General features: G+C 36.7%; 53 protein-coding genes, 1 riboswitch and 1 other annotated feature. Of the genes, 35 read left to right on the top strand and 18 right to left on the bottom strand.

Translation table 11 applies throughout. The features are described from left to right. Positions 1 to 94: 94 nt before the first annotated feature. Both ACFQ32_RS10230 and ACFQ32_RS10225 read right to left on the bottom strand, forming a co-directional pair. Positions 95 to 781: a response regulator gene (locus ACFQ32_RS10230; RefSeq protein ID WP_046324143.1), complete on the bottom strand. Its 687-nt coding sequence runs from the start codon at positions 779 to 781 to the stop codon at positions 95 to 97. A 1-nt stretch (position 782) separates the two neighbouring features. Continuing rightward, a complete protein-coding gene (locus tag ACFQ32_RS10225; RefSeq protein ID WP_046324144.1) occupies positions 783 to 2,378 on the bottom strand; it encodes an ATP-binding protein in 1,596 nt (531 codons plus the stop codon). A 169-nt stretch (positions 2,379 to 2,547) separates the two neighbouring features. Here ACFQ32_RS10225 and ACFQ32_RS10220 point away from each other — a divergent pair, with 169 nt between their 5' ends. Then, a complete protein-coding gene (locus tag ACFQ32_RS10220) occupies positions 2,548 to 2,919 on the top strand; it encodes a hypothetical protein (protein WP_143443996.1) in 372 nt (123 codons plus the stop codon). A gap of 69 nt (positions 2,920 to 2,988) precedes the next feature. Here the strand turns inward: ACFQ32_RS10220 and ACFQ32_RS10215 are convergent, their stop codons facing one another. Then, the gene (locus ACFQ32_RS10215; protein WP_046324146.1) at positions 2,989 to 3,390 is read right to left on the bottom strand and encodes a hypothetical protein; all 402 of its coding nucleotides are present in this window, start codon (positions 3,388 to 3,390) and stop codon (positions 2,989 to 2,991) included. Between the two features lie 215 nt (positions 3,391 to 3,605). Here ACFQ32_RS10215 and ACFQ32_RS10210 point away from each other — a divergent pair, with 215 nt between their 5' ends. Beyond that, the gene (locus tag ACFQ32_RS10210) at positions 3,606 to 4,499 is read left to right on the top strand and encodes an alpha/beta fold hydrolase (protein ID WP_052724611.1); all 894 of its coding nucleotides are present in this window, start codon (positions 3,606 to 3,608) and stop codon (positions 4,497 to 4,499) included. Between the two features lie 74 nt (positions 4,500 to 4,573). Here the strand turns inward: ACFQ32_RS10210 and ACFQ32_RS10205 are convergent, their stop codons facing one another. The 3 genes from ACFQ32_RS10205 to ACFQ32_RS10195 all read right to left on the bottom strand — a co-directional run bounded on the left by ACFQ32_RS10205 (position 4,574) and on the right by ACFQ32_RS10195 (position 7,995). Next, complete coding sequence (locus ACFQ32_RS10205; protein WP_046324147.1) at positions 4,574 to 5,323, bottom strand: amino acid ABC transporter ATP-binding protein; 750 nt, start codon at positions 5,321 to 5,323, stop codon at positions 4,574 to 4,576. After that, on the bottom strand, positions 5,323 to 6,948 hold the full coding sequence (locus ACFQ32_RS10200) for an ABC transporter substrate-binding protein/permease (RefSeq protein ID WP_046324148.1): 1,626 nt from the start codon (positions 6,946 to 6,948) through the stop codon (positions 5,323 to 5,325). Before ACFQ32_RS10200 ends, ACFQ32_RS10205 begins: the two co-directional genes overlap by 1 nt. 109 nt (positions 6,949 to 7,057) lie before the next feature. Then, a riboswitch (Lysine riboswitch) is annotated at positions 7,058 to 7,234 on the bottom strand. A 128-nt stretch (positions 7,235 to 7,362) separates the two neighbouring features. Continuing rightward, positions 7,363 to 7,995 carry a DNA-3-methyladenine glycosylase gene (locus ACFQ32_RS10195; protein ID WP_046324149.1) on the bottom strand — a complete coding sequence of 211 codons (633 nt, stop codon included), beginning with the start codon at positions 7,993 to 7,995 and terminating at the stop codon, positions 7,363 to 7,365. A gap of 44 nt (positions 7,996 to 8,039) precedes the next feature. Between ACFQ32_RS10195 and ACFQ32_RS10190 the strand changes: the two genes are divergently transcribed. Further along, a complete protein-coding gene (locus tag ACFQ32_RS10190) occupies positions 8,040 to 8,399 on the top strand; it encodes a DUF488 domain-containing protein (protein WP_046324150.1) in 360 nt (119 codons plus the stop codon). Here ACFQ32_RS10190 and ACFQ32_RS10185 read toward each other — a convergent pair. From ACFQ32_RS10185 to asnA, 3 genes are all read right to left on the bottom strand, one after another. Continuing rightward, positions 8,394 to 9,173 (bottom strand): TerC family protein, encoded by a 780-nt coding sequence (locus ACFQ32_RS10185; protein WP_046324151.1) that lies wholly within the window; start codon positions 9,171 to 9,173, stop codon positions 8,394 to 8,396. The genes ACFQ32_RS10190 and ACFQ32_RS10185 overlap by 6 nt on opposite strands. Positions 9,174 to 9,289: 116 nt before the next feature. Then, positions 9,290 to 9,994, bottom strand: a complete 705-nt coding sequence (locus tag ACFQ32_RS10180) for an NAD-dependent protein deacylase (protein ID WP_122037164.1) — start codon at positions 9,992 to 9,994, stop codon at positions 9,290 to 9,292. A gap of 121 nt (positions 9,995 to 10,115) precedes the next feature. Continuing rightward, positions 10,116 to 11,129 carry an aspartate--ammonia ligase gene (gene asnA / locus ACFQ32_RS10175; RefSeq protein ID WP_046324152.1) on the bottom strand — a complete coding sequence of 338 codons (1,014 nt, stop codon included), beginning with the start codon at positions 11,127 to 11,129 and terminating at the stop codon, positions 10,116 to 10,118. A gap of 59 nt (positions 11,130 to 11,188) precedes the next feature. Next, positions 11,189 to 11,427, bottom strand: a binding site (T-box leader). A 122-nt stretch (positions 11,428 to 11,549) separates the two neighbouring features. Here asnA and ACFQ32_RS10170 point away from each other — a divergent pair. Then, the gene (locus ACFQ32_RS10170) at positions 11,550 to 12,026 is read left to right on the top strand and encodes a hypothetical protein (RefSeq protein WP_046324153.1); all 477 of its coding nucleotides are present in this window, start codon (positions 11,550 to 11,552) and stop codon (positions 12,024 to 12,026) included. Between the two features lie 28 nt (positions 12,027 to 12,054). Here ACFQ32_RS10170 and ACFQ32_RS10165 read toward each other — a convergent pair whose 3' ends face one another. Further along, positions 12,055 to 12,357, bottom strand: a complete 303-nt coding sequence (locus ACFQ32_RS10165) for a nucleoside triphosphate pyrophosphohydrolase (RefSeq protein ID WP_046324154.1) — start codon at positions 12,355 to 12,357, stop codon at positions 12,055 to 12,057. 136 nt (positions 12,358 to 12,493) lie between these two features. Here ACFQ32_RS10165 and ACFQ32_RS10160 point away from each other — a divergent pair, with 136 nt between their 5' ends. After that, positions 12,494 to 13,135, top strand: coding sequence for a nitroreductase family protein (locus tag ACFQ32_RS10160; protein WP_046324155.1), 642 nt, complete (start codon positions 12,494 to 12,496; stop codon positions 13,133 to 13,135). A 51-nt stretch (positions 13,136 to 13,186) separates the two neighbouring features. Here ACFQ32_RS10160 and cls read toward each other — a convergent pair whose 3' ends face one another. Both cls and ACFQ32_RS10150 read right to left on the bottom strand, forming a co-directional pair. Then, the gene (gene cls, locus ACFQ32_RS10155) at positions 13,187 to 14,650 is read right to left on the bottom strand and encodes a cardiolipin synthase (protein ID WP_046324342.1); all 1,464 of its coding nucleotides are present in this window, start codon (positions 14,648 to 14,650) and stop codon (positions 13,187 to 13,189) included. A gap of 17 nt (positions 14,651 to 14,667) precedes the next feature. After that, positions 14,668 to 15,600: an alpha/beta hydrolase gene (locus ACFQ32_RS10150; protein WP_046324156.1), complete on the bottom strand. Its 933-nt coding sequence runs from the start codon at positions 15,598 to 15,600 to the stop codon at positions 14,668 to 14,670. A 69-nt stretch (positions 15,601 to 15,669) separates the two neighbouring features. Here ACFQ32_RS10150 and ACFQ32_RS10145 point away from each other — a divergent pair, with 69 nt between their 5' ends. Beyond that, positions 15,670 to 16,473, top strand: coding sequence for a ribonuclease H family protein (locus ACFQ32_RS10145; protein WP_046324157.1), 804 nt, complete (start codon positions 15,670 to 15,672; stop codon positions 16,471 to 16,473). Positions 16,474 to 16,477: 4 nt separating this feature from the next. Here ACFQ32_RS10145 and ACFQ32_RS10140 read toward each other — a convergent pair whose 3' ends face one another. Beyond that, entirely contained in the window at positions 16,478 to 17,443 is a 966-nt protein-coding gene (locus ACFQ32_RS10140; RefSeq protein ID WP_046324158.1) for a DUF1002 domain-containing protein, read from the bottom strand. Between the two features lie 138 nt (positions 17,444 to 17,581). Between ACFQ32_RS10140 and ACFQ32_RS10135 the strand changes: the two genes are divergently transcribed. From ACFQ32_RS10135 to ACFQ32_RS10100, 8 genes are all read left to right on the top strand, one after another. Next, entirely contained in the window at positions 17,582 to 18,427 is an 846-nt protein-coding gene (locus tag ACFQ32_RS10135) for a glycosyltransferase family A protein (protein WP_046324159.1), read from the top strand. Next, positions 18,424 to 19,080 (top strand): alpha/beta fold hydrolase, encoded by a 657-nt coding sequence (locus tag ACFQ32_RS10130; protein ID WP_046324160.1) that lies wholly within the window; start codon positions 18,424 to 18,426, stop codon positions 19,078 to 19,080. The genes ACFQ32_RS10135 and ACFQ32_RS10130 overlap by 4 nt, the downstream gene beginning before the upstream one ends. Before the next feature lie 153 nt (positions 19,081 to 19,233). After that, on the top strand, positions 19,234 to 20,214 hold the full coding sequence (locus ACFQ32_RS10125) for a ribose-phosphate diphosphokinase (RefSeq protein WP_046324161.1): 981 nt from the start codon (positions 19,234 to 19,236) through the stop codon (positions 20,212 to 20,214). 140 nt (positions 20,215 to 20,354) lie between these two features. Continuing rightward, positions 20,355 to 21,038 carry a TetR/AcrR family transcriptional regulator gene (locus tag ACFQ32_RS10120; RefSeq protein WP_046324162.1) on the top strand — a complete coding sequence of 228 codons (684 nt, stop codon included), beginning with the start codon at positions 20,355 to 20,357 and terminating at the stop codon, positions 21,036 to 21,038. Positions 21,039 to 21,049: 11 nt separating this feature from the next. Then, a complete protein-coding gene (locus ACFQ32_RS10115; RefSeq protein WP_046324163.1) occupies positions 21,050 to 21,880 on the top strand; it encodes a hypothetical protein in 831 nt (276 codons plus the stop codon). Between the two features lie 49 nt (positions 21,881 to 21,929). Further along, positions 21,930 to 22,403 carry a nucleoside 2-deoxyribosyltransferase gene (locus ACFQ32_RS10110; protein WP_046324164.1) on the top strand — a complete coding sequence of 158 codons (474 nt, stop codon included), beginning with the start codon at positions 21,930 to 21,932 and terminating at the stop codon, positions 22,401 to 22,403. A 193-nt stretch (positions 22,404 to 22,596) separates the two neighbouring features. Continuing rightward, positions 22,597 to 23,187 (top strand): type IV toxin-antitoxin system AbiEi family antitoxin domain-containing protein, encoded by a 591-nt coding sequence (locus tag ACFQ32_RS10105; protein WP_046324165.1) that lies wholly within the window; start codon positions 22,597 to 22,599, stop codon positions 23,185 to 23,187. Positions 23,188 to 23,200: 13 nt separating this feature from the next. Beyond that, entirely contained in the window at positions 23,201 to 23,485 is a 285-nt protein-coding gene (locus ACFQ32_RS10100) for a nucleotidyl transferase AbiEii/AbiGii toxin family protein (protein WP_143444001.1), read from the top strand. Here the strand turns inward: ACFQ32_RS10100 and ACFQ32_RS10095 are convergent. Then, positions 23,474 to 24,478, bottom strand: a complete 1,005-nt coding sequence (locus tag ACFQ32_RS10095; RefSeq protein WP_052724612.1) for a CAP domain-containing protein — start codon at positions 24,476 to 24,478, stop codon at positions 23,474 to 23,476. The two genes, ACFQ32_RS10100 and ACFQ32_RS10095, sit on opposite strands and share 12 nt — an antisense overlap. A 125-nt stretch (positions 24,479 to 24,603) precedes the next feature. Here ACFQ32_RS10095 and ACFQ32_RS10090 point away from each other — a divergent pair, with 125 nt between their 5' ends. The 11 genes from ACFQ32_RS10090 to ACFQ32_RS10040 all read left to right on the top strand — a co-directional run bounded on the left by ACFQ32_RS10090 (position 24,604) and on the right by ACFQ32_RS10040 (position 33,973). Continuing rightward, on the top strand, positions 24,604 to 25,626 hold the full coding sequence (locus ACFQ32_RS10090) for a helveticin J family class III bacteriocin (RefSeq protein ID WP_046324167.1): 1,023 nt from the start codon (positions 24,604 to 24,606) through the stop codon (positions 25,624 to 25,626). A 167-nt stretch (positions 25,627 to 25,793) separates the two neighbouring features. Continuing rightward, complete coding sequence (locus ACFQ32_RS10085; RefSeq protein ID WP_046324168.1) at positions 25,794 to 26,879, top strand: D-alanine--D-alanine ligase family protein; 1,086 nt, start codon at positions 25,794 to 25,796, stop codon at positions 26,877 to 26,879. 25 nt (positions 26,880 to 26,904) lie between these two features. After that, positions 26,905 to 27,678 carry a transcriptional regulator gene (locus ACFQ32_RS10080; protein WP_046324169.1) on the top strand — a complete coding sequence of 258 codons (774 nt, stop codon included), beginning with the start codon at positions 26,905 to 26,907 and terminating at the stop codon, positions 27,676 to 27,678. Positions 27,679 to 27,810: 132 nt separating this feature from the next. Next, positions 27,811 to 28,926, top strand: coding sequence for a YibE/F family protein (locus ACFQ32_RS10075; RefSeq protein ID WP_046324170.1), 1,116 nt, complete (start codon positions 27,811 to 27,813; stop codon positions 28,924 to 28,926). Continuing rightward, positions 28,923 to 29,693 (top strand): YibE/F family protein, encoded by a 771-nt coding sequence (locus tag ACFQ32_RS10070; protein WP_046324171.1) that lies wholly within the window; start codon positions 28,923 to 28,925, stop codon positions 29,691 to 29,693. Before ACFQ32_RS10075 ends, ACFQ32_RS10070 begins: the two co-directional genes overlap by 4 nt. Further along, positions 29,680 to 30,498, top strand: a complete 819-nt coding sequence (locus ACFQ32_RS10065; protein ID WP_046324172.1) for an alpha/beta hydrolase — start codon at positions 29,680 to 29,682, stop codon at positions 30,496 to 30,498. The genes ACFQ32_RS10070 and ACFQ32_RS10065 overlap by 14 nt, the downstream gene beginning before the upstream one ends. A 176-nt stretch (positions 30,499 to 30,674) precedes the next feature. Beyond that, the gene (locus tag ACFQ32_RS10060; protein WP_046324173.1) at positions 30,675 to 30,938 is read left to right on the top strand and encodes a hypothetical protein; all 264 of its coding nucleotides are present in this window, start codon (positions 30,675 to 30,677) and stop codon (positions 30,936 to 30,938) included. Between the two features lie 180 nt (positions 30,939 to 31,118). Beyond that, on the top strand, positions 31,119 to 31,649 hold the full coding sequence (locus ACFQ32_RS10055; protein ID WP_046324174.1) for a hypothetical protein: 531 nt from the start codon (positions 31,119 to 31,121) through the stop codon (positions 31,647 to 31,649). Positions 31,650 to 31,695: 46 nt separating this feature from the next. After that, entirely contained in the window at positions 31,696 to 32,286 is a 591-nt protein-coding gene (locus ACFQ32_RS10050) for a TetR-like C-terminal domain-containing protein (RefSeq protein WP_046324175.1), read from the top strand. A 143-nt stretch (positions 32,287 to 32,429) separates the two neighbouring features. Then, a complete protein-coding gene (locus tag ACFQ32_RS10045; protein WP_046324176.1) occupies positions 32,430 to 33,317 on the top strand; it encodes an SDR family NAD(P)-dependent oxidoreductase in 888 nt (295 codons plus the stop codon). A 2-nt stretch (positions 33,318 to 33,319) separates the two neighbouring features. Beyond that, on the top strand, positions 33,320 to 33,973 hold the full coding sequence (locus tag ACFQ32_RS10040; protein WP_046324177.1) for a nitroreductase family protein: 654 nt from the start codon (positions 33,320 to 33,322) through the stop codon (positions 33,971 to 33,973). Between the two features lie 81 nt (positions 33,974 to 34,054). On the opposite strand, the gene ACFQ32_RS10035 is transcribed toward ACFQ32_RS10040, so the two are convergent. Then, positions 34,055 to 34,411, bottom strand: coding sequence for an aggregation-promoting factor C-terminal-like domain-containing protein (locus tag ACFQ32_RS10035; protein ID WP_046324344.1), 357 nt, complete (start codon positions 34,409 to 34,411; stop codon positions 34,055 to 34,057). Positions 34,412 to 34,649: 238 nt separating this feature from the next. Between ACFQ32_RS10035 and ACFQ32_RS10030 the strand changes: the two genes are divergently transcribed. Beyond that, positions 34,650 to 37,181 carry a M1 family metallopeptidase gene (locus ACFQ32_RS10030; protein WP_046324178.1) on the top strand — a complete coding sequence of 844 codons (2,532 nt, stop codon included), beginning with the start codon at positions 34,650 to 34,652 and terminating at the stop codon, positions 37,179 to 37,181. A gap of 363 nt (positions 37,182 to 37,544) precedes the next feature. Here the strand turns inward: ACFQ32_RS10030 and ACFQ32_RS10025 are convergent, their stop codons facing one another. Then, positions 37,545 to 38,258, bottom strand: coding sequence for a MurR/RpiR family transcriptional regulator (locus tag ACFQ32_RS10025; protein WP_046324179.1), 714 nt, complete (start codon positions 38,256 to 38,258; stop codon positions 37,545 to 37,547). 140 nt (positions 38,259 to 38,398) lie between these two features. On the opposite strand from ACFQ32_RS10025, the gene ACFQ32_RS10020 reads away from it, so the two are divergent. The 3 genes from ACFQ32_RS10020 to ACFQ32_RS10010 are packed head-to-tail and all read left to right on the top strand — an operon-like array spanning position 38,399 to position 42,187. Beyond that, positions 38,399 to 39,184 (top strand): carbohydrate deacetylase, encoded by a 786-nt coding sequence (locus ACFQ32_RS10020; protein ID WP_046324180.1) that lies wholly within the window; start codon positions 38,399 to 38,401, stop codon positions 39,182 to 39,184. A 30-nt stretch (positions 39,185 to 39,214) separates the two neighbouring features. Then, the gene (locus tag ACFQ32_RS10015; RefSeq protein ID WP_046324181.1) at positions 39,215 to 40,843 is read left to right on the top strand and encodes a PTS transporter subunit EIIC; all 1,629 of its coding nucleotides are present in this window, start codon (positions 39,215 to 39,217) and stop codon (positions 40,841 to 40,843) included. 18 nt (positions 40,844 to 40,861) lie between these two features. Then, positions 40,862 to 42,187, top strand: a complete 1,326-nt coding sequence (locus tag ACFQ32_RS10010; protein WP_046324182.1) for a family 4 glycosyl hydrolase — start codon at positions 40,862 to 40,864, stop codon at positions 42,185 to 42,187. 155 nt (positions 42,188 to 42,342) lie between these two features. On the opposite strand, the gene ACFQ32_RS10005 is transcribed toward ACFQ32_RS10010, so the two are convergent. Beyond that, positions 42,343 to 43,554 (bottom strand): L,D-transpeptidase family protein, encoded by a 1,212-nt coding sequence (locus tag ACFQ32_RS10005; protein ID WP_046324183.1) that lies wholly within the window; start codon positions 43,552 to 43,554, stop codon positions 42,343 to 42,345. 110 nt (positions 43,555 to 43,664) lie between these two features. On the opposite strand from ACFQ32_RS10005, the gene ACFQ32_RS10000 reads away from it, so the two are divergent. The 5 genes from ACFQ32_RS10000 to ACFQ32_RS09980 all read left to right on the top strand — a co-directional run bounded on the left by ACFQ32_RS10000 (position 43,665) and on the right by ACFQ32_RS09980 (position 49,812). Next, positions 43,665 to 44,474: a DUF4931 domain-containing protein gene (locus ACFQ32_RS10000; RefSeq protein WP_046324184.1), complete on the top strand. Its 810-nt coding sequence runs from the start codon at positions 43,665 to 43,667 to the stop codon at positions 44,472 to 44,474. Between the two features lie 108 nt (positions 44,475 to 44,582). Further along, positions 44,583 to 45,197 carry an ECF transporter S component gene (locus tag ACFQ32_RS09995; protein ID WP_046324185.1) on the top strand — a complete coding sequence of 205 codons (615 nt, stop codon included), beginning with the start codon at positions 44,583 to 44,585 and terminating at the stop codon, positions 45,195 to 45,197. Between the two features lie 179 nt (positions 45,198 to 45,376). After that, positions 45,377 to 46,126: an ABC transporter ATP-binding protein gene (locus ACFQ32_RS09990; protein WP_046324186.1), complete on the top strand. Its 750-nt coding sequence runs from the start codon at positions 45,377 to 45,379 to the stop codon at positions 46,124 to 46,126. An 11-nt stretch (positions 46,127 to 46,137) separates the two neighbouring features. Next, positions 46,138 to 47,943, top strand: coding sequence for an FtsX-like permease family protein (locus ACFQ32_RS09985; protein ID WP_046324187.1), 1,806 nt, complete (start codon positions 46,138 to 46,140; stop codon positions 47,941 to 47,943). Positions 47,944 to 47,997: 54 nt separating this feature from the next. Next, positions 47,998 to 49,812 carry an FtsX-like permease family protein gene (locus ACFQ32_RS09980; RefSeq protein WP_046324188.1) on the top strand — a complete coding sequence of 605 codons (1,815 nt, stop codon included), beginning with the start codon at positions 47,998 to 48,000 and terminating at the stop codon, positions 49,810 to 49,812. A 43-nt stretch (positions 49,813 to 49,855) separates the two neighbouring features. Here the strand turns inward: ACFQ32_RS09980 and ACFQ32_RS09975 are convergent, their stop codons facing one another. Beyond that, positions 49,856 to 49,939 (bottom strand): IS3 family transposase, encoded by an 84-nt coding sequence (locus tag ACFQ32_RS09975; protein WP_366125392.1) that lies wholly within the window; start codon positions 49,937 to 49,939, stop codon positions 49,856 to 49,858. A 390-nt stretch (positions 49,940 to 50,329) separates the two neighbouring features. Here ACFQ32_RS09975 and ACFQ32_RS09970 point away from each other — a divergent pair, with 390 nt between their 5' ends. Beyond that, positions 50,330 to 51,808, top strand: coding sequence for a hypothetical protein (locus tag ACFQ32_RS09970; protein WP_046324189.1), 1,479 nt, complete (start codon positions 50,330 to 50,332; stop codon positions 51,806 to 51,808). Positions 51,809 to 51,905 lie beyond the last annotated feature (97 nt).

Raw genomic sequence — 51,905 nt, 5'->3', positions numbered from 1 at the left:
AACTCCGATTCAATATCGGAATCAAGCCTTAAGTAAAACGATATAAAACTAACGTCCAGTTTTAGGGGTTAGCTTCAGACAATAGCTTGTTTTTTTATTTATTCAATTTGTATATTTTAATTGGTCGACCAACCTTTAAATAGTGCACTTTAGTGGAAAGTTTGCCGGTTCTTTCCAGATAGTCCAAATATTTTTTAGTAGTAATGCGTGATAACTTCGACTGTCGTGCTACATCTTGATTGGAAAATTCACCAGCAAGTTGGGAAATAGCAGTTTTAATTTTGGTTAAGGAAAAATCTGAAAGCCCTTTAGGCAACCCGGTCTCATCATTTAAGTTATTCATATCTTGGGTAATAAAAATATGATCAAGTTCACCTTGTGACACCGTGTTGTTTTTTTGCAATACTTCGTTATATTTTAAAAAATGTTCAATTGCCTCTTTAAAACGTTTAAAAGAAAAAGGTTTGAGCAAGTAGTCCAAAACACCATATTTTAAAGCCATATTGATGTTGGTACTGTCTTTGGCGGCAGAAAGCATAATGACATTGGGATGGAGATTATGTTGAATAAATTGTTCCAGTAATTCGGTGCCAGAAGTTTTAGGAAGGTAAACATCAAGTAATATCAAATCAGGACTGATTTTTTTAGTAATTGCTAGTGCCTTATTCGCAGTAGCGGTTTGATAAACAGTCAGGTTTTCCGGCTTAATAATTCTCATTAAATATTGTTTGTTAATCGAGCTGACCATCGGGTCATCTTCAACTATTAAAATTGTTAACATTTTATTCCTTTTCGTTTTTTTCCTGCAAAGGCAATTCTATATAAAAATTGCTACCATGAGGTTTACAAGATGAAACTTCAAGATGGCCACTATAGGATTTAATGATTTGCTGCACCAGAATAAGTCCATAGCCGTGATCCTTGCCCTTAGTTGAATACTTCTGTTTAAATAAATGCTTTTTAACTTCACTTGAAATGCCAGTACCAGTATCAGCAACTTCAATAATTAAGACTGAACTTTCATTATCGAAATTAATTGCCAAGGTGATTTTGCCGCTATCTTTAATTGCTGCAAGCGAATTATCAATGAGGTTGCCCAGTATTTTAATCAGGTCTAAATTTAATTGCTCAGTTACAACCTTTTGCGGTAAATTGGAGTCTGGCGTAATTTCCAAGTTGACTCTTTGCTCTTGCGCCTGGTTCATTTTTCCAGTTAAAAAGCCAACAAGCGCAGGGGATTCGAGCTGTTTATTCAGTTGACCAAATTCTTGCTGGTAATTTTGGTTTATTTTTGCAATGAATGAATTAACTTGATCATACTGCTTTAATTCAATCATGCCGTAAATTGCCTGCAATTTATTTAAAAATTCGTGTGACTGTGCCCTTAGTGACTGAATGTATTGTTGGCTGCCGGCAAGCTGTTCGGATAACTTCTGGTATTTGGACTGATCCTGCAGTAGAGCAACTTGACCAAAAATCTGCTTATGGTATACCAGTTGACTAACTGAAACAATATATTCTTTAGCATTGATTAAGACAAGCTCATTTGTTTTAGGTAATTGTTGGCTGTCTGCAAATAATAAATCAATTAGATTTTTATCCAGGGCTTTTCCCACCATTAAGGAAGGGAAAGATTTTTTAGCCAAGTAATTAGCAGTAATTAAAATTTTGTGATTATTTACAACAATAAGCGCTTCATCAATACTGTCATTAATAGCATATAATTCTGTGAGCTTAAATGCAATTTCGTTTGGTTCCATATCAAACAGCGTTTTTTTAATGCGTCTTGATATTAATAAAGCCAGCAGTATGCCAATTATTAATGAAACTAGAGAGCCAATTACAACTGATCTTTGGGCGACTCGAATAACTTTATTAATTGATTTGTCAGTGAGACCAACACAAACTATTCCGATTTGCTGCTTGTGTGCAAAAATTGGGCGGAAAATCCGGTAGCCAGTTCCCAAAACACCCATACGGTGAGAATAATGCGCCTTACCAGAGCTTGATTTTTGAGCATCAGAAGGCGAACTGAATTTTTTGCCGATATGATTCTCAGAAGGATGGGAATAGCGGACGTAATTATTGTCAAGTACCACAATAAAGTCTACTTTAGTTTCTTTTTTAACTTGTTCGGCATATTTTTGGATCGGGTTATATGTTGTGGGTTTGACTTTTTTTCTTAAAGCAATTTGTACCTGCTCATTATTGGCCACAATTTTAGACACACTATTAATTTCTTCTTTGATGATTTGTTTTTGATTTTGCGCTACTTTGTATGAGGTGATGGTTCCAGCAGTTAGAATAAAAACAATGGTGGTAAAGAAAACCAGAAAAATAGTTTTTGTTTGCAGCGTAAAACGTGTTTTTTTAAACATATATCTGCCTTTGATATTGGATAACTTAATATCTCTTTCATACAGCTGAGACCCCTTAATTATTATTAGAATAATATTTTTGATAAAATCACATTTTACTTATACTATAAAATATGATAAAATGATTAAAATAAATTAGAAGAGAAAGGCTGTGGGAAATGAGATGAAAATGAAATTAGCAAGAGTTGCTTTACTGTGGTTGTGTATAATTGAAATGGAGGCTTTTTTCTCCAATAAGCCGAATTATAACTTAATATGGTCAATTAGTGCATTCATCATAACAATAATTGCTACGGCTTGCTTTGAAGTAAAAGAAGAAACATTTACTAAGCAAGTCGAAAATGATTTATTTTATTTTATGGCATTGCAAGGTGCACCTATTAGTTTTGAAACTTTATATTTGTTGAATATGACAGATGAACAAGAAGATCACCCATTATTGATACTCTTAATTATTGTATTAAATCTAATCTGTGTGATTTTATTTGACTATTTAATTAATCGGGCTAAATTTTACCAAGCTGAAAGTAAAAATGAATAAAATTTAACAAGATTTGAGTACCAGGCAACTATACTGCTTGGTATTTTTTCTAGCATAAAGTACGTTAGACTATTTGATAGTCCCTGGCTTTATTTCTGGCTTATTCGAAAACTTTTCAATATTAATCAGCTTTTTCTTTAGTTTAGAGTGAAACAAGTATGAACCTTTATTTGATAAAAAAGCGACACCATTCTCTTTACCATTATTTGCTTTTAAGCTAAACACACTGTCACTTATGCGTTTATATGTGCCTCTTTCAAATTGATGTCCGTCGACATTTATAGCATATTCGGGGTCCAAACCAAACGAAATTTCCACATGAGGATTGGAAGGATTTAGTGGCATTGTATTATTAGTAAAACCCCCAAATACAGTGGGCGGGTTTCTAGTATCATAGAGCAAAAAGCCTAAAGTGATAATAAATAAGAATCCAAAAATGTAGGTAGTAATTTTGTAACCATTTTTCTTCATGAGTTTTTCTCCGATGATGAGGTAAAAGTAGAAGGTTTTCTACTAGCGTAATGCTTGTTGACTATTTATCTACATATAATAATAGAATCTAATTTTTGTCAAACTTAATTTGGAATTTACAAAATAGCGGCATTAATAATATACTTAAATAAAGTAGCAGTGTATGCATAATAGCAATCGATTATATGAATATAGGCCAAAAAATGAGTACATCAGTGATAGAAAACGTAGAAATTAACGGGACTAAACTATATTTTTCAATTAGTTCAAAGCAAGGCCGGAAACCAATCATTTTATATTTGCACGGTGGACCAGGCGATGCCTGCATTCCCTTAACGAAAAAATTTAATAGCGAACTAGAAGATCATTTTATCTTTGTCAATCTGGAACAAAGGGGCAGTGGACTATCGTATTACAAATTCTCGCCTGAAGAAAACTTGTCTATTGACACCATCTTGGCAGATATTCATCAGTTTGTGCTTTATTTATTAAAACGGTTAAAACAAGATAAATTGATTATTATGGGTCATTCTTGGGGCACGGTTTTAGGGCTCTACTTTATTCAAATGTATCCGGACCTGGTTGCACAATATATCGGAATTGGCCAAGTCGTTAATATGAAAAAGAATATTGCTTTACAAAAAGCTTTTTTAAGAACAAAAATGAAAAATACTGCCAAACTTGACCAACTTGATTTTGCACATGAACCAACTAAAGCTAGTCTCAAATTAACTAAAATGATTGTGGCTTACGGTGGCTCAATTTACGGCGCTAAAAACTACCGTAAATTAATTGGGCCGTTTATATCTGCTAAAGATTATTCTTTTAAGGACTTAATTCATCGCTTGCAAGGCTCGAAGCAATCAATTCAATATTTCTGGGAAGAACTGATGGACGTTAATTTTGAAAATGTTCTGCATTTTGCCGTTCCCATCACTTTCTGTGAGGGCAGGCATGACCACCATGTGTCCTCGCAATTGACTGCAGAATATGCTGCTAAAATTACTAGTCCGTGCAATATAATTTGGTTTGACCATTCCGGTCACTTTCCGCAGTGGGAGGAGCCAACTAAATTTAATCAGGAAATTATTAGGCTTTTAGAGTCATAAGCAAACTAAAAAACTGGCAAATCACGTTATTAACAGCGTGAGTTTACCAGTTTTTTATGTTTAATTAGACCTTATTAATTATTCTGAAAATTACTCAAAAACTTGACGGTTTTTTCATTTTGCGGATGATTGAATAATTGATCTGGCGTGCCTTGTTCGGTAATGACGCCATCGCTGATGAAAAACATTTGGTCGGAAATCTCTTTAGCAAATGCCATTTCGTGGGTTACGATAATCATCGTTAAACCAGTAGTAGCCAGGTTCTTCATGACGCTTAAAACTTCTCCGACCATCTCAGGATCCAAAGCACTAGTAGGCTCATCAAATAACAAAATTTCTGGATCCATGCAGATAGCACGGGCAATCGCAACCCGTTGTTGTTGGCCACCTGAAAGCTGGCTGGGACGAGCATTAACGTATTGCTCCATGCCCACCTTTTTCAGATTGGCCAGCGCAATTTGGCGGGCTTCGTCTTTTGACCGTTTTAATACCAACTCTTGACCGACCATACAATTAGCTAAAACGTTCTTGTTTTCAAACAAATCGAATTGTTGGAAAACCATGCCGACTTTGGCTCGATAAATATTGCGGTTGTAGTTTGGTGCCAGGACATTTTCACCATGAAAATCAACCTCGCCGGCGGTAGGCTCTTCTAGTAGGTTAATGCAACGCAAAGTAGTTGATTTACCGCCACCTGAAGGACCGATAATGGTGGCAATTTCACCTTTATTAATGTCAAAAGAGATATCTTTTAACACTTGGTGTTCACCGAATGTTTTCTTGATGTGCTTTAAACTTAAAATAGTTTCGTTTGTTTCAGTCATTAGTTCTTAGCCTCCATGTCTTTTGGTGTGCCCACTTGAACTTGGTTTGCCATTAAGTTGTAATTCTTACTTCCTTGGAGGTGTTTTTCAATTAAGTTGAATATTCTCGTGATGGTAAAGGTCAAGATGAGGTAGATAGCAGAAATTGTCAGGTAAGTTGGGAAGAACTTGAATGTCTGACTAGCAACAGTTGAACCAACGAAGAACAACTCTGATACGGAGATAATACTTAGAACAGAAGTATCCTTGATGTTAACAATAAATTCGTTAGTAATTGAAGGTAGGCAATTCTTGATTGCCTGTGGCAAAATAATATGCCACATTCTTTGATTATGAGTCATTCCCAAAGCACTGGCTGCTTCAAACTGACCTTCGGGTGTAGAAATAATACCTCCGCGAATAATTTCGGCTAAATATGCACCCGTATTGATGGAAACAATGATTAGTGCGGCGACGGTTCTGTCAATATTCAGGTGCCAGAATTGGGCAATACCATAGTAAATCACAGCTGCTTGCACCATCATTGGCGTACCCCGGAAGACTTCGATGTAAACCGAAAGTAGCCAGTTCACAAACTTGAGCAGCCATCTTTTACCGGTAGTAGTTGGTGTAGGAATGGTTCTGACGATACCAACTGCCAGACCGATAAAGAAACCTGCAACAGTACCAACTGAGGCCAGAAGCAGCGTCATGCCGATACCATTTAAGATCATGCCGCCATATTGGCGCCACATTGATACTAACCACGGTTCTGACTTAGTCTTTTTGCCTTTTTTGTCATTATCAGTTTTAGGCTGCTGCTTAACAGCTTCAGTCATTAGCTTAGTTCTTTTTGCTTGAGGAATAGTAGCTAATATTTGGTTAACACTCTTAAGCAGAGCTTTGTTGGGCTTAGCGATTCCGATGGCAGTGACAGACTCATCTTTTGTGGCGTGGAAACCAGCCATTTTGCTGACAGGAATTGACTTAATGTCAGGATCAACCATCTTAAAGGAAGTTGATTCAGTGTCCTCGGCAACATAGCCATCAATAGTACCGGAGATTAAACTTTGCCGCATTGCCGCAAAATCACGCATAGCCGGTTGACGCTTAGCGCCCTTTAACTGCTTGATCAGGTCATAGTGGAAAGTGCCTTGTTGCGCCGTTAATTTTGCACCCTTAAAGTCGGTTAGTTTCTTAGCGTTAGCGTATCTGCTATTAATCTTGGTAATTACCACAAAAGTACTGTTTCTATAAGGCTGAGAGAAATTAATGGCTTTTTCACGCTCAGCTGTAGGGCTCATGCCGGCAATAATCAAATCAGCTTTGCCGCTGGTTAGAGCAGGCAGTAAACCATCCCATTCGGTCTTAACTACTTCAACTTTTCGATGCAATTTTTGCCCAATAATTTTGGCAATTTTAACATCATAGCCATTGGCGAATTCTTTTGAACCCTCAATAGGTACAGCACCGTTAGCATCATTTGTTTGTGTCCAATTGTAAGGCTGGTAATTAGCTTCCATGGCTACTTTTAATGTGCCCTCATCTTTTTGGGCAGCAGCTTCAGTAAGACTAAAATTAGCTGCTATGCTCAAACAAGTGAATAAGGCAACTAGGGTAGCCAACCACTTAAATCTTGACTTCATTTTGAAAACCTCCACAAAATATGTTTCAAATAAAGCCAATACAATAAAAGCGTAAACAAAAACCTCGCTGTTAATCAAAACAACGAGGTTCATAATCTATTTTTAAAACAAATCATATAGCGCTCCCTGGGGACTAACCAGGACAGTCTGCAAAATATTCTCTTGCAGCCCAACAAGAAAATTGAAACGAACAATATTCTTATTTCGGCGGTAATTCTTATCCTGAACTTCACAGTGTTCGCTCACTCAGATCAGTTTTGTAATAACCGCGACCTCTATTGCATTGGAAATTATTTAACTTAGAAAAATAATAGGCTATTAAAAGCAACTTGTCAATAATTTTATTTAAAAAATATTTTATAATTATCTCATTTATTTTCTTTTACTATTTTAAAAGACTTCGAAAAGCTACTGTTACTGCCAGCCATTGCCACTTTGGTAAGCTTTCTTTTTCATTCTGGAAACATACGGGTTGCCAGCTACATAGTAACGCAGTTTTTTATTGGCCCATTCTAGTTCAGACTGGCTAACACCGATTCTGGCACTGGTTTTAATTTCCTTAGCCAGCTTTTTGTGACTGTCATCTAAATCAATTTTAAAAGGGGAGTCAGTTAAGAGGTGTAAATTCCATTTTTTACTGTGAATGCCAAAAGCCTGCATCATTTTCGCGGGGCCATTAGTTAAAAGGACACCGTCTTTACCCCCGCGATTTTTAATCATCTGCGCTATGCCCCAAACTGGTTCAATAGCTCTGATTAAAACTCCTTGCGGCTCATTATATTCTTGCGTTGCAACATCAAAAAAGAAATATTGTCTTTGAGCATAAATATAGATGGTGCCGCCTTTGCGATAAAGACCTTCATTAGCTGGGCTGCGATGACCGCCGTATGAATGAGCTGCGCGATCTTTGACCCCTAAATATGCTTCCGCTTCTACAATGTAGCCACCCATAATATGTTCACCGTCATTGTATGTGAGGGGTCTGCCAATTAAATCTTTAGTAATAGTGGCGGTAGATTTATTAGTAAAATAAGTTGAGTAATTCATTTTTTCTTCCGTGTAGTAAACTTAAATTAAAAGGGGATATTAGCATGACAAAGATAAAATTAGTACGCATTTACGATCATGAGCAACCGCTCGGCTACCGCATTCTAGTTGACCGTCTGTGGCCACGAGGTAAAAGTAAAAAAGATGCAAATTTAGATGAATGGGCAAAAGAAATTGGTCCCAGCACCGAATTGCGTAAGTGGTTCAATCATGATGATACTAAATATTCTGAGTTTCGGCAAAAATACATAAATGAATTGGACCACAATCCTGTGACTGTCAATTTTATCGCCCAAGTTAAAGCTGAGCTTGCAAAACAAGATGTTCTTTTTCTTTATGGTGCAAAGAATAAAGAGCACAACCAGGCAGTTGTGCTCAAAGAATACGTTGATCAAAGACTATAATTTGCGTTTACTCTTTTTAACACGTAAAAAGTGAAAAGCAATAGTTAAAATTAGAATACTGAACACGATTAATGCAAAGGTCGTATTAGGTAATTCGTAGCTTAGAGGTGGCAAAGACAGCAACAGTTTAAAAGCAATGATGCCGATTAAAATATAAGCCATTGGCTGCAATTCAGGAATAATATCCATCAATTTGATGATGATTTCAGCGACGCCCCGCATGCACAAGATACCGATCATGCCGCCAATTAATACCACTACCGGATTACTGGAAACTGCTAGGGCAGCTAGCACTGAATCAATTGAAAAAACGATATCCATTGCTTCAATTGAAATAACGGTCCGCCAGAAAAGTGACAAAAAATGTTTGCCCTTTTTAGGGGTATGCTTAGTAATTTTTGCACTTTCAATCTTTGCGCTAGTGGCAGCCTTTTGGGGATGCCTTTGGTCGTAGAAAAACTTAAAGGAAAGATAGAAAAGATACAGACTGCCCGCTAATTTTATCTCCCAGAAATTGATTAAGTAAGTACCAATGCCAATCACGATAAAGCGAAAAATATATGCACCCCAAAGGCCATAGAATAATGACTTTTCCTGTTGTTTTTTATCAGGCAGAACCTTGGTTTGGGCTGCCAACACAACCGCATTGTCAACGGAAAGCAAGCATTCCATCAGAATCAGGGTTAAGATGGTGAGCCAATCTTTACCACTGGTTAACACGTGTATCCAGTTGCTGCCACTAAAAAAGGGAGCATACATTTTAAAAATTGTCATTTAAAGGCTCTTTTCTTTTTCAGATAAATTTTAATTACTGTATCGAAATTTAACAAGTAATAATTAGTGCTTGGGTAAAAAGCAAATAGAATAGCTTAAAGAGCCTGCTTAAAAATTTAAAGCTGCTTAAAAACATCTAGAGCATCCGCAATGATGGCAGAAATGCCTTCTGCCGGGATGGCTGTTTTATTAATTGCCCAAACTTTCGCTCCAGTTTGCCTGTAAGATAAAAGTTGAGCAAAGGGATAGACCACAAAACTAGTGCCTGAAATAATTACTAAGTCAGAATTTTGCATGGCGTTGACAGACTTTGCCAAACTGTCACCATTAATGGCTTCACCGTATAAAACAATTCCTGGTCTGATAATACCGCCACAATTTTCATGACGGTAGGACTTCGCATATTCAGCGTATGAAACTGATTTATGACATTTAGTGCAGTAGATATTATAAAGGCAGCCGTGAAATTCAGTGACGTGTTTATTGCCAGCTTTGTTGTCCAAGCCATCAACATTTTGGGTGATTAAATCGCCTTTTTCATTGCAGATAGCGGCAATTTTCTGGTGGATTTCGTTTGGCTTGGCGCTAGGAAAGTACATATTATCCATGACGAACTTGTAGAAAAATTCAGGTCGCTGATAAAGCGTTTCTTCACTCAGAATTGTTTCCGGACTTTCAGAGACGCCATCATAAATACCGTTTTTAGAACGATAATCAGGAATACCAGAATGAGTTGAAACGCCGGCACCAGTCAGAAAAGTAATGTGGCGTGCCTGATCAATATCATTTTTTAATTCAGTTATCTTGTTAGAATCAATCATAATTTTGCCTTTCTTAAAACTAGATTTTCTACTGTTAGTTTACTACAAGATTTTGCCTGTGAGATAGGGTTATTGCAATAAAAACCATGCTGTCAGAAATTGCTAGCATGGTTTTTATTAATTATAAAATTTGAATGTCATGTTCTTTGCATTTAGTAATCATATCGTGAGGCCAAACACTAGCTTGTACTTCACCAATGTGGGCTTTACCAAGCAAAAGCATGCATAAGCGGGATTGCCCAATTCCACCACCGATGGTATAAGGCAATTCTCCATCAAGCAACATGCGGTGAAATTCCAATTTTTCACGGTCCAGACAATCAGCTTTCTTTAATTGTTCGTGGAGACTTTCTGGACTAACGCGAATACCCATTGAAGAAATTTCAATTTTTTGTTTCAAGGGCTCATACCAGAAAATCAGATCACCATTTAGTTGCCAGTCATCATAATCTGGTGCCCGACCATCGTGGGGCTTGCCACTTCTCTTTAGCTTGTCGCCGATTTTCATAATAAAGACGGCTTTTTCTTTTGCAGTTATCTTGTTTTCCCGTTCTTCAGGACTAATATCCGGCCAGCGGTCTTCTAATTCCTGCGTGGTAATAAAGTAAAGTTTCTCAGGTAGGTGGTAAGTAGAAGCGGGATAGCGGGAAGCGCAACCAGCTTCAATTTCCTTAATTGCTGCAAAAATTTTAGTAACGGTGCTTTTCAGGGTTTCCTCTGTTCTTTCCTCTTTAGCAATGATTTTTTCCCAATCCCACTGATCCACATAGAGCGAGTGGAAGTTGTCTAAATCTTCATCGCGGCGAATGGCATTCATGTTAGTGAAAAGTCCTTCGTGCATGTTAAAGCCGTATTTTTTTAGTGCCATTCTTTTCCATTTAGCAAGGGAATGCACGATTTCAAGTGTATCATCTGCAGGCAAATTCTTAGCATCAAAGGCAACTGGACGTTCAACTCCATTCAGGTTATCGTTAAGCCCTGTATGCTTTTCGACGAAAAGTGGGGCAGACATCCGTTGTAAATGTAATTTTTTAGCTAAAACTCTTTGAAATTCTTCTCGAATAAACACGATAGCTGCTTCTGTATCACGAATTGTGAGAGTAGGGTGGTAACCTGCGGGTAAAATTAAAGTCATTGTTTTGACCTCCTATAAATTAAGGAAAAGAAAAAGCCCTTTATCCCGTTTTTAATAAAAACAAGGACGAAAGGCTTTTTCCGCGGTACCACCTCAATTGCCCTAAAGGGCCAACTCATGAAGCACTAACATGCTTCACCAGCGTGGTAACGTACTGGAGACGACACAACCTACTTTTACATGAATTTCAGCGTGCTGCTAAAAGTGTTTTTCAATAACTCAGGGTCTAACGGTTTTCCACTGTCACCGATTCACTTAAAGAGATAAGCTATTTACTCGTCTTTTTCACTGCATTTAATTTGATAATAATTCAATCATAATTTTAATAAAAATGCAAGTAAAATATCATTAATGTTGATTAACCGCTCTAAAGACTGTGAGTCTGTTATAATAGATGAAAATACAATTGAGGAGAGTCATATGATAGTTTTTTATCTAATTCTGGATGCCTTACTTTTAGGCTACACCTGTTATAGTTGGTACTGGCAGGCAAATATTGATTTAAAGGGACATTATCGCTCCTCTTCAATTATTTGGGCCGTGATTTTTATCTGGATCGGTTTTACCTGGCAATTAATTGAAAAGGGAGACCCGGGTTTAAGTATATTTTTAGCGATTTTCTTGATGATCGGTATAATTGACGGCTTTACAGGTCTGGCACCAAAAAGGGCCGTAGTTTCAGGTTACTTTCGCCGAACGATTTCATATTCGGAAATTGCAATGGTAACTTTAATTAAAGTACCTAATCCAAAGAAAAAGCAGGTAATTTGTATTTTGACAACCCAAAAGAACAGACAATATTACCTGCGCTTTTCCAATGGCGTTGCGCAAATTGTTGAGGCGCTCAAAAATCACATTCATCATGATATTCATATTGAAATTCAGGATATTTTTTAAGTCACGTAAAAGCGTGTCTTTTTTTGAATTATTTTTCTTCCCAGTTCATTTCCAAATATTTAGTAAAACCGCCCTTAAGAGCGCGTTTTTTATTGACCTGATTTAAAAAAGTATCCTGGTCAACGTTTTTAAATTTAAGATAGGCTAAAATGACTTCGTAAACGTCACCCAACTCTTCAATTAAATTAGTTTCGGTTTTAGCGGCAAGAACTTCGTTAGTTTCTTCAATTAGTTTTTGCTTTAATGCTGGTTCAATTTCTGCTGGAGCAAGTTTGCGATAAGTAGCATAATGAGCAAATTCTGGAATTTTATCTCTGACTAGTTTTTTCATTTTAATAGACCTTTCTTAGCTGTAATAATTTATATATTATTATACTGCTAATAATTATAAATAATATGTGAAAGCGGTAACAAGATGTAGTAAAATTAACGAGTAGAGATATATTTAATAAAGAAAGTGTGACGAAATGCGTAATAACGATTTTAATGATGTGGTTCAAAATCGTCATTCTGTGCGCCATTTTGATAAGAGTGTCAAGATTCCGCGTTCAGAATTTAAGGAAATGTTTGAAGAAACAATTACAGCTCCTTCTGGCTGCAACTTGCAAGGTTGGCACTTTGAAGTAGCAGACACCCCGGAAACTATTGCTAAAGTTAAGAAATACATGCTGAGATTTAACGATTCCCAGATGGACAGCTGTGCTGCAGTCGTGCAAGTCTTTGCCGATGTTTATGCTTATAAAAAGTATCGTGAAAATTGGACCAAGGAATATGAGACAGGCAATATCACTAAGGAAAAATTAGACGAAGTCTTAAGAACCTTTTTGCCATCTTATGAAAACGGCACATATTATTCTTGTGCAATTGATTCCATTAGATCTTGTTCACTTGCTGCCATGCAGTTTATGCTCGTTGCTCGCAACCATGGTTACGACACTAACCCAATTGCTGGCTATGACGAGTCTAAAATTGCCAGAACCTTTAACTTAGAGCCAAAACGCTACTTACCAGTAATGGCAATAGTAATTGGCAAGAGCAATGAAACTGAAGAAACTATGGCTAAAACAACTCGCTATCCAGCTGAAAGTGTTTATCACTTTGCGGAATAATTAATAATAGCGCATTTTAAAAGCCTTCCGTTGTGGAAGGCTTTTTGTTAATTATAAAATTGGTGAAAGCATCCGTGAGAAACTTTGCAAAATCTTGAGCCAGCGACCTTGTTTGGCTATATCCTCGGGTGTTAATAATGATGAATCTTTCATATCATCTTCAAAAGACTGTGCGACTTCACTGGTAAAATTTTTATCATAAAAAACGGCAACATCTTCAAAGTTAAGATCATAGGAGCGATAGTCTTGATTCATTGAACCAACCGTAGAAAAAGTGTCGTCAACCACAATTGTTTTAGCATGAATAAAACCTTTATTATAAATATAAATTTTAATACCATAACGAGATAGTTCATTGGCATACCATTGTGTGGCGCGATAAATAAAAGGGTGATCAGGTTTGCACGGAATCATAATTCGCAAATCAATTCCCGACATAGCAATAGTTTGCAAAGTCGCAAACATCGCGTCGTCAGGAATTAAATAGGGTGTCTGAATCCAGAGTCTCTTTTTAGCTAAAGACATTAGGCGCATAATACCATTACGCATATTAGCATTGTAACGATCGGGCCCATCTGAAATTATCTGTGTAGCTACGTCGCCGGGATGAATTTCATTTTCATCTAAATTAGGGAAAAGAACAGTATTAAATGTGATTACTTGGTTTTCCTTTTGAATGGAAGCATTCCAATCCATGACAAATCGTTCTTGCAAGAGCAGAGAGGCTGAACCGACAATTCTCACCTGACTGTCACGCCAATAACCAAACTTTTTCTTACGACTGAGATATTGGTCACCAATATTAAAGCCGCCGGTCCAAGATGTTTTACCGTCAACTACGACAATTTTGCGGTGCAAGTGGTAGTTAATCCGGTAACGCGTAATCATATTGCGTGAAGTAATAAAAGGTAGCACAACGCCACCGGCTTTTCTTAGTTGGTCAAACCATGCTTTAGTTGCTCCCATCGAACCCCAAGCATCATATAGTAAGCGTACAGATACGCCTTCTTGTGCCTTTTGAATCAGCAAATCGAGGAAATCATTGCCTATTTCATCATTATAAAAGGTGTAAAATTCAACATTTACAGACTGTTTAGCTTTTTTAATGTCACGCATCATGTCGTGAAACATGATTGCACCATCGGTATAAAGCTTAACGTGGTTATTTTTACTTAATGGTGACTCACCATCGTGATCAAAAAAGTGTATAACCATCTTAGCCTTATTTGACGTATCAGATGTACTGATTTTTTTAGGAGCAGCAGTAATAGATTTTTGGACATTTCGCAACCCAATATGATGTTGTTTGTTAATAGCGAAAATATTTTCCTGCGAAATTCCCCGACCGAAAAAGCCGTAAATGATCATCCCTAAAACTGGAAAAACCAGCAAGATAATCAGCCAGGCCCAGGTTGTTGAGACAGAGCGTCTTCTGTGAAAGACGATGTAAAAGGCTAAGATAGTATTAGTAATAATGATGATGCGTCCTATGTCACGGAGCAGAATCACACTTATTTCCTCCAAAAATCAAATTACTTTTTAAGACCAATAAATTTATCAATAATGTCGATAACAAAGGGATTATCATGCATCCAACTGTGTTCTGCGTACTTTTTACCGCGAATCTCAACTTCATGATAAGATTTGGCATAAGGTGCTAAAACGTAGCGGATGCTTTTAGCAGAAGTCACGGAAATAAATTTATCGCTGTTGGTGTTGTCTAAAACATTGCCATAAATGTTTAGCACTGAAATATTGGGATTAAATCGTTTGCGTCTGAGCAAAAGATACAGGTAGTGCAAGTTAACTACAGCTGGACGACCCTTTTGGTTAAAGGCATTAACGTTGGGAATATCTCCTAAGTAAACTACCCCGTCAAAGGGACCAGCGATAAAAGCACATTTGACCAAGTGAGGGAACTGCTTTTTACGGGATTTGCGCATCTCTGTGCGTACGATGCAGGGACAGGCAAGAGAGTGTGCAATTGCCGAATAGTGAGAAAAATGGTACCTTTGAGCTAAGAATGGTAATGTAAAACGCAAGTAGTAATCAATCGCATAAACGCCAACGAGGCGCTGGCGAAAAACAACTTGTACAATGGGATTTCGATCACCTGTCCAGGTACCTTCGAGCTTGAAGTTACCCAGTAAGTCAGTAGTTACTTTGAGATACTTCGAAGTTCCTTTATCTATCAGAGCCTGCTGGACCATTACCTTGGTGGTATAGTCGCCGCCACGAAAGCCATGAAAATAAATTATCGGTACTTGTTCAAAGTCACCTTTTTTTGGTTCAATGGTGGCGTTATCTTCAATTCTTTTTTTATGTAAACGCAAAAAAATACGAGTTGGTGCAAAAGTTGCCAAAGCAGCGAGAAAAAGCATACTGAGCCTGCTGGGCTCTTGTGCAAGATCACGTTTGTGGTTTTTTTCCACTTCTTCCTTGTATTTTTTAGTATTGAAGAACATAATACCACCTTAAAAATAGAACTACATCTATTTTAGCATTGACTAGACAAATTAGTGAAAGGAGAACATATGAAATTTTATGCAGTAAAAAAGGGCCGCAAGCCAGGCGTTTATCGCACTTGGGATGAAGCCCGAAAACAGGTTGATGGCTATTCTGGTGCTGAGTTTAAATCTTTTAGCAAGATAACGGATGCTACAGAATATTTGGATTGGGATCACGAAACGGTTCAACAGGTCTTTCAAAAAGACGAGGATTCTTTAAAAGAGGCAATTGCCAAGATTCAAAGAGAAAGCCGTAAAATCAAGGAGAAGCCTTCTGCTGCGGCAACTTCTCCCCAAAAGAATAGAGCATTAAACAAGGCAACTAAAGCGCATCCGTCCAGCTTTTTTGCCACAATCTATACGGATGGCGGTACCCGCAATACCGGTAACTTTAAAGGCGGCCATGTGCGTGCAACGGATAAAGCTGCATGGGCCTATCTAATTGAATGGCAAGAAGAGGGCCAACAAAAGTCTGTTTATAATTCAAACGGTGAGTTTGGTGCGACTAACAATAAAATGGAATTAACTGCTTTGATTGAAGCTCTCAAGAAATTGCTTGAGTTAAACTTTAACCACGAGCCACTACTGTTTGTACTCGATTCTCAATACGTGCTAAATCCCATTACTAAAGGCTGGCTTAAAGGTTGGAAAAAGCGTGGCTGGACCAAAAGCTCTAAGGGTCCAATTGCGAACCTTGAATGCTGGCAGGAGTTGGATCAGCTCTTGGGTGAATTTTCTCAAACTAAATTCGAATGGACTAAAGGCCACGCCAATAATCGCGGTAATGAATTTGTTGACCATACATTAAATAAATTTATGGACCAAATGTAATTAGTTAAAATGTAGTGACTATTAAACCGCCAAACAGGTGACTGAAAAATGAAGTGATGCTGTGCCAAATTTGTTCCAACCAATTGCGGTTTTCCGGGGTATTTATTTTATCGAAAATGTCTTTTGCATTCTGTTTAATGTTTTTTGATAAAGCATCGGCTTGATCCCTAAATTTATGATTTTTTAAAGCACCAGAATCACGCACTTCAATTAAGATGTTGATTATTTGTTGTTTCTGATTGTTGTTAATGACATCGCCAAGATGATTGATGTTAATTTGGTTGTTAACGATGTCGTGAATTTGACTGTTTGAAATATTGTTACCGATTTTGCCCATTTCCTGCTTTGCACCTGCAACAGCATTGTTTAGTTGCGCATCACTATAGCCGTCTTTATCTTTATTTTCTTTAGTAATTTTACTCAATGTGTTTATTTCATCTTGAGCTGCATTAACTTGGCTTTGGTTTAAGTTTTCCCCAGTTTTGCTGTAAGCGGCGTAGACACCGGCTAAAGCACCGGAGCCATCAATAGGAACGGCACTAGTAACGTAAATATTAGCGTCAGAAATACCGGCAGTTAAGGCGGCATTTTTATATTGATCGGATGTGATTGTGGTAATATTGTTGCGCCCTTGATAGTCAAGGATGTGGACGTTAATACCGTTACCAGAAGCAGTCTTTTCAATCATCGCACTAGACCAGACACCAGAATTAGTAGTAAAGTTAGCACCAGATGGGTTAAGGTATTTGACTAAGTCGGCACCCGTGATGGTAATAGTTTGATAGCTAGCGCCCTTTAGAGGTTCGCTGAGAGTTTTTAACGTGCCGTTTTTTTGCGTTTCAGTCAAAGACGTTCCCAGGCAAACTACGGGCAAATAATCCGCTTTAACTGTTTGCTTAATAGTGCCACATAAAATGGTACTAAAAAATAACATTGTAATAATAGCTAAAATAGTTTTTGCTTTTTTCATATGTAATTAGCTCCTTTTAACTGTCCTTAATTATACTAAATGATAAACGCAAAAGTTTAAATTATAGTTATGTACTACTTACTTTACGTTATTTTTAATATTTAAGATGGTATAATAACAAAAGTGAAGGAGGAAGCTATGACTGCGCAACCTGAATTAACTGTCATCATGCCAGTTTACAATGTTGAAAGATACTTGACTCGAGCACTTGATCATTTGGCACAGCAAGATGATCCGAATTTTAAGTTGTTAATTGTCAATGATGGTTCAACGGATAATACTAGAAAAATAGCTGAGAGCTATCGTGAACGATTCCGTTACTTTAAAATAATAAATAAGCATAATGGTGGCCTGTCTGATGCGCGTAATGTTGGCATTGCAAACGTTGATACACCATATTTTACTTTTCATGATGGTGATGACTGGGTAGATTCTGGTTATACAGCTTTTTTTGTAAATGCCTTTCATGATCATCCCGATGCTGCAATGGTTTCCTGTGGCTTTTGGCTTGATTACGAAAATAAGCCGGGCTCGGTTCCTGTCACTAAAAAAGTTGTACGGGGGATGAAGAGTAAGGCTAGAACGTACCAGTTAATCAGTAATCCATTTGGCTCTTTATGTGATAATCATTGCTTGGCTACTCCTGTTAAAGGTTATACTTGGAACAAGGGCTACAAATTGGCGGTTATACGCCAGAATCATCTTAGTTTCAAGAAAAACTTGGCCTTTATGGAAGATCAAATATTTAATGTCCAATACTTAGCTTTAACAGAAGGCTTCTATTGTGATAGCAAGCCTCTATATCATTACTGGCAACGGAAAGACAGCATGGTTCATCACTTTAATTCAAAAATGATTCCTGATAATTTTAAAGCGAATTACATTATTGCTAAAATTATCATCCGTAGCTTGTGGCATGAACATAAGAAGGAAAATGGTTCTAATCAGAAGTTGATTGAGGCTAGTGAGAGAGACCAAAGATGAGAGAAAAAGTAAATGGTAATGAACTTTATTACAGTAAATTAGGTAAGGGCGCGCCCCTTCTTTTATTGCACGGACACCATTTAGATGGTGGCATGTTTGATCAGATAGTGGCTCCTTTGTCTCTTTATTATACGGTTTATGTGCTGGATATGAGGGGTCATGGTCTGAGTCAGGGAGAAGCAGCAGAACACTACCAGACTGAAGTTGAAGACCTTGCGGCTTTTATTAAGCAGGTTCATATCAGAGGCTGCTATTGCTTTGGCTTTGATGCAGGCGGCTTGGTGGCAATGATGCTGGCTAGTCAAGACCAAGATATCTTTAAAAAGCTGATGATAGCGGGCGTTTTTGTTAACGGTAATGGCATCAGGTCCTACCACTATCTGACTGAAGGTTTTCTGCGTTTTTTACGCATGAACCGGGACAGTAAAGTAGAATTATCAGAGAGCTTTATGTCGGTTGACAGCTTAAAGGCAATTAAAATACCTACCTATTGTGTAGTAGGTGAAAAAGACTGGGTTAAAGTAGAGCATGTTCGCTGGTATAGCCAGATTATTCCTCAAGGACAGCTTTTGGTCATGCCCAGGCAAAAACATGAAAGTTACGCCGTAAGGAGTTTCAAATTACTAAACTTAATGGAAGACTTTTTCCAATAGGTCATTGAATTCTAGAAATAAGAGTAAATTCGTATAGTAGAAGCCGAAAGTATCTTCGGCTTTTTGTTTGAATTATTACTTTTCTAGGCACTGATGACTTTTTTGGTTATAATAGACTTGCAAAGATTGTATTTTTTAAAAAACGAGGTAGCTATGAACAAGGAAGAACTTCTTCAGTTAATGCACCCAATGAAGCTAATTGGGCTCGGCGGAAATCCCGCTTTAAATGAAAAAATTGCGCAAATATTGAAAAAGCCGTTAATCGAAACTGCTGTGCAGCATTTTAGCGATGGCGAAATCCAAGTTAATATTGGCGAAAGTGTCAGGGGGTGTGATGTTTTTGTCATTCAGTCAATTCAAGATCCTGTAAATGAAAACTTTATGGAATTAGAAATTGTTTTAGATGCATTGCATCGTGCTTCAGCGCATAGGGTTAATGTAGTAGTACCATATCTGGCTTATTCACGCTCAGATACCAAAACTCGTTCACGGGAACCAATTACTGCTAAACTCATAGCTAATTTATTACAAATTACTGGTATGGATCATTTAATTGCACTTGATTTGCACGCTTCACAAATTCAAGGCTTTTATAATGTTCCGGTTGATCATTTGCATGCTATGCCGTTATTAGCGCAATATTTTATTGATAATGGTATTGCTACTAAAGAAGAAGATGACATTGTAGTTGTTTCACCGGATCACTCTGGTGCTAAACTTGCCCGTAACTTTGGCCAGTGCTTTGATGCTCCTATCGCAATTGTGGATCAGCGTCGTGCCCGTTATGATGCGGATGTACATGATATGATCGGTGATGTTAAAGACAAGAAGTGCATTATTGTTGATGATTTAATTGATACCGGATCACGCATTTCTTCTTCAACCAAGTCTGTTTTAGCAGCTGGCGCCAAGAAGGTTTATGTTGCTGCCACACACGCACTGCTCTCACAGAACGCGCTTGAAGTTTTGAATGAATTACCAATTGAACAAATTGTAGTAACTGATACAATTAAGCACAGCCATTATCCGGACAGAATGGTCCGTATTTCTGTTGATTTGCTTTTGGCGCGAGGAATTAATTATGTATATAATGATCGCTCAATGCATTTGTTAAGTGAAAGTGATTTAAAGTAAAGACATATTAAATGGCTTGCTGATAAGATTTGTTTTTTAGTCTAAATTATAAACATATAATATACCGGTGCCTTTTTTGTTTATTTATTCTATATCATTGGTATAATTAAGGCAAAATGTATAGGAGTTGAGAAGACATTATGGCACGACGTAAAAATTATAAAAGAAGACGTACAATTTTAAGTAATACATTTCACTTAATTAGAGAAAATGGATTGGATAATGTTTCATTTCAAATGATTGCAGAAAAGTCGGGAATTTCCAAATCCTTACTGCAATCGTATTATCCACATAAATCAAGCTTGATTACTGATGTAGTGCGCAATATTCTTAATACATTAGATAAGCAGGTGCAAAAATTCGGCGTTAATAAGGAAGACGAAGTTTGTGCGCGTACTAAAGCCTTTATTTATGCAATTGAAATGCTGGGAATCAAAGATGAAGGTCTTAAGCGCATTATTACAGAAGTGTTTAAGAGTAACGAATCGTTAGATTTTTGGAGTAAGACCATTAATGACTGGTTAAAGGAGAAACAGCTATTTAACCACGTGGACTTTGATGCAAAAGAAGTACGGCTGGGAATTGCTTTTGTTGTAACAGGCATTAGTCGTCTTTATTATGATAATAAAGAATATGACGTTTCTCCTGAAGAAATAGCAGATTATGGTACAAAATCATTTATGTATAGTTTCTTACATTGTTCAAAATCTACTATTGATAAAGCGCTCAAAGAAGGTCATGAGATTATCGAATCTACCGATGATGAAACCATTCATCATGCTATAGATACAATGTTTGATGAAGACAAGGAGATTGTCTGTTAGAAAGGAAAAATATGGCAAATGGCGCGCGAGATGGTTTGCACAGAATAAATAGAGAGCAGAACGAGGATTATAAAAAAGTTCTGTCCTTTATTATCTTTCTGATTGTGTCGCTAACCATGATTACCGCTACTTTCCTAAATCCCTTTTTCATGAAAGGGCAAATTAGAAGCAATAGTAATGAGGCTGTAGTTGTCAGGCAGATCAACAAGCACTTTGATGCTTTAGCAGAAATAATTGGTGCTAATAAAAATGGCAACGCTAATTTGTTGACTACGAAACAAACACAGCCAATTGCCGACCATATTATTGACTATACGTTGGGTACGCCATGGTTTAAATTCAGTAATATGAAATTAGCCAAGCAAATTTTGCATGACATTGATTTAAACGTTGATCAAGGCGTATCTAGTGATGCCCAATTAGTACAAGAAAAACTAAAAGAACAGGAAAATAATGCCCCATATGACGTAATAGATGCTTTTAATTTGAATACTATTACACTTGGGGGCAATGTCGCTTTTATCTTGTTAATCGTTAATGTAATCATACTGATAATGGCTATTATTAGTTTAAGGTCATTAATAAGTGATATGAAGTTATTTTTGAATTTAAAAATGCTGACCCACGAAGTTACCGCATCTGGTATGTGGGCCGGATTTTGGTTAATATTAATTGCGGGCGTATTGGCAGTTATACCCGTAATTTTTAACGTTGAAAGCTTAGCTGTACTAGGTTATGTATTAGAAATAAGCAGCAGTATTTTCCTAGATTTTGTAATTATCGGAGTTGTTCTTTATATCCTGAGTGCGATTCCATGGGAAATTAGCTCGCCAAACAATTAAGTAGCTTGGCTTAAAAAGCAATTGGTCATTTTTACCAAAGGAAGCTCATATGAAAATTTATTTTGCAAATGCTTTGTTTTCACAAGCAGAAATCAACTATAACGCGCAATTAGCGGCAAAAATTCGGCAAATAGATGATGCCATTGATTTATATTTGCCCCAAGAAAACGCGTCAATTAATGATAAACAAGCGTATGCCGATTCTAAAATGATCGCTCAGGCAGATACCGAGAAGCTAGTTAATAGTGATTTGATGATTGCGGTGCTTGATGGACTTAGCATTGATAATGGTGTCGCTAGTGAAATAGGTGTGGCTTATGCAAAAGAGATTCCCATAATTGGCTTATACACTGATACACGCCAACAGGGTGCTACTAACCAGGAAAAACTGCACGCTCTAACTCAGATTGCTGAAAATCAGTTTCATTATGTTAACTTGTACACCACGGGTTTGATTAAGCTTAATGGAACTATAGTTAATAATGAAAAAGATTTGTTAGCTGCTGTTGCACGCTACCTTTAGAGTTTTACTCAGTTCAAAAAATATCTACTTAAAGATGCAAATAACTCTCTGAAAATAGATATTAATTCGTTTTAATAAGAACCATATTTCGCTTAAGTTTCGAAATATGGTTTTTATTTATTTAATTTTATCTATATTATACCCCGACATTTTATATAATGGGGTATAATATAGATAAGAGAATGTGACTAAAATGACTAGAAAATCTGAATTGGAAAATTTGTTGAAACAAAATAACTATGTGCTGTCTAGAAAACAACTCACAAAGAAAAACTTTTCAGGACAACAAATTAAGAGCTATCTTAATAACAATACGTTAATTTTGATTGATAAAGGAATATATGGTAGTCCAAACCATTTGGAAGATGCTTTTTATATTATTCAGCTTAGGCTCAAGAAGGGAATAATATCGTTGAGGTCTGCACTTTATTTATATGGTTTGAGTGATCGTGTTCCAGATAAAATTGATCTTACCTTTCCGAGAGGATATAAAAATTCGCAGCTAAAAGAACAAATTGTGCCCCATCAACAAGTACTTCAAATGTATAATTTGGGTATAGAAATAGTAAAAACTCCTAGTGGAAATAATGTTAGGGTTTATTCTATTGATCGAACTATGGCTGAAATATTACGACCACAGAATCACATTGATCCTGAAATAATAAATAAAGCTTATAAGCAGTATTTAAAACAGCCGAATAAAAATATTGCCAAATTGCTGTACTTTGCAAGAAAATTCAAAACTGTTAAAAAAGTTCAAGAATACCTAGAAATATTGCTATAAAAATGAAACTTTTATTGCCCAAAAACTAGAAACAGTATTTAGTCGCAGTACTGCTAATACTCGAATGAAAGACTTTTATGACATATATATGTTAAACAAGCTTAGAAAGCGAACTGATTATAAAAAACTAAAGCTGAACTTACTTATCACTAGAATTGCTTTAGAAAATACTGCTAATTCAAGGAAAAGTTTTAATGAAATTTTTGAAAAAGTAAATAAGGGAAATTATTTATGGCAAATTACATTAAATGACATAATAGGATACATCATTTGCCGAAATTTTTTATTATTGAATTGATTCAGAATGATTTTTAAGTTGAAACAGCTTAAAGGTATAACTGGTCAAGCCCGTTATTTTTACTTCATATTCATGTCCAACAACCAGCGGGATTGATCCAGGATAATAAGTGATAATAGTTTCAAAATTGCCATAGCCACTCTTACTGTAATTATGGACATTTTTAGCCTGATAAGTTTGGGCAGTATCCTTATCAGTAATGGTAATTATTGGATTGCCTTTAAAGCTTTGATCTGAAAGATAGACAGACCAGGCAATATTTTGACCTTGCAAAAGCTCGATTGGAAAAACGCCGCTGCTGGGATAAGTTACCATTTCTTGGCTGGGAGCACGAAAAACATCATCAGGATTAAAAACTTTTTGAACAGAATAGCGGTAGCCATTCTTACCGTACGCAGCGCCTGCTCCAGTTGAAGTTAAGCGTGTTGACAATAGCCATGCTCGGTGACCAGTGTCAGCGCCGGTTAAGTTATATTGGTCGGTTAGCAGATCAGTAATAACATCACCAGCTGTTTGATCACTAGTATTGAAATTAAGGTTAGCTTTGCTTGAAATATTGCGCGCTAACTGCCAAACGTTTTTGTTAATTACTTTCGGACGCTTCTCAAAAGGCAGGCTGTGTTGGTTAATCCGAGGGTTGGCATTAAGTGCGGCCAGCACAGCTGCAGTTTTTTGTGCAGCAATATTATCCTGAAAGTTTTCTCTAACAGGAGTCAAGCCAAATAGCTGTCTATAATAGTTGGTGTAGGCTAATTGACTATTAAGGTAAGCAGGAACGAGTGCTCCTTGTTTAAATCTGTTTTTAAACTGGGGCTTGCTCAAATAAAGATTATTAAAATTAAAAGTGGTAGTATCAAGCTGTGCATATTCCTGTTGTAAATGGGCTATCTTATTTATTTCGTCAGGAGTGAATTCTGCCGCATAAACTTTAGTGTTACTAAATGGAAAAATGAAAAGTAAGCACAAGAGGGCAGTATAAATTTTTTTAATCATTTAAAGAGCTCTCCTTTCTTTAATATAAATTATAAGGCAAAATTAAATTAAGTATTATTCAGATTGAAAAAAGATAGTGATATTTAATAATTTGTTGCACAGGACTTTTATGAGGGAAAAGTATTTTGATTAATAATGCAAATATGCAACTGGCAAAAAATATTAGTATTACTTTAAATAGTAACTTAGATGATTGGGATGGGGTAACCGGCCCGGTAGACAAGGACTTGCGGCAAGTAGTAGTTCAGAAAACTACTATTAATAATGGCTACGATTATGTTTTACAACATGTAGCAGGAGATACTTTTGTTTATCGTGGTCAAAATAACAGTAATGTTTCTTTTAATAAGCAGTTACCAGTTTTACATCTAACTGGAACGGCTGCTGGTCATACACAAACTTTGGAGTATGCCGGAAGAAAGGGGCAGTGGTTTATTGGCACCAAGCCAAATGATTTGAATCCAGGTTGGTCTAGCTGGTCTAAACAAATTGCACGTATTGCAATTCCACGATATTTTAAAGTTACTGCAAATACCAAAATGCGACCGCGACTGTCCAATTTAAATTATGCAGGAGCTGATTTTGGTATCAGTTGCAGTGGAGATCAATTCGCACGTGTGGAAGTTGCTGTTTCTCCTAATTTAAATTACTTTTTAATAGCTTATGGGGATAATGACTTTACCGGCTATTTTGCACTTTATTATTTAAACGATATTAATAATGCTCTTGATCAAGCAGCAACGTTAACCAAGCATGTTGATATTACTACAATAAGATGCTTAGCTGCCTTTAAAATACCAGATTTGTCTGGTCGCATGGGATTAGTAGGGTCGCTGCAGGGATTTGCTATTGATAATAATCGGGATATCTATATTTCCAGTCAGTTTGCAGACGACAGACTGGGCCAAAACCGCAAAATTGTTAAAATTCCCTGGAATGCAGTCAATCCGTCACATTGGGAACTAATTGATTTGTCTCAGAAAAATGAATTAGAGCTAGCCGGTTATTATACTGAGCTAGAAGGCATACAACTGATTGCCAGTAATGATATCTATTTGACTGTAGCCTATCATCAGTCGTTTGATCCGGTTAATCCTGGCAAGCATCCCACAAAAGTAAATAAGCTTTATGAAATAACCTGGGAATAAAACGGTATTTTTTAATATAGTATAAATTTTTTGTTTATGATTTTGTCTTATACAAGGCTTTTTGCTTATAATAAAAATAATCCTAAAAAATTGTCTAAATTACAATTCTTCGGGTTTTTCTTGCCGTATAATAAAAAGTTAAGAAATAATGCTAAGAGGTAAAAATAATGACTAAGAAAACACAAGTTGGTTTAATTTTTGGTGGAAATTCATCTGAATATGAAGTCTCAATCATGTCAGGCCACAATATTTATAATGCGATTGACCAAAATAAGTTTGATGTTCACCCAATTTGGATAACCAATGATGGCTATTTAGCAAGCGAAGAGGATTCATTTAAAGTTTTAAAAGATCCTAAATACACTATTGAGAATCCACATGAAGTAGCCAATATTTCAAACTTAATTCAACTGCAGAATTTACCGGAAATTGATGTTTTCTTTCCAATTGTGCATGGTAATTTAGGTGAGGACGGTTGTCTGCAAGGACTGTTCAGAATCTTGAATAAGCCTTTTGTTGGCGATGATGTGTTAGCTTCTGCTGTAACCATGGACAAGGAATTTACCAAAATTTTAGCACAACGTGTTGGCGTCCCTGTTGCTGACTGGATTGCGATTAAACGCTTTGAATATGAAGATGATGCTAATGCCAAACGCGACTATGATAAAGTCAGCGAGAAACTAGGTCCTGATCTATTTGTCAAGCCGTCAAACCAAGGCTCTTCAGTTGGCGTTCATCATGTTACCAATAAAGAAGAATTTGCTGATGCTTTGGCTGACGCTTTTAGATATGATGATAAGGTCTTAATTGAAGAAACCATTCACGGTACAGAAGTTGAAACTGCTGTTTTAGGTAATGACAAGCCAATTGTTTCAGGTGTGGGCCAAATTATCAATGCGGCTGGAACTTTTTACAGTTATGAAAATAAGTATGATGCTGATTCCACTACTACTTTGCAAATTCCGGCAAAATTACCTCAAGAAATTGTAGATAAAGTTAGAGCAAATGCTTTAAAAGTATATCAAGTTACAGAATGCAGTGGCTTGGCTCGAGTTGATTCGACATTACGTGCCAGTGATAATAAAGTTATTTTGACAGAAGTTAATGCGCTGCCCGGTTTCACTAATATTAGTATGTATCCTAAGCTGTTTGAAGAAGTAGGTATTTCGTATTCTGAGCTAATTACCCGTTTAATTGGAAAAGCGCAAGAGCGTTTTGACCATAAGAAAAACCTGTTACATAAAATTGGTTAATTAATTGTGCTAGGGAGTATATCTGATGAGTGAAGATAAGCATAATTTTGAAGAATTAACCGCGCCTTCGGCAACGGCTAAGCACCTGCACATTAGTGTTGCTACATTACGTAAATATTCTTTAATTGTAGAAAAAGTTACTGGTAAGCCTGATTATTATGCCAGAACAAAGCAAAATGCACGTTTATATAGCAAGCAGGATGTACAGGACCTGGAAGATTTTCACAAATTGGCCCAGGATAACGGTTTAACCTTACAGGAAGCTGCTCAACAGGTTTTTGCGGTTACTGCTAAAAAAGATAAGCCTGAAAAAACCGAAGATGACAAAAAGCAGGAAGTAATGTCTACTTCTCAGATGGTGAAACTACTGAATGCCTTACAACAAACAATTGGCCAGCAGAATACGGCACTGAGTAATCTGCAAAAACAATTGGATCATATCGAAAAGCAGAATAAACAGTTATTGGAAAAGCAAAAAGAATTGGAAACGCCTGCTTCTAAAACTACTAGTTCAGAAGATGATTTTAGCGTTTTGCCTGATATTTCAGGAATCGTGACTAATGATGATATAACTGATGTTGACGAAATGCCTGATACTAAGCCACTAACTGCGGCTGAAAAGCGTGCTCAGGTGGCACAAGACGAAGAAAAGTCCAGCGAGCAAATGCATGAGGAAATTTTGGCTAAAGCTAAAGAAAATGCCGAAAAAGGTGCCAGTGCCAATACTCACCGGACATTAGCAGACATGCAGGTTGAGCCGGAAAAGACCCATTGGTGGCAACGGTTTCTCGATATGTAGGTATAGAAGAAACGACTTTTAGTTAAAAGCCGTTTTTATATATTTAAATTTTGCAAACTTAGCTTAAAATTTATGTTTAATGGCTGCTTTTAAGTTACAGTAGGTAAGTATAAATCGATTGGAATGATTTGGTTGAAAAAAATTAAGAAGCGCTACTTATTTGCGGTATTAACTGCAGCTATAGGCTTGATTCTAACAGCTTGTACCTATTTTGCGACGGATATTTATTCTAAAAATGATGTAGCTGTAATCACCGATACTAAAATTAAGGATACTTTAGAAGAAAAAAGTACGGATGTCTATGGTAATAAAGATGAAATCAGAAAGCAGGTTCTTCATTTAAAAGTCTTGTCAGGCAAGTTTAAGGGCCAAACTTATAAAACTACTAATATGTATTACCCCTCGCAATTGGTTACGCAGAAATTTCGCGCGGGTCAGAGAGTGTTGGTCAATGTTAAACATGGTGAACCAGTTATTCAGGATCCCAAACGAGACTGGGTTTTGGTTTTAGCATTGACTGTAATGTCAACGCTGATGGTCGCAGTTGCTGGTAAAAAGTCATTTAACTTAATTGCATCAATGATACTCAGCTGGATAATTTTTTATATTGTTATCATGCTGGATATCAAACTTAACGGTTCTTATATTGTTTTACTGTTCGGCTTGGCTGATATTGTTTTTTCATTCTTTAGTTTATTGGTTGTTCAAGGCTTTAACCGTAAAATGCTGGCAACGTGGTTGGCGACGATTCTAGGTACTTTTGTTTCTTTTGCATTGTGCTACTTGATTATGCGCCTGACTGGTGAATCGGAGATCAAATACGAAACGGGAGATTACGCCACCCAAGATCCTCGTGGCATCTTTTTAGCACAAACCTTATTAGGTATTTTAGGGGCTGTAATGGATGAAGCCACTGATATTATTTCCAGTCTTTATGAATTAGTTCAGACTAAAGCTGATTTAACTGCCCAGCAATTAATTAAAAGTGGACGTACTATGGGTCAGGAAATCATGGGGCCTCTGATTAATGTTTTGGTATTAATCTTTATGTCTGAAGAATTGCCCATGACAATTATCTATTTGCGCGATAATAACAGTTTGCGTTCCACCTTTGGTTTTACTCTTTCACTTGGTGTCACGCAGAGTATTATCTCAGCGATTGGTATAGTTTTAACAGTTGTCTTTGCCACTGGCTGCAGCCTGCTGTTTTTAGAAGAAAAAAAGCGGAAAGCGGGGACTGAAGAATGAGTACATTAACTGCCTTGCTAATCGTATTGGCAATCCTAATGACGATTGTAGGTGGAGAAACTGGCATTCGCAGCTTCTTTAGCGTTTTGATCAACACTTTATTATTAATCTTAGTAGCCATCTTGATTTCATGGGGTATTAGTATTCCACTGCTAATTTTGATTTTTGTTCCTTTAAAATTGGTAACTATTATTTTCTTAGGCACGCATGATTATCAGGTTGCTAAAAATTCATTTTATTCTTCTCTAGTTGTTTGTTTAGCAGCCAGCTTGATCATTCTGGGTTTTGAATGGCTGGCGCAAGCTGCCGGACTTGGACCAGAAGCTGGTGAAATTTTGGTTGGCTTGTCGCAAATGCCGGGCTTAAGTTATCCCTTAATTGCAGTAGCAGTTGCTATCTTTTCCACACTTGGCGCTGTGGCTGAAGCTGCTGTATCAATGAGCTCCGGTTTGCTTGAAATCAAAAAGCATAATCCAGCAATTTCATATGAAGATCTGAAAGCTAGTGGAGCCAAAATCGGTAATGACGTCCTGGGAACAGCAATGAATACTATTTTATTTGGAATGTTTGGCAGCTTCCTTTCATTATTTTTATGGTACATTCGTTTGAATTACACTTTAGGCGAAGTACTAAATGAAAAAATGTTTGTTAATGAAGCTTTAATTATAATGTATTCTTTAATTGGTGTATTATTAACAGTACCATTAGCAACAACCTTTTTAGCAAAAAACATGGTAAAAGTGGGGGAGAAAAATGAAAGTAAATGATTTAACATTAACTAATTTTAACCAGCGCAAGTTCAACGTGCACACATACACTTTGGGGTCAATTGGCGAGCTGGTAACACCTAAACACTCCCTGGCAATTGTAGTACCCGGAGGCAGTTTCGATCATTTGTCCCAAAGAGAAAGTGAACCTGTAGCGCTGGCTTTTAATAACCGTGGTTTTAACAGTGTGGTTATGGAATATAACCTCGTGCAAGACGAAGGTGACATTTATCCTGATGCCGGGCTTGATGTCTTAACTACTGTTAAGTACTTTCGCGATCATGCGCAAGAATATCAGATTGATCCCAACAAAATAGTCACGATTGGCTTTTCCGCTGGTGGTCACGTAACTAGTTTTGCCAACAGCATGGCTAATTCTTCAAAGTATCAGAAAGAGTTTGGCTTTAACAGTGAAGAAGTTTTGCCTAATAAAACTATTTTGGGTTATCCTTTAATTAACCTGACCAAAATTGGTTTTGACATTCCGGCAGATGAGCAGGATAAAGTTCCGCAAGATGAATTTATCAAGGATAGCTCTTTAGGTGTAACTACTAATACGCCAGCAACCTTTATTTTCCATGCCTGGGATGACCCCGTAGTTCTTGTCACCAATACGTTTGAGTATGCAGCAGCATTACATGAAAAGAAAGTGCCGTGTGAAGTTCATATTTTCAATCGTGGTGGTCACGGCTTTTCTTTAGCACGAAAAGATATGGTAGTTAAAGGCAGAGAATGGCAAGAGAATCCGCACGCTGCCCATTGGTTTGAACTGGCACAGGAATGGTTAACAAGTGAATGGCAATAAAAGGGAGTACAGATGCTGTACTTCTTTTTGTTCGGATTTAGAAGTTTTAATTATAAAATTATAATAATACTCATATTAGAAATAAAAAATTTAAATTATTTTAAGCAAAGGCCTTGCATTTATTTCCAGAGGGTATATAATACCGGTATTTAAATCGAAAGAAAGGACATGATTTTTTGAAGCTAACGAAGATAAAAATTTTAACGGCAGTTAATGGCTTACTAACTCTAAGCAGTCTAATCATGTTATTCTTTGGATTATGCAATCAAGTTAATGAGTCAAAGAATCTGCTAGAAGAAGAACAAGCAATTTCGCTGGACAATAATAATATGATTATTTTGGCGGCTGTAGTTGCTTTAATGGTCTTCGGCTATGCATTCTTTGCTACTTGGTTAAAAGGTGAACCCGCAAAAGTTCATTTATTAAGGCACAGAGCATAAGATGATTAGAAAAACTGAGCTGTACTTCAATGGTTGAGGTACAGCTCAATTTTTTTGCCTAAAATAACTTAGATTATCTTTTTTAATTGCCTTGCTATATAGAGTTGCTTGTTTAACTAAACATATTTATGATGGGCATAAGTAACAAAAAGCCAGTAATAAAGGAAGGTATTATTGATAATGTGTACAATAAAAGATAAAGTTTATGATCCCTTCTTACCTACCTTACTAATATCTTTGCATGAGGAATACGTAAAAGAAATTGTAACGGGACAAAAAATAATTGAATACCGCAAGAGTTTTTTTAAAGATAGTTTTCAGGCTTTTGTTTATACTACCGGCAGTAATGGCGGGATACAACTATTTATCAAATGTGCACCTTTGATTCGCAGTAATGCTGCTACGTTAGCCCAGATAGGGCAAGAAATTCAAAAAGATGATTATGGAGAAATTTATGACTATTTTATGCCTAAAAATGATGGCTGCATTATTCCAATTTTAAAATCATGTGCTCTTAAAAAGATTTCACTCAAGCAGTTAAGAGCCGTTTTGCCTGAAATTGTTGTCCCGCAAAAATATTTGTTTTTAGATCGACCTGATAAAAAAGACTTGCTCGATTTTTTATTAAAGCAGGAATACGATAACTTATTCATTAATAAATGGGATGAACGGTATGCAAAAATTAGGCAAATAGTTGAAGAGAATAAGTAATTACTAGAAAGTTTTTCTAATTTGGATTATAACGTGGAAAATAAAAATGAAAAATAAAGAAATTTCACTGAATACTAAAAAAGATTTTGCTCAAGCGCTAAAAAAATTGCTTAAAAAAGAGCCATTGGATGCAATAACTGTAAAACAATTGTTAACTCTAACTAATAAAAGCAGGCCTACTTTTTACTATCATTTTCAGGATATACCGGATCTTATTAAATGGACGGTTAAAACAGAAATTATAGATCTACTAAATAAATCACAAGGTTACGACAATTGGGATAACGATATTTATAATATTTTCCAATATTTTTATGAAAATCCTTCTTTAGGCAAAGCTTTTTACGAGAACTTGGATATTAAACAATTTGATACTATTTTTAGAAAACCACAAATAAATGTTCTTTTCGGATATATTGATGAAATTATAAGCAAGGAAAACTTACAAGTTAGAAAAGAAGACCGCAATTTTATTGCACATTTTTTTACCGGAGGCTTTACTGAAATTGTTCTTGATTGGCTAGGTAATGGGCAACAAGAGTCACCAAAAGAAATGAAAAAACAGTTTTGTAGAACCCAGAAAAATATTATTGTCCATTCTTTAAAGGTAGCAAGTAAAGATAAAAATAAATACTGAAACCAAACATATAACAATTTATCGAATTTGTTAAACATCTAACAAATTATTGATGTTGTATGTTTTATTTCTTATGCAAGCGCTTAATATGGATAATGTAAGAAATGTTATTTGATAACAAATACGAATAGAGAGGAATGCATATGAAAGTATTTAAGAACAAAGTAGCATTAATTACTGGTGCAGGTCATGGATTTGGACGAGCATTATCATTAGAGGCCGCTCAAAGAGGTATGAAGCTTGCCATTGCTGATATAGATAAGAAAGCACTGAATAAGACAGAAAATGATATTAAAAAAACAGGTGCAAAAGTGATCAGTATTCCAACTGATGTAACCGAAGAAAAAGATATTGATGCTATGGTTAAAAAAACTATGGCTGAATATAGAGAAATTAACTTGCTAATTAATTCGGCCGGTGTTGCAATTCCAGGACCAATTTGGGAACTTCCTACACGTGACTGGGAATGGATCTTACACGCTGATTTGATGAGCCAAGTTTGGGCATTAAAACGAGTAATCCCAATTATGCGCAAGCAAAAAGGACATGGCGACATTTTAAATGTTGCTTCAATGGCTGGGCTTATTACAAGTCCATTAATGCCTGCATATTATGCTACTAAGTTCGCTGTTGTAGGAATGACTGAAGCAGTTGAATATGATTTACAGGCCGAAGAAGCAAATGTTGGTTTACATGTATTTTGTCCAGCATTCGTGCAAACAGATTTATATCATACTGAAGAACATCGTCCTGAAAAATATACTGATAAAAGTGATCCTTATTACTCTAGTGAAATATTTAAGGAAGGTCAAAAGCAAGCTAAGAAAGATATTACTACTGGCATGCCTTTAGACAATGTACCAAAGATTATTTTTAAAGCACTTGAAGATGATAAATTCTATATTCTGACTCATCCAGGTATGAATCCAGCGATTGTTGCAAGAGCCAAAAATATACCTAGTGGTAAAGGACCTGATCTAAAAGCCTTAGCTCCATTTATGGAAGAAACACATGAAATTGAAGAGGGATAGTAATGAAAGACGAGAAAATTATAAATGACAATTTTGAAGACGTGGTATTTAATCGGCAATCTGTAAGAAAATTTGACCCAACAGTAAAAATTTCACATGAAGAATTTGAAAAAATGATTGAGGAGACTGCCAAAGCACCATCAGCATGTAATTTACAGGCCTGGCATTTTGTAATAGTCGATACGCCTGAAGGCAAAGAAAAACTGAAAAGTTACTTTATGAAATTTAATATGCCTCAAGTCGAAACTTGTTCTGCCATGGTTTTATTATTTGGAGATACTGAAGCTTATAAGTCTTATCGCGACTTATGGACAAAAGCATATCATAATGGTCAGATTGATAAAGCAAAATTAGATGAAGTATTTAGTACATTTCTTCCGCTATATGAACATGCAGACTATCAAACTTTAGTAATGGATTCGTCAATCGATTCAGCATTGGCAGCAATGCAATTTATGTTAGTGGCAAGAAGCCATGGCTACGAAAGTAATCCCATCGGTGGTTATGACGTCAAGAAGGCAGCTGAAACTTTTGGACTTGATCCTAAACGTTTTGTACCCGTTATGGCAATTGCAGTCGGTAAAAGACCTAAGGATGAAGAGCCCGAAGTGAAATCTGTTAGATATCCTGTTAAACAGATATATAATTTTGCCTAAACTAAACACATATAAAAACGCAACCTAACAATTAGTTAGGCTGCGTTTCTTAATGGGATATTTGTATTAAAGAGGTATCTACTAATACCAGTGATGTGTTAGCCAGAAATTCTTGGCATTAACCCATGAACCATAACGACCGTAAACATATCTGTCAGCGGTTCTTTCTTGGTTCTTCTTAGAATAATTACCTTTTAGGTAAGCAATGTTTAATTGATATTTGCCATAACAAACACCATTACGTGCGTAATAATTGCCACCCGATTCACGCATTGCAATCCATCTCTTGGCTGCACGTTCTGCTTTTGACATCTTGGCAGCCTGTACTGTTTGCGTACATGAATTATTATTAGTAGTTTCCAAAGCAGTGACGAAACTAAATGATAGCGCCAGTGCTGTAATTAACTTAAGTATTAAACTTTTACTTTTCTTCAATATATTCAATCCCCACAATTAACTGTATTAATTCTATGGATAATAATACACAGTCAATGTGTCATTGTTGTTACAGAAATAACACGCAACTCTTACAAAATTTTTGAAAAATTTAATAATTCTACTAGTTTTGAAAAATTCATATCGTAATAAAGTCAATTATTACTTACCTGAATGTTTTAATGTTATTTTTATTTATGTCTGTTAAAATTGGTAGTAACTATTATTTTAGGAGGTAAATATGGCTGCTAAACATTTTTATGAAACTTTTCACCCTGAACACTATGATTTATTCATAGACATTAATCGGGCACAGAAAACTATTAATGGTACTTCGACAATTACCGGTGAAGCAATTGAGAATACTATTTTAATTAATCAGAAATATATGAAAATTGCTTCAGTAACAAGTGCGGGCAAGGATGTACCGTTTACTGTCAATGACGAAAAAGAAGCAATTGAAATCGAACTGGGTCAGACCGGCAAAGTCACAGTTGAGATTAAGTATTCGGCACCGCTGACTGATTCTATGATGGGAATTTATCCTTCATATTATCAAGTTGATGGTGTGCAAAAACAAATTATCGGTACTCAATTTGAAACTACAGCTGCACGTCAGGCTTTCCCATGTGTTGATGAGCCAGAAGCCAAAGCTACTTTTTCTTTAGCACTTAAGTATGATGAGCATGAAGGTGAAACTACAATTGCCAATATGCCGGAAGTTAAAGTTGAAGACGGCGTGCACTATTTCGCTCAAACCGTTAGAATGTCCAGCTACCTGATTGCCTTTGCCTTTGGTGAATTGCAATCAAAGATTACTGAAACCAAAGACGGCGTTAAAGTTGGTGTTTTTGCGACCAAAGCACATCAAGCTAAGGAATTAGACTTTGCTTTGGATATTGCTAAGCGGGCAATCGAATTTTACGAAGAATTTTATCAAACAAAATATCCGCTACCACATTCTTGGCAATTAGCCTTGCCAGACTTTTCTGCCGGAGCAATGGAAAATTGGGGCTTAGTCACATATCGTGAAGTTGCAATTTTGCTTGACCCAGATAATGCGACTCCGTACCAAAAAGCCTATGTGGCAACCGTTATCACTCACGAATTGGCACACCAATGGTTTGGCGATCTAGTTACCATGAAGTGGTGGGACGACTTATGGCTTAATGAAAGTTTCGCTAACATGATGGAATATGTTTCAGTTGACGCTTTGGAGCCAAGTTGGCATGTTTGGGATAATCTTTACCAAATTTCGGAAGTGCCAGCAGCTTTAAAACGTGATGCCACTGATGGTGTCCAATCCGTTCACGTTGATGTGGAACATCCAGCTGATATTGATTCAATTTTTGATAGTGCAATTGTTTACGCTAAAGGTTCCAGAATGCTGGTTATGGTACGGGCACTTTTAGGTGACGATGCCCTGCGTAAGGGTCTTAAGTATTACTTTGAACAGCACCAATATGGTAACGCTACGGGTGATGACTTATGGGATGCTCTTTCAACTGCTACTGATTTAGATATTGGCAAGATCATGCATACTTGGCTTGACCAACCGGGTTACCCTGTAGTTTCTGCCAAAGTGAATACAGCTGGTCACTTGATTTTGAGCCAAAAGCAATTCTTCATCGGTGAAGGTAAAGAAGTTGGACGTAAGTGGGCTATTCCATTGAATGCGAACTTTAAGGCACCACAAATTATGTCTGAAAGAGAACTGGATCTAGGAGATTACCAAGAGTTGCGCAGTGCTGCCGGTCACGCTTTACGTGTAAATGTAGGCAATAGTTCGCACTTCATTGTTAATTATGATGAAACCTTAATGAATGATATTATGGCTGAATTTGCCCAGTTGAAGCCGGTAGATCAATTACAATTACTGCAAGACTTAGGCCTTTTAGCAGAAAGTAAACAGATTTCATACGCTGAGATTGTCCCATTACTGCCAAAATTCGCGGATTCTAAGTCATATATTGTCATTAGCGCGTTATCTTCCAGTGTTCGCTCATTGCGTAAATTTGTTACTCCGAATTCACCTGCAGAAAAAGATTTAAAGGCATTTGTTAATAATTTGACTCAAAAGCAAGTCGAGCACCTAGGCTGGCAGGCACAAGCTTCCGATACAGATGATGATAAGAGAATTCGTCCATTAGAAATAGCTTTGGCATTGTATGCCGATAATTCTGCTGTGATAAAAGATGGTCACCAAATTTTTACTGAACACAAGCAAAACTTAAACGAAATTGATGCTTCAGTTCGACCATATGTTTTAATGAATGAAGTTAAGAATTATAACGAGTCAGGTTTAGTTGACCGTTTAATTAAAGAATATCAAACTGCAACTGATCCTAACTATAAGGACGATCTTACTGATGGTATTACCGACACCAAGGATACCGTTGAAATCAAGAAGCTTATTGAGAACTTTGAGAATGCTGGTGTTATTAAACCGCAAGATTTGCGTATGTGGTTTGCTAATGTCTTAGCTAATCCAAAAGGCGAACAATTGGCTTGGGATTGGCTGCGAGATCAATGGTCCTGGCTGGAGAAGACAGTTGGTGGCGATATGGAATTTACCACTTATATCACTGTTACTTCCAACATTTTCCATACTGAAAAGAGACTGCAAGAATTCAAAGAATTCTTTGAACCAAAGGTTGATCAACCCGGTCTTGGTCGGGAAATTAGAATGGATACTAAGAATATTGAGTCTAAGGTTGACTTGATCAATGCTGAAAAGGATGCTGTCAATCAAGCTGTTAAGGAAACTTTGTAACTAAAATTGTTTAATTTTTAATGTCATATTATAAGTATTAAAAAGAAGCTGATAAATCAATGTGTAGAAACATAATTTATCAGCTTTTTTTATGCTAAGTATTAATATGCAAATTTCTAAAAAGAGCTTTGCAATATGGCGCTGCCAATTTAGAGTAAGTGAAGTGCTCCAGAATAGTTAGATAGGTAATCTAATTACTGGAGCATTTTTTTCTACGGCTTTATACAAAATATATTCTTTACCAGTCGAATTATAATTGATCTTTGTGAAAAATCAGTTTGATTTAAGAAGAGTAAGTTAAAGTTATTGATACTAAAAGAAAAAACAAATTTCATGTATAAATTTATTAATTTTTGTAATTAATTATAAATACTGACTAACAATATTTTCAATTAAATTAATAGTATTGCCATAAAAATAGTTTAGGCTTGTGTTCTCAGAATCGGGCACACCACTGCCACTTTCTACGACGAAGGCAAGGTCGCCAATGTTGGCATAAGTGCTGTGTGGTGTAGCAGTAATGGTAATAATGTCACCGCCATCCTTCTTACAACCTGCAATTTTGATCAAACCATTTTTATTTTCTCCAGATTGTGAGAACGTAATCAAAGTATGAGGCGATTGATCAGATACAATTGAGATTTCAACGCCATCCAAGTCTACACCATAAATTTTTTTAAGTAATAGTTTGCGGTAAGTGTAATTAACTAAAATCTTGCAAAAGCCCTCACCAAATAAATAAGTTCTTTTTTCCAGCTTAATTTTATTGAAGAAATCAGCAACTAATTCAGCGCTTAAATTACAGTGAACAAATGGCAGGTTGGCAAAGGTCTTTAGCGGCTGAGTTTTGTAACGAGAGGAAAGGAAAAAGATAAATTCTTTAAAGTTAGCAAAACCTGCCCGCTTGACTAGTCTGCTGACTGAAGCAGTTGACAGATAATTTTTCTTAGCTATGTAGCGAATGTCTAAACTTTCATTGTTAATGATTGAATCAACAATCGATTCAATCACTTTAATATCTTGATGACGCAAATGATTATTAGGGAACAAACGGTCAATTTGAAAGATTTTGGTCATTTAACACACTACCTTGAAAATATTTTCCCATTTTGAAAACCACACCATAATTCGTGTGTTTTGTTGTTATTGCTCTTTCATTATACTATATTAAATTTGTTCAAAGAAAGCGTTTTAAATAATTTGAAAGGTGTGTGTGAATGAAGCAAGTTGTTATTAATGCCGATGATTTTGGCTATTCACTGGCCGTAAATCGAGGAGTTATTAAAGCGTATAAAGATGGGATGGTTTCTTCTACAACTCTTATGGCAAATATGCCAGGATGTATAGAAGCAATCAAGTTAGCAAATGAAAACAAAGACTTAGGAGTTGGCTGTCACCTTAACATCACAACGGGTAAACCCATGACGGATGCCAAAACACTGGTTGATGAGAATGGCGAATTTTACCATTTGGCCGGCTATAAAGAGCATCGCAATGAAATGGATCCTAAAGAAATTTACCATGAGTGGTGCGCGCAAGTTGATTTCTTGTTAAGTAAGGGAGTAAAGCTAACTCATTTAGATAGTCACCATCATGTTCATTCTTTTTCTGAGAACTTGACTCTTACCCAGCGCATTTCTGATAAGTATCAGTTACCGGTTAGAAATTGTTACGGTATTGAAAATCAAGTTAAGTTGTCTTATCAAAGAGGAATTGTTGGTTTTGATGATCTGATGAATTACGCGCATATTCGCAGTTTGGATAAATCTTATCATGCGGATCAAGAACAATGTTTAACAGAAATACAAGCTGTTCTTGACCGTCTGCAGGATAACCAAATAACTGAGTTTATGGTCCACCCTGCATTTGTAGATGAAACACTTTACTTCAATTCTTCATTTAATGTGCCGCGAATCAAAGAAGTAACAATTCTCTGTGATTCGGCTTTTAAAAAGAAGTTGCAGGAAAATCAAGTAGAAGTAATTCCTTATCCCAAATCTTAAATAAAAAATGTAATGTAAGGAGGCAAAATTATGAAGGGCAAGTTTATGAAGTCCGCGAATGTTTTTTCACGGGCAATAATTCAACCCGTTATGTTTATGGCCGTAACTGGTATTATCTTATCAGTTTGTGCCATTTTAAAGCTAGACTTAATGCCGACCATTTTAAAAGATACTGGTAATTTTATTTACAATATCCTGTCAAGTGGTATGATTGGGCAATTAAGTTGTATTTTCTGTGTAGGTATCGCTACAGCTTTGGCTAAACCTAAATATAAAACTGATGCCGCAATTTTAGGTATCGTTACTTATTTAATCTTTTTGTTCGCCAATAATTCATGGCTGCAATTAACCCACCGTTTGGCTAAGCCAAATTCTCAGGGACTCTTTGGTACTGGGCAAAACATGGTTTTCGGTATCCAAGTCACTGATATGGGAGTTTTCCTCGGAATTATTTTAGGAATCCTAGTGGGCTGGATGGTAAATAAATGGGGGAATATTAAGCTCCATAAATATTTATCACCATATGCAGGAACAAAATCCGTTTACATTATTTTAGTATTTGTCACAATTCTGTTCGCAATTGCGATTACTTATGTTTGGCCAGCAGTTAACTGGGTCATTGAAAACATTGTTAAGGTAATGTCAACTACGGGCTCCATTGGGTTCTTCTTCTATGGCTTTTTAAACCGTATGCTTTTACCTGTTGGACTGCACCACTTCTTATGGATGCCTTTGTTCTACACTCCACTTGGTGGTACTGCCAGGATTGCCGGCAAGCTATACACTGGTGCGTTTAATATTTGGTTAGCTGAGTTAGGTAACCCAAGTCATATTACTGCAATGCACCAATCTATTGGTTATCTGTCTAATTTTGGTTCAATTTCGTTACCTATCGGTATTGCTTTTGCTTTCTGGAAGATGTCAGAACCAAAGAATAGGCAAAAAGTTGCGGCTATTTTAATTCCAACTGTTACTACTGCCTTTTTAGCAGGTGTTACTGAGCCTTTGGAATTTATGTTCCTGTTCTTATCACCATTACTATGGCTAGCTCACTCAGTTGTTTACGGAATTAGTCTATTTTTGACAAATATAGTTGGTATCGATATTCAGTTTGATACCGGTATTAATATGATTATTAATAGTTTTGCCTTTCCGGCAAGGCTAGGACACCAGTATCTCATCCCAATAATGTTTGTCGTCACCGGTTTACTTGAATACTTTGTCTTCGTCTTTATGATCAAACGCTTCAACATTCCAACTATTGGACGTGCTAACGCGGACGAGACACTCCTTAATGGTGCAGAAAGTGAAGATGAATCTGTCGAGCAGGCAGAAGAAAAACTTGCTCAAACTGACAGTGCTACAGAATCTGCAGACACTGCAAAATTTGATAATCAAACTAAAAATATTGTAGCTGGTCTAGGTGGTCCAGAAAACATCGATGAAATGATTAATTGTTATACTCGACTTCGCGTTGACGTTAAAGATACAAACAAATTAGATATGGATCTGTTAAAACACAAGACAGGTACTAAAGGCGTAATGCAAGATGGTAATAATATCCAAATAGTATTTGGAGTTGATGTAGAAAGTATTCATGATAAAGTTGATGAATATCTTGATTATCTGAAAAAACACCCATCAGAAAGTGGAAAGTAATTTAGGAGGATTATTGAAATGGCAAATAAATTTGTAATCATTGGTGGCGGATCAACCCAATCACCAAGTATCTTGGAGGTTTTACGTCAACGTTCTGCTGACTTAGATATGAACCAGCTAGTTCTTTATGATATTGATGAAGAAAGAGTGTCTCTTTTAGGGCAGTACACCAAAATGTATTATAAAGAAACAGGTTCACCGGTTCATGTTTCTTACACGACTAACTTGGAAGAAGCTCTACAAGATGCAAACTTTTTATTCATGCAAATTCGTCCAGGTCTGAACAAGCAACGGGCTATTGATGAAAAAATTTGTATTCGCAATGGCGTTATTGGTCAGGAAACTTGTGGACTTGGCGGCTTTTCCTTTGCAATGAGGGTAATACCAGATATTATCGCTATTATTAAGAAGGTTAAGCAAATTTGTCCTGATGCATGGATTTTAAATTACACTAACCCAGAAGCAATTTTGTCAGAGGCAATTTACCGCGAATTTCCTGAAGCAAAGGTAATTTGTATCTGTGACATGCCAATTTCAATTGAAGGTGCAATTGCACAATACTTCCATAAAGATTTAAAAGATATTACCTTCAAATATTTTGGCATGAACCACTTCGGCTGGTGGACATCAATGATTGATGAGAACGGTCAGGACTTATTGCCACAACTGCGTGAGGACGTCCAGTCTGGCAAGATTGATACCCTTGCTCAATGGAATGACGAAACTCTTGATGACCAGTATTGGATTGATACATACAAGCGCATGATTACCATTTTCAAGCGTTTTCCTGAATATTTCCCTAACTGCTACTTGCAGTACTATTTGATGCCTGATGTAATGATGGCTGAATCTGATGTTAACTTCACACGTGGTGACTGGGTAATGCAGGGACGTGAAAAGAGAATCTTCACAGAATGTCGGCGCGTTTTAAAAGCCGGCACAGCTAAAGGCTCTTCACTTAATTCTGGTGTTCACGGCAACTACATCGTTGATATTGCTAACGCAATTATCCATAATACCCGCGAACGTTTCACCGTTAACCAAAAGAACAATGGTGCCATATCTAATTTTGATCCAGATGCCGTAGTGGAAGTTCCAGCATATATTGGCAGCATGGGTGCAGAAACCATTAGTATTGGTAAGATCCCAACTTTTCATAAAGGACTAATGGAACTGCAAAAAGCTTACGAAAAACGGACAGTTGACGCAGCGTTATCTGGCTCATATCAAGTTGCCTTAGAAGCAGTTGTCCTTAATAAGACCATACCAGATTACCATGTAGGTAAAAAGGTTTTGGATGAGTTATATGAGGCTAATAAACAATATTGGCCGGAATTGCATTAAAAATATCACTACTAAAGATATCACTACTAAAAAGATTAGCCTTAACTATAGTTATTGCTAGTCTTTTTTGTGAGCAATAAATTTTATAGAAAAAAGACTAACTTTGAAGTAAAAGTTAGTCTTTTAGCATACTATTTGACTTATTTGATTAAGATTTAGTCATATACAATAACCGGCTCGTGTTTACTTACATTGTGCCAGACCTGCTTAATTTCTCTGGGCTTAATATTAACACAGCCGTGTGAGCCACCTCTTAAATAGGCTTTTTTACTCCAGTCACCGCGCCAGCCAGCGTCGTGAAAACCGCAACCGGTTAAAGTAAACGGCATCCAGTAACTAACAGGTGAAGCGTATTTAGAGCCATCGTTGTTGCGTCCACGCAGTACCGCATGGCGTTGCTTATAGTGAATATACCAGACTCCTTGAGGCGTACGGTTATTCTTATTACCATCCTTTGTTCCAGTAACAACATCGTTAAGGTGAACAACCATCTTGCCTTTGCGCACAATCCACATTTCCTGCTTTTGCAGAGAAACTACAATATAGTCATCACCTATGCCATGATTATTTAAGCCGTAGCCTAAACCATAAGTGCTGTAGCCAAGACCATAAATATAATTTTTGCCGTCCAGATTTTTAGTTCCATTCAAAAATGCTTGTTCAACAGCTGCTTGTGCTCTTTTGACATGCACGCCCCAGCCATAGCTTTGGTTTTTAACACTAATTTTCTTTCCTGCAACTTTATTGCCTTTTGGAACCGCGAAACTATAGCTTTGATGAATTGTTGAAACATCCTGGTCAATTTTATTAAGCTTTGCCGTTAAGTTTTCGCTGTTAAGAAAAGTGTACTTGCCTTTTCTATAAATTGCCTGGTTAATTAATTTTTGTGCTTTGAGTTTATAAACTTTGCCTGCAACATGGTAATTAACTACGGCGTGACTCATCGTTTGCATTTTTTTGTTAGCGGCATCCAGATCAGTATTGCGGTATTCGTAGCTTTGCTTATTGGGCATAGTTGTATGTTGCTTTTTAAAATAAGCGGCAACTTCCTGCTTCTTAATAGTTTTGCTGCTAGGATCATATTCAAGTGCAACTTTACCATTTTCCAGTGAAACCATATTATTCGCTTTCCGATTGATTTTGGCAGTTGCTTTATTAATTGTTAAGTTTCCAACTTCTACGCCATAAATGTTAACATTAGGGTTAAAATGATTTGTAGCGAATGCTTTAGCCTGCTTTTGCGCTTCGACGTGATTGTTATATAACACCACGCCAAATACAACTGCTAAAATCAGAACTATTCCGATAATAATTAAAAGCAAGTTATTGCGGTTATTGTATTTTTTTAAATTTCTTTTTGATTGCATAGTTCTACCACCGTTGGAATTTTCAAAAAATAATTGCGGTTACAGTTTACCATCTATTGCGGCCCTAGTAAAATGCAAGATATAAGAATGTTTTTGGGAGGGATTGCTCAATGGAAAATGACCCATTAGTGTTTGATGTTAACATAGCTAAAGAAAAGCCTAATTCTTATCGTAAAGTAAAAAATAATTCTGGCTGTCCCTTTTGTGATGTGGCGGGTTTGACCCATATCTTAAAAAAACAGGGCGGGATGATTTGGCTTGATAATAAATACCATACGTTACATGATACAGTTCAGACTGTTTTGATTGAGTCCAATAAGCATCAAGGTGATATTACCACTTATTCGCTTGCGTATAATCGTTCTTTGATGCGTTTTTCATTATCATGCTTTAAGCAGATGAATGATTCACACAAGTACAGATCGGTTTTATGGTATAAAAATTATGGCGAAAATTCTGGTGGCTCTCTTGCACACCCCCACATGCAAATAGTGGGTCTGGAAAAGATGGATGGTTATAAATACATTCAACCCAATAATTTTGAAGGCATAAGTCTTTTTAATAAAGATGGGGTTGAGGTTAATGTGAGCACGCATCCAATTCAGGGCTACATTGAACTTGATTTTAATCTTCTTGATGAAAACAGTATTGATGAATGGTCCGACTGGATTCAAAGCGGAGCAAAGTATATGCTAAAAGTTTTATCAAAGGGGCGTAATAACTCCTATAACTTGTTTTTCTATCCGCGCTTTGATCGGGGCATTAGTGCTAAATTAATCTTACGTTATACGGCATCACCATATTTTGTCGGTTATAAGCTATCGCAGGTAGACAACCGGGAGAAACTGCTCACTGAAGCCGAAAACTTTAAGCGCTTTTTTGAGTCTGGGTCAGTTTTAGAGAAAGGATTTAAAATATAGCTTTTACTGAATTAATTATTATTAAAACTAATACTTAGCAGAGATAATATTTGCGACAAATAATTCTAAGCAATATAATAGCAAGGTGTTTTTTTAAGGAGGACTTAGATGCGTAGAAAAGAAACTAAGAACCTGGCTATTACTGCTATATTTGTCGCAATCTTTTTATTGCAAACTCTCATACCCAATATTGGTTACATTCGCATACTACCAACTTTGCCTGCTGTAACGACTATTCCGTTAACTGTTGCCATATATTCTTTGCTTATGGGGCCAATTGCTGGGACTTTCTTTGGCATTTTCTGGGGCATTGCCCGCATGGTGCAGGCGTATACTCAGCCTGGCGATATTGTCAGCCTGATGCTTTTCCAGAACTTTGTGATTGCCGTTGTTCCCAGTGTCCTTGCCGGCTTTTTTCCAGGGATGATTGGAAAATTTACAGCTGAAAAGAAAAGTAGTGTTAAAGAAATAAGCTATACGATTGCAGGCGCAGTGACTTCTTTAACTAACACGGTTTTTGTAATTCTATTAACCAGTCTAGTTTTCATGGGCAACTCTGCCAAACTGCTAGGCCATTTGGGCAGTTTTAGTCAAGGTACACCTTTAATTACTGCATTAATAATTGCTTTAGGTTTGAACGGCCTGGTTGAGGCAGTATTTACTGCAATTGTGACACCAATTATTGTGACGCCACTCAACAAGGTGCTGCGCAGAGTGGGCTAAGAGAATAGAAGTGTTTTTAAGAAAAACTTAATATTCTTAATTGACCGTTAAAAATAAGGAAAAAGTATTCAGATAAGTCTTTCAATTTCTGAAAGGCTTATTTTTTTATTGACATTCTTGCTTTCTTACATTAGTGTATTAGATAAATAGTACAGAAGTATTACAACGAGGACTTTGCAATGACTGAAATTTTACGAGTAGATCAAGTTACTAAAACATACGGCAAGCGGGGCGAAAAGCAGTATCAGGCTTTAAAGGGAGTTAATTTTGCGGTCAATTCAGGCGAATTTGTAGCGATTATGGGTGCTTCTGGTTCTGGTAAAACGACGTTGCTCAATATCTTGTCGACTTTAGACAAGCCAACTTCAGGCAACGTTTTTATTAATCACCAAGACAACAGTACTTTAAATGCTAATCAGCTGGCTGATTTTAGAAGTCGACAAATTGGCTTTATTTTTCAAGACTTCAATCTCTTAGAGAATTTAACTAATCGTGAAAACATCGCTTTACCTTTAAGCTTACAGGGTATTTCTCCCAGAAAAATTGATCCCTTAGTTGATAAAATTGCAACTAGGCTAGGAATTAAAGAGATATTGGCTAAATATCCTGCTGAGGTCTCAGGTGGGCAAAAGCAAAGGGTAGCAGCTGCCAGAGCCTTAGTGCATGAACCGGCAATTCTGCTGGCGGATGAGCCGACGGGAGCCTTGGATTCTAAGAGCGCGCGTGAATTGCTTTTTACTATGGCAGATTTGAATCAAAACGACGGTATCACCACTCTCATGGTTACCCACGACCCGTTTGCCGCCAGCTTTGCCAGTCGCATTTTATTTATTAAAGACGGCCAAATTGGTGAACAAATGTTGAAAAACGGGCAGTCGAGGCAGGAATTTTATCATCTGTTAATTGATCACTTAGATACTGCTGAATAAGGAGAACAAAAATGATTTGGAAGTTGTCCTTAACGGGAATCAAGAGTCGCTTTAAAGATTACGCGGTTTTGTTTTCCGGCTTGGTTGTTGCCAGCATGATTTTTTACATGTTCCTCACAATCACTATTAATCCCACCTTTATTAAAAATGATATTGCAGCACCAAGTAATTATGTCCGTTTCACCTTTGGTTTTGGTATTGTCTTGTTGGTCATCATCACTGCGGTTTACCTGGTTTATGCCAACTCTTTTTTACTGAGCATGCGCAAACATGATTACGGCATGTACATGATGCTCGGAGCTAAGAGTACTAAAATCGGGACACTAATTTTTCTGGAAACTCTGATAACCGGTATTTTGGCCACAATAGTGGGTATTCTGCTGGGTTTTGGTCTAACAGCCATTGTATCGCAGCTGCTGATATCTCGTTTAGGCTTGACGGTAAAACATTTTGCAGTTATTTTACCCAATGCCATTATCTGGACGATTATCTTCTTCATTTTCATCTTCTTATTTGGCGCTTTGAAAAATGTCCGTAAATTAACCAAGACACCGATAATTGAATTATTGCGTGATGACCAAAAGCCGGTTGCCTACAAGCGCCAGCCGGTCTTGCACTGGATTCAAGGAATACTGGGGCTGGTGCTCTTAGCTGCAGGCTACTTTATTCTGGGTCTGCCGGGTAACGCTATTTTGTTTATTATTCCAGCAGCGCTAGTGACCATAGTTGCCGGTTCATACTTCACATTTAATGCTTTTTTCAGTGCCTTAATTGGGTTCTTGCTCAACCGCAGAAGCTATTCTTATCAGGGCATTCGGGTATTTACTTTGGGGCAGTTGAAGTTTCGGCTGCATGATTATACGCGGATTTTGACAGTTGTTTCACTGCTGTTTGCCTTAGCGCTTGGTGCTATTACTGTGGGACTTAATTTTGGCACGCTCAGTGAGCAGCTTAAAGGCAATTTTTACTATGACACCACTATTATCAGTGATTCCCCAAAGGTAGCGCAGGCTAAAAGCAAACTGACGATTACTCGTCAGCAAACTTATCATTATAAGGAACAGGGCAAGTATTTATACTTTAACCGCAGTGAATTTAATAATAATCCAGTTAAAAACGTCAAGTTTTACATGAAAAATGGTCAGCCTGCTTATAAGACGATCAACTTGCCTACTAAAAAATTGGATGTCCCAGCTACATACGCTAATAATGCCTTTGGCGCTATGATTCCTAATGGTATCGCTAAAATTATTCGCTTGGTTTCACCTGAAAAGTGGGCACAGAAAAAAGGGCAGAATAAATTTGTCAGTTTCGTAAATGTAAAAAACTTCGATCAAGATTACCCCACCATTTTAAAATTGCAAAAACAACAGTTAAAAGAAAATGCTGCTTATGAGTATATATATACTTCGAGCAAGGCCGGCAGTTACCAGTTAATTAAGAATTTCAGCAGCGGGTTTGAATTTATGGGCTTCTTTTTAGGGATCGCCTTTCTAACCATGCTGGCTTCGACCTTAATGTTTAAGGTCTTAAGTGGTGCAGCCAGTGACAAAGTGCGCTACCAAATGTTATTTGAAATTGGTACAAGTGTGAAAGTGTTGCGCCAATCTATCAGAAATGAGATTGGAGTTCTGTTTCTTCTGCCCGGTGTATTAGGCGTAATCGACGTGCTCTTTGGCTTAAGATTATTTAAATTGCTCCTACCGCACCCCTACCAGAACTTGTGGATTCCCTTTTCGATTTTTATCGTGCTTTATCTGATTTATTACTTATTAACGGTGAAATTATATGAAAAAATCGTGCTTGCACATGAATAAAATTGGGGCGGTAATTAATACAAGTTTGTTTTTAGTAAAAGAAAAGGAGCAGTAATGATTTGGAAACTGTCCGTGACGGGTATTAAGAATAGGCTGAAAGACTATCTGGTGTTGTTTTCAGGCTTGATTGTTGCCAGCATGATTTTCTACATGTTTTTGTCAATTGCTACTAACCCTGTATTTATTAGTAAAGATGTCTACGGTAGAACAGCATACCTGACGTATATTTTTACCTTTGGCATTATTTTGTTAGTAATCATTACATCCGTCTACCTAATTTATGCCAATTCATTTTTGTTAAGTATGCGTAAGCATGACTATGGCATGTATATGATGCTCGGGGCCAAAAGCACGCGGATTGGCTTACTAATTTTTTCTGAAACTCTGCTAACTGGTTTATTGGCTGTTTTGCTTGGAATAACACTGGGTCTGGGGTTGACCACAATAGTTACCAAGGTGCTGGTAGGCAAACTAGGGCTGGAAATTACTCACTATAAGGCAATATTGCCGAGTGCCATAATAGGAACATTGCTTTTCTTTGTTATTATCTTTCTCTTAGGTGCACTGGGCAATATGCGCAAACTTACACATACTCCGGTAATTGATCTTTTACACGAAGATCAAACCCCCATTAATCTTAGTCATCATCCAGTTTTACGGGGAATTGAAGCAATTTGCGGTGTACTTTTGCTAGCGGTCGGTTACTATGTAATGACTTTACCTACTAACTATATTTATCTTCTTATTCCCACCGCGTTAGTAACAATTATTGTCGGTTCTTTCTTTGTCTTTAATGGCGTCTTCACGGCTATTATTAATTATTTACTTAATAAAAAATCTTTTTCATATCGTGGCATTAATGAATTTACTCTGGGCCAATTAAAATTTCGCTTGCAAAGTTACACCAAGGTATTAACTATGATTTCAATTCTGTTTGCCTTGGCTTTAGGTGCAATTACCGTGGGACTTAATTTTGGCTCCATGAAGGATGAAGCGCAAAAAGGGATTTATTATGATGCTACAATTATCAGTCAGACGCCAACAGTTAAAAAAGCAGAAGCCAAGTTAACTATTACTAATAAGCAAACATATCATTACAAAGAAAAGGGGATGCACCTCTACTTTAACCGCGCGGAATTTAACAAGCAGCCGTTGAAAGAAATGGCAGTTTATTTTCATGACAATCAAGACAATTCCCCCACTTATAAAGTAAAAACGCTGGCTACTGCTAAACTGGATAAACCGCAAACAACGGAAAACAGTATTTTTAGCCAAATGGTGCCAAATGGTCTTCCTAAGAAGATACATCTAGTTTCACCAAAAAGGTGGCTGAGTATTGATGGTCAGGAAAAATTTGTCAGTTATATTAATGTGAAAGACTTTGTCCACGATTTTCCGGTGATCAATCAAATTCAAAAGCAGCAATTGAGGGAAAATCGTGACTACAAAGATACTTACCTTAATTCAAAGCCATACTATTATAGTAATGTGCTCGGCTTTACCAGTGCGTTTGAATTTATGGGCTTTTTCTTAGGAATAGCATTTCTGACCATGCTGGCTTCGACGTTAATGTTTAAAGTCTTAAGTGGTGCTGCCAGTGACAAGGTGCGCTACCAGATGCTACATGAAATTGGTGCTAGACCACGATTATTGCGCAGTTCAATCAGAAAAGAAATTGGTACTTTGTTCACCATGCCTGGAATTTTAGGCATAATAGATGTCCTTTGTGGCTTACAACTGTTTAAAACATTGCTGAAGGCACCTTACCATAATATTTGGATTCCATTCACAATTTTTATTGTTCTCTATTTAGGATACTATTTGTTAACAGTTACTCTATATGAAAAAATTGTGCTGAAAACTGAATAATTTTAAAGTGAGGTATCAAAGCTGGACTAATATATTTTAATAATTATTTTGTTAAGGCTTGACGCCATTCAATCGGCGCCAAGCCTTTTAGTCTGCTCTTGATTCTTTTATTGATGTAATACCTAATGCAATCAAGCGAACGGTTGCTATGGCGGATTGAATTTTTGGTTGCTATCGCTTTAGAAAAAAGATTTTTGCAGAGTGATATCCGCTATGATTATACAACTACATCAAAAACACCCAGAGAACTGCTTTACGATGAGTAAACCAACTGAAAAATATTTTTTCTTTGCGGAGTTGCGGCCCAAGCTTTCTTTTAAAAAACAAAAAAGGCTAACCAGTTGGACGGAATTGACACTAACAAAAACCCATTATTCAAAAAATAATGTTTTAAAAATTAATTATTAAAATATGTTCAAGAAAACAGTTAACTCATTTAAAACATGGTAGCACTAACTATAATTAAGTCAAAAGGTGATCTACTTGAAGGAGCTAACCAGAAAGTTTGGTGATCTTGATGCAAAGATTAAAGAATATGCGCATTGGACTGATAGAACTTTGTGCGACCCTCATTATTAGCAGTCTGATGATCATAGCTGGTATTATTTTGGGCTTGGATCTAGCGTCCTTAATTATTAAGTTGTTTAGCGGTTTGATAAAACCGGATATGCCGAATTTTAACGTCATTATTAGTTTTCTGAGGATAAATTCGGGCATGCAAGTCGTTATGTTACTGGCAGCCTTAATAATGTTGGGCGGTATTGTAATAACTTTGAGGTTAACCAGATCCACTTTAAGTAATCTAGCTGAAAAAGAAGATGCACCTGCAATTTTTCAAAAACATTTAGGACTAAGAATAATTGAAATGGTTTTAGGGTTGTTACTAATAGTAACCGGCTATTTTATACTAAATTTGCCTAGTCAAAATCTGTTTAATACTTTATTGGCAGCCTTTGTCACAATTGTGTCAGGTACTTATTTACTTTGCCACTCGTTATTAAGCTTGGTACCTGCAACTTGGTTTAGCAAAATTAAGTTAGCTAAAGGAAAAACGCAGCTGAGACTTCATCATTATGCCAGTGTTTTTACTATCATTTCCATACTCTTTGCCTTGACTATGGGCGCTCTGGCTTTAAGTCATGACTTTAATGCCTTTTCTCAAGATATTAAGAGAGGAACTTATTATGATGGCGTAATTGTCAGCAACACCGCCAATATTAAAAACGATGTGGCGCAACTAAAAATTAAAAAGCAACAAACTTATCATTATAAAGAAACAAAAGGGCACTTTTATTTTGTTCGTAATGAATTGGCAAATAATCCAATTAAGTATGTCAAAAGCACCGGTAGACGCAATTTTCAAGTCAAATCTATTAAGTTAGACCAATTGAATAAAAATTCTCTAGCAGATGACAGTTTTCGTGAACTCGTTCCCAATGGTTTTAAAAATAAAAAAATTGCACTTCGTTCAGCTGCAGAATTAAATAAGATTAAAGGTAAAACTAAATATCTGACTTTGGTGCAGTTAAACAGTTTTGATAGGGATTGGCCATTTCTACTAAAAATTGAACATAAACGGGCTCTAAGTAGTGCCGTCTATAGTCGTCTCTATAGCAACTCTAAGGCGGCTACTTATCAGCTGATATTGGGGATGAGTAAAGAAATGAAGATCTTGGGCTATTCAGTGGCATTTGTATTTGGTGCAAGCCTGATTGCGATCTTGATAATAGTAGTCAAAGCTGCTAAACGAGATCAGAAATTAGTAAATGAGAGGCTGACTAAAAGAACATGGCAGAGCAAAACAGGGCTTTTGTTCTTTATTCCCGCAATATTTGGGGTCTTTGATGTTTTGTTTGGCTTGAGATTTTTCAATCAGGTTTTGCCAACAGCATATTATGAAGTTTGGGTGCCAATAGTGCTAATGTTGCTGGCTTATTTTGCTATTTATCTGATAACAGTTCGGAGATATCACAATGCTGAATTTTTAAAAATTTAGACAATAAAAAAGCGCGCTCCTTGAAGTTAACCCTCTAGATTTGAAGTGCTCCATAATAGTTAGACATTAATCTGACTATTAGGAGCACTTTTTTCAT

Origin of the sequence: Lactobacillus melliventris (genome assembly GCF_042679465.1) — a bacterium.
GTDB classification, from domain to species: Bacteria; Bacillota; Bacilli; order Lactobacillales; family Lactobacillaceae; genus Lactobacillus; species Lactobacillus melliventris.
Note: the sequence above shows the minus strand (reverse complement) of the source record. Positions and strands in the feature narration are given on the sequence as shown.

Excerpts from the sequence above, each read along its gene's own strand:
- ACFQ32_RS10070 (WP_046324171.1), top strand. The coding sequence starts at position 28,923 with ATGAGTACATTAACTGCCTTGCTAATCGTATTGGCAATCCTAATGACG.
- ACFQ32_RS09995 (WP_046324185.1), top strand. The coding sequence starts at position 44,583 with ATGCGTAGAAAAGAAACTAAGAACCTGGCTATTACTGCTATATTTGTC.
- ACFQ32_RS10165 (WP_046324154.1), bottom strand. The coding sequence starts at position 12,357 with ATGAAAAAACTAGTCAGAGATAAAATTCCAGAATTTGCTCATTATGCT.
- ACFQ32_RS10120 (WP_046324162.1), top strand. The coding sequence starts at position 20,355 with ATGGCACGACGTAAAAATTATAAAAGAAGACGTACAATTTTAAGTAAT.
- ACFQ32_RS09985 (WP_046324187.1), top strand. The coding sequence starts at position 46,138 with ATGATTTGGAAGTTGTCCTTAACGGGAATCAAGAGTCGCTTTAAAGAT.
- ACFQ32_RS10170 (WP_046324153.1), top strand. The coding sequence starts at position 11,550 with ATGATAGTTTTTTATCTAATTCTGGATGCCTTACTTTTAGGCTACACC.
- ACFQ32_RS10190 (WP_046324150.1), top strand. The coding sequence starts at position 8,040 with ATGACAAAGATAAAATTAGTACGCATTTACGATCATGAGCAACCGCTC.
- ACFQ32_RS10020 (WP_046324180.1), top strand. The coding sequence starts at position 38,399 with ATGAAGCAAGTTGTTATTAATGCCGATGATTTTGGCTATTCACTGGCC.
- ACFQ32_RS10140 (WP_046324158.1), bottom strand. The coding sequence starts at position 17,443 with ATGAAAAAAGCAAAAACTATTTTAGCTATTATTACAATGTTATTTTTT.
- ACFQ32_RS10000 (WP_046324184.1), top strand. The coding sequence starts at position 43,665 with ATGGAAAATGACCCATTAGTGTTTGATGTTAACATAGCTAAAGAAAAG.
- ACFQ32_RS10195 (WP_046324149.1), bottom strand. The coding sequence starts at position 7,995 with ATGAATTACTCAACTTATTTTACTAATAAATCTACCGCCACTATTACT.
- ACFQ32_RS10180 (WP_122037164.1), bottom strand. The coding sequence starts at position 9,994 with ATGATTGATTCTAACAAGATAACTGAATTAAAAAATGATATTGATCAG.
- ACFQ32_RS10185 (WP_046324151.1), bottom strand. The coding sequence starts at position 9,173 with ATGACAATTTTTAAAATGTATGCTCCCTTTTTTAGTGGCAGCAACTGG.
- ACFQ32_RS10215 (WP_046324146.1), bottom strand. The coding sequence starts at position 3,390 with ATGAAGAAAAATGGTTACAAAATTACTACCTACATTTTTGGATTCTTA.
- ACFQ32_RS10045 (WP_046324176.1), top strand. The coding sequence starts at position 32,430 with ATGAAAGTATTTAAGAACAAAGTAGCATTAATTACTGGTGCAGGTCAT.
- ACFQ32_RS10200 (WP_046324148.1), bottom strand. The coding sequence starts at position 6,948 with ATGAAGTCAAGATTTAAGTGGTTGGCTACCCTAGTTGCCTTATTCACT.
- ACFQ32_RS10025 (WP_046324179.1), bottom strand. The coding sequence starts at position 38,258 with ATGACCAAAATCTTTCAAATTGACCGTTTGTTCCCTAATAATCATTTG.
- ACFQ32_RS10015 (WP_046324181.1), top strand. The coding sequence starts at position 39,215 with ATGAAGGGCAAGTTTATGAAGTCCGCGAATGTTTTTTCACGGGCAATA.
- asnA (WP_046324152.1), bottom strand. The coding sequence starts at position 11,129 with ATGACTTTAATTTTACCCGCAGGTTACCACCCTACTCTCACAATTCGT.
- ACFQ32_RS10135 (WP_046324159.1), top strand. The coding sequence starts at position 17,582 with ATGACTGCGCAACCTGAATTAACTGTCATCATGCCAGTTTACAATGTT.
- ACFQ32_RS10095 (WP_052724612.1), bottom strand. The coding sequence starts at position 24,478 with ATGATTAAAAAAATTTATACTGCCCTCTTGTGCTTACTTTTCATTTTT.
- ACFQ32_RS10160 (WP_046324155.1), top strand. The coding sequence starts at position 12,494 with ATGCGTAATAACGATTTTAATGATGTGGTTCAAAATCGTCATTCTGTG.
- ACFQ32_RS09970 (WP_046324189.1), top strand. The coding sequence starts at position 50,330 with ATGCAAAGATTAAAGAATATGCGCATTGGACTGATAGAACTTTGTGCG.
- ACFQ32_RS10110 (WP_046324164.1), top strand. The coding sequence starts at position 21,930 with ATGAAAATTTATTTTGCAAATGCTTTGTTTTCACAAGCAGAAATCAAC.
- ACFQ32_RS10080 (WP_046324169.1), top strand. The coding sequence starts at position 26,905 with ATGAGTGAAGATAAGCATAATTTTGAAGAATTAACCGCGCCTTCGGCA.
- ACFQ32_RS10040 (WP_046324177.1), top strand. The coding sequence starts at position 33,320 with ATGAAAGACGAGAAAATTATAAATGACAATTTTGAAGACGTGGTATTT.
- ACFQ32_RS10145 (WP_046324157.1), top strand. The coding sequence starts at position 15,670 with ATGAAATTTTATGCAGTAAAAAAGGGCCGCAAGCCAGGCGTTTATCGC.
- ACFQ32_RS10085 (WP_046324168.1), top strand. The coding sequence starts at position 25,794 with ATGACTAAGAAAACACAAGTTGGTTTAATTTTTGGTGGAAATTCATCT.
- ACFQ32_RS10150 (WP_046324156.1), bottom strand. The coding sequence starts at position 15,600 with ATGTTCTTCAATACTAAAAAATACAAGGAAGAAGTGGAAAAAAACCAC.
- ACFQ32_RS10010 (WP_046324182.1), top strand. The coding sequence starts at position 40,862 with ATGGCAAATAAATTTGTAATCATTGGTGGCGGATCAACCCAATCACCA.
- ACFQ32_RS09990 (WP_046324186.1), top strand. The coding sequence starts at position 45,377 with ATGACTGAAATTTTACGAGTAGATCAAGTTACTAAAACATACGGCAAG.
- ACFQ32_RS10205 (WP_046324147.1), bottom strand. The coding sequence starts at position 5,323 with ATGACTGAAACAAACGAAACTATTTTAAGTTTAAAGCACATCAAGAAA.
- ACFQ32_RS10055 (WP_046324174.1), top strand. The coding sequence starts at position 31,119 with ATGTGTACAATAAAAGATAAAGTTTATGATCCCTTCTTACCTACCTTA.
- ACFQ32_RS10105 (WP_046324165.1), top strand. The coding sequence starts at position 22,597 with ATGACTAGAAAATCTGAATTGGAAAATTTGTTGAAACAAAATAACTAT.
- ACFQ32_RS10065 (WP_046324172.1), top strand. The coding sequence starts at position 29,680 with ATGAAAGTAAATGATTTAACATTAACTAATTTTAACCAGCGCAAGTTC.
- ACFQ32_RS10220 (WP_143443996.1), top strand. The coding sequence starts at position 2,548 with ATGAAATTAGCAAGAGTTGCTTTACTGTGGTTGTGTATAATTGAAATG.
- ACFQ32_RS10005 (WP_046324183.1), bottom strand. The coding sequence starts at position 43,554 with ATGCAATCAAAAAGAAATTTAAAAAAATACAATAACCGCAATAACTTG.
- ACFQ32_RS10115 (WP_046324163.1), top strand. The coding sequence starts at position 21,050 with ATGGCAAATGGCGCGCGAGATGGTTTGCACAGAATAAATAGAGAGCAG.
- ACFQ32_RS10125 (WP_046324161.1), top strand. The coding sequence starts at position 19,234 with ATGAACAAGGAAGAACTTCTTCAGTTAATGCACCCAATGAAGCTAATT.
- ACFQ32_RS10130 (WP_046324160.1), top strand. The coding sequence starts at position 18,424 with ATGAGAGAAAAAGTAAATGGTAATGAACTTTATTACAGTAAATTAGGT.
- ACFQ32_RS09980 (WP_046324188.1), top strand. The coding sequence starts at position 47,998 with ATGATTTGGAAACTGTCCGTGACGGGTATTAAGAATAGGCTGAAAGAC.
- ACFQ32_RS10030 (WP_046324178.1), top strand. The coding sequence starts at position 34,650 with ATGGCTGCTAAACATTTTTATGAAACTTTTCACCCTGAACACTATGAT.
- ACFQ32_RS10230 (WP_046324143.1), bottom strand. The coding sequence starts at position 781 with ATGTTAACAATTTTAATAGTTGAAGATGACCCGATGGTCAGCTCGATT.
- ACFQ32_RS10050 (WP_046324175.1), top strand. The coding sequence starts at position 31,696 with ATGAAAAATAAAGAAATTTCACTGAATACTAAAAAAGATTTTGCTCAA.
- ACFQ32_RS10225 (WP_046324144.1), bottom strand. The coding sequence starts at position 2,378 with ATGTTTAAAAAAACACGTTTTACGCTGCAAACAAAAACTATTTTTCTG.